Below are 57,671 nucleotides of genomic sequence, written 5' to 3'. Positions count from 1 at the left end.
TCCCTTCAGCCATCGGTCGTAAAAACTTTTGCTTTTGTTCTTCTGTCCCAAATTTAAAAATTGGCCATCCCGCAAGTGAAGTATGTGCAGATAGTGTTACACCTGTTGAAGCACAAACTCGAGATAATTCTTCAATAGCAATTACGTACGCTAAGTAATCGCTTCCAATTCCGCCGTATTCTTCAGGCCACGGAATACCGGTTAAACCAAGCTCTGCCATTTGATCAAATAACTCTCGATCAAATCTCTCTTCCTCATCACGCTCAGCTGCTGTTGGTGCTACTTCATTTTTAGCAAAATCTCGAACCATTTTTCTTATCATTTCATGTTCTTCTGATAGTTTAAAATGCATCTCCGTCTCCCCCTCGCCCTTTTATAAAGCACGGCTAATAACAAGTTTCTGTATTTCACTTGTTCCTTCATATATTTGCGTGATTTTCGCATCACGGAAAAATCGTTCTACTGGATAGTCTTTCGTATAACCGTAACCACCAAATACTTGCACCGCTTCAATCGCGACTTCAACCGCTGTCTTAGAAGCAAATAATTTCGCAATAGATGCTTCTTTACCGCATGGTAATCCTTGCGCCCTAAGAGACGCCGCTCTATATACGAGTAACCTTGCTGCTTCGACACTTGTTGCCATATCTGCAAGCTTGAAGCCAATCCCTTGCTGCGCCGCAATTGGTTTCCCAAATTGCTCTCGTTCTTTTGCATAATCAATCGCACATGCAAGCGCCGCTTCAGCAATTCCTAACGCCTGTGCACCGATTCCAATTCGCCCAACATCTAAATTCGCCATTGCCACCTTGAATCCTTGTCCTTCTTCCCCAAGTAAATTCTCAGCTGGCACTTTCATATCTTCAAAAGTAAGTTGTACCGTACGAGAACCGAGAAGCCCCATCTTATGTTCATCTTTTCCGATGATTAAACCAGGTGTATCTTTCTCTACTATAAATGCAGAAATACCACTTTTTCCTGCATCTGGATTTGTAGAAGCGAATACAATGTACGTACTTGCTTCACCACCATTTGTAATAAACACTTTCGATCCATTAATAATATAATGATCGCCTTTTTTTACAGCTCTTGATTTCAAACTCCCTGCATCCGATCCTGCATTTGGCTCTGTTAAAGCAAATGCGCCTAAATATTCCCCGGTTGCAAGTTTAGAAACATATTTTTTCTTCTGTTCTTCTGTTCCGAAATATAAAATCGGATTCATTCCAACTGACGTATGTACAGCTAAAATTACACCAACTGTTGCACTTACCTTTGAGATTTCCTCAATTGCTAGAATGTAAGAAATAAAATCCATTTCTGCCCCGCCGTATTTTGCAGGCGCTGGAATCCCCATTAATCCAAGATTACCCATCTTTTGTAAAACCTCTTTTGGGAACACCCCTTGTTCCATACTAGGAACAAAGGGAGCTATTTCCTTCTGTGCAAAATCCCGAACCATTTTCCTCATCATTTGCTGCTCTTCATTAAAACGAAAGTTCATATACTCCGCCTCCATTTGCTATATATCCTTTTAACAATTTGGTAAGACCACTATTTTGTAACAAAGGGGGAATTTATTCGTAAACGTAGAATCCACGACCTGTTTTACGACCTAACCATCCTGCATTCACATACTTACGTAATAACGGACATGGGCGATATTTACTATCTCCTAATCCTTCATGCAACACTTCCATAATGTATAAACACGTATCTAAACCGATAAAATCAGCGAGCGTCAAAGGCCCCATCGGATGGTTCATACCCAGCTTCATTACTTCATCAATTGCTTCTTTCGTCGCTACACCTTCATATAACGTATAAATTGCTTCGTTAATCATCGGTAACAAAATGCGGTTTGATACAAAACCTGGGAAATCATTTACTTCAACTGGTACTTTCCCAATTTTTTTCGTAATATCTTCAATTGCTTCATATACCGCATCATCTGTAGCCAAACCACGAATAATCTCAACAAGCTTCATAACTGGAACTGGATTCATAAAGTGCATACCGATTACTTTTTCCGGACGCTTCGTTACCGCTGCAATTTCTGTAATTGGCAGAGATGACGTATTCGTCGCTAAAATTGCGTGTTCTGGAGCAATTTCATCTAGATTCGCAAAGATTTTCTTTTTAATATCCATTTTCTCAACAGCTGCTTCAATAATAAGATCCGCTTCTTTCACACAATCTAAATCAAGCGTTACTGTAAGACGATTTAATGTCGCTTCCTTCTCTTCTTCCTTCATGCGTCCTTTTTCTACTTGGCGCGCTAAGTTTTTCGTAATGATAGCCAAACCTCTATCTAATTGCTCTTGTTTTAAATCTTGTACCTTCACGTCATATCCTGCCATTGCACATACTTGTGCAATTCCTGATCCCATTTGCCCTGCACCAATTACAACAATGTTTTGTACACCCATTTTTTCTTCCCCCTTAATTGTTAATAAATTTTATACCCTCGAACTTTAATTAGTGAACTTCAATCATCACTGCGTCCCCTTGACCGCCACCGCTACAAATCGAAGCAATTCCAATTCCGCCGCCGCGCTGCTTAAGCGCATGGATTAGTGTAACGATAATGCGCGCTCCGCTTGCTCCAATTGGATGTCCCATCGCTACTGCGCCGCCATTTACATTCAATTTTTCTGGATCAATTCCTGCGATTTCTGTACTTGCAATTGCTACCGCTGCAAATGCTTCATTAATCTCGAATAAATCGATATCTTCAATTGTCTTGCCTGTTTTTTCAAGCAATGCGTTAATTGCATAACCTGGCGTTCTTGGGAAATCTTTAGATTCCACTGCAATTGCTGTATGCGCCAAAATTGTCGCTAATGGCTTTCTTCCTTCTTGCTTCGCTCTGTCTTCGCTCATTAATACAAGTGCGGCACCACCATCGTTCAAGCCTGGCGCATTACCAGCTGTCACCGCCGCTGTCTTATCAAATACAGGTTTTAACTTTGCTAACTTTTCAATCGTTGTATCTTCACGTGGCGCCTCATCCTTTGCAACGACAATAGAATCGCCTTTTCTTTGCGGGATCGTTACTGGAACGATCTCCTCTTCAAAACGTCCTTCTTTATGCGCTGAAACCGCACGCTCATGGCTACGATATGCCCATTCATCTTGCGCTTCGCGAGAAATTCCATCTTCCTTCGCAACTTCTCCGCCATAAACACCCATGTGTGTACCTGAAAATGCGCATGTTAAACCGTCAGCAACGTTTAAATCAATAACTTCGTTGTTGCCCATTCTGTATCCCCATCTTGCTCCGCGTAAAATGTAAGGACTGTTACTCATCGACTCCATACCACCAGCTACAATCAGTGATTGATCGCCAGTACGAATAATCTGATCCGCTAACGTAACCGCACGAAGGCCTGATGCACAAACTTTATTGACTGTTTCCGTCTGCACTTCCCAAGGGATTCCTGCAGCCCTTGCAGCTTGGCGCGATGGAATTTGTCCCTGTCCACCTTGAATAACCGTTCCAAATATAACTTCTTCAACATCACTAGCTGCAACATTTGCTCTTTCAAGCGCTGCTTTAATTGCAATTCCTCCAAGTTCCGTCGCTTTTACATCTTTTAAAGATCCTCCGAATTTTCCAACTGGTGTTCTTGCAGCACTTAAAATAACTGTTTTACTCATGTTTCTTTCCCCCATTTCATTTTTTAACACTGAGCGCTCGCTCGGTATCCCTACGTTGAGAAGAGGTGCAATCATTGCACCTCTTTCTAAAGTTGTATACATTCTTATAAACTACATCGCTTCTTTTTTCTGTCCGATAACAGATCGTTCTAAAATCTCTGTCACATCAAGAGTTTGAACTTTTTCTTCTACCTCTTTCGCTTTCGTGCCATCACTGATCATCGTTAAGCAATATGGACAACCTGTACCGATAATGGATGGCTGTACAGCTAATGCTTGTTCTGTACGAGCAACGTTAATACGAGAGCCTGTTGTTTCTTCCATCCACATTAAGCCACCACCTGCGCCACAACACATTCCAGTCTCACGGTTACGTGCCATTTCTACAAGATTCACTCCAGGAATCGCTTTCAAAATGTCACGTGGCGCTTCGTACACTTCGTTGTATCTTCCTAAATAACAGGAATCATGGTACGTAACTGTTTCTTCAATAGCATGAACAGGCTTTAAACGCCCTTCTTTCACCCACTGGGCTAACAATTCTGTATGATGATAGACTTCTGCTTGCAAGCCAAAGTCCGGATACTCATTTTTAAATGTGTTATAAGCATGAGGATCAATCGTAACGATTTTCTTCACTCCTGCCTTTTCAAATTCTTCGATATTCTTTGTAGCCATCTCTTGGAATACAAATTCATTTCCGAGGCGACGTGGTGTATCTCCAGAATTCTTTTCTTTATTACCGAGAATTGCGAATGAAATGCCTGCTTCGTTCATTAACTTCGCAAATGATATTGCAATCTTCTGACTACGGTTGTCGTATGATCCCATTGAACCAACCCAGAATAAATACTCGAATTCCTCACCAGCTTTTGATTTTTCTTTTACAGTTGGAACTGTTACTTCGTCATCACCTTGGCGCCATGTTTCACGCTCTTTACGGTTCAGACCCCACGGATTTCCTTGACGCTCGATGTTTGTCATCGCGCGTTGTGCTTCCGCGTCCATTTTTCCTTCTGTTAAAACGAGATATCGACGTAAATCAATAATTTTGTCAACATGCTCATTCATAACTGGACATTGATCTTCACAGTTACGACACGTTGTACATGCCCAAATCTCTTCTTCTGTAATAACATCTCCGATTAAACTCGGATCGTAAGCGAGCGTTGTAGCCGCTGATTCTTGTTGTCCTTTTCCAGCTGCCATCATCGCTAACTGATTTCCTTGTGTATTATTGAAGGCAACTACTGGAACCCACGGTGCTTTTGATGTTACCGCAGCCCCTTTATCAGTTAAATGATCGCGAAGTTTTAATATTAAGTCCATCGGCGATAACATTTTCCCTGTGCCTGTTGCTGGACACATATTTGTACAACGGCCACACTCTACACAAGCGTATAAGTCAATAAGTTGATTTTGTCTAAAGTCTTCAATTTTACCAACACCAAATGTTTCTTGTGTTTCATCTTCAAAATCAATCTTTTCAAGCTTCCCTGGATTTGAAATACGACCGAAAAATACATTAGCTGGTCCCGCAATTAAATGCGCATGTTTTGATTGTGGAACATACACTAAAAACGTTAACAAAATTAGTAAATGCACCCACCAAGAGAAATAGAACACTGAAATGGCTACGGTTTCATTTATCCCGCTAAAAACGTAAGCGATTGCAGAAGCAATTGGTTCACTCCATGAAAGCTCCTCGCCATGCCATATAAGTCCCATACCGTTACCAAGTAGCACAGAGATCATTAAACCACCGATAAAGATAAGAACAAGACCTGATTTGAAGTTACGTTTTAAACGAACAAGCTTTTCTACATAACGTCTATGAAAAGCCCAAAATACTGCAATTAAAATAACAAGTGTGACAATTTCCTGGAAGAATGTAAATGCAGGGTATAGTGGTCCAAGTGGAAGATGTGATCCTGGTGCGAGTCCTTTCCAAACGAAGTCAATTGCTCCAAATTGGACAAGAATAAATCCGTAAAAGAACATAACGTGAATGATGCCGCTTTTCTTATCTTTCAGCAGCTTTTTCTGACCGAAAACATTGACCTTAAGAAGATCCCAACGCTCTTTAAAACGACGGTCAAATTCAATTTTTTTTCCTAATTGTATGTAGGCTATTCTCGTCCGTATAAGATATACAAACAAATATCCTGCATAAGCAATAACAGCAATGGCAGCCAGCCAATTAATGATCAGTAAGCTATTCATTTTTATGCTACCCCTCTCTTTGTAAGCCCTCTTTCTTTTTAGAATCTTCAAAAATATATAATTTTCTGAATTATATCCCCTACCCCCATTATATAATGAGTGAGCATTCAGTCAACAGTTTTTTGTTATAGAACAACACATTTTTTCATAAAGCTGTTTATTTCGGTGAAACTATAAAGTGAAACTTTAATCTGTAGGGGTGGTTCATCCCCCACTGATTATTAGTTGAACCAATCGGGCTTTTACGGGCAGTTGATTTCCAAACTAACTTCTACTTATTCATCAGTTTTTGAAGTAGGAAGCTTACTGCCCGTTAAAGCGGGATAAAGTGAAACTTTAATCAATAGGGGTGGTTCATCCCCCACTGATTATTAGTTGAACCAATCGGGCTTTTACGGGCAGTTGATTTCCAAACTAATTTCTACTTATTCATCAATTTTTGAAGCAGGAAGCTTACTGCCCGTTAAAGCGGGATAAAGTGAAACTTTAATCAGTGCGACATACTATCCTCTGATGAAATTTATAATAACAACCGCGCTACCCGTATCATTTGTAACACACTGAAGGTGAAAAGAATGCGAAGGAGGGAATTCACTGATGCTCTACTTATCTCTTTTGTTAATATCCGTTGCTCTTTGGATTACAATTGACCTTTCATACGGGAGACTTCTTCATTTAAAGCGGGTAAGCTCTCGCACTTTCCCTTTACGTCAAAGTGATTTTCACCTTTATACATACGGGAAAGATTTGTATGACGCCTTATTTACTGATATAAAACAAGCACAGCACCACATTCATATTTTATTCTTCATTGTAAAAAACGATAAAATCAGTCGTGAATTTTTAAAGTTGCTGATTGATAAGGCTCAGGAAGGAATTGAAGTACGACTTTTACTTGATCGATTTGGCAGCCATTATTTATCAAACGAAGCTATTCGCTCCCTGCGAAAACATGGTGTATCTTTTTCATTTTGTCATAAGATAAAATTTCCTCTACTTTTCTTTTCTGCCAATCAAAGAAATCATAGAAAAATTACAGTGATTGATGGGAAAACTGGCTATATCGGGGGCTTTAATATCGGCGAAGAGTATCTAGGGCATAATGAATATTTAGGATTATGGCGAGACTATCATTTACGTCTTACAGGAGAAGGGGTTCAAGATTTACAAAAGCAATTTTTGCATGACTGGTTTGATGATACGAAACAGAATTTATTGGATGTTTCTCTTTATTTTCCAAAACAAAACCCAGGTACCATAATGCATCAATTTATTCCGACTGATGGTGCTTATTTACAGCATACTTTTTTACATTTAATTAACGGAGCAAAAAAAGAAATCTGTATTGGTACACCATATTTCATTCCTGGAAAAAAAATTATGAATGCCTTATTAAAAGCAAGAGAGAGAGGGGTTCAAATCACAATTCTCGTTCCAGAAAAAGCTGATCACCCTCTCGTTCGAGAAGCAAAATTCCCGTACTGCCGAAAATTAATACAGGCTGGTTGCAATATTTACGCATTTCAACAAGGTTTTTTTCACGCCAAAATTATTATAGTGGATGATGATATTTGTGATATTGGAACAGCAAACTTTGATATGAGAAGTTTATATATTAACCATGAAATAAACTGCCTGTTATATAATAAACATTTCATTCGAACAGTAAAAAATAAATTCCATGAAGATCTAGAGAATGCATCCGTACTTTCCTATAGCGATGTAAACCCACCTTCTCTTATCGATAGAGGAAAAGAATGGATTGGAACAATGCTTGCTTTCTTTTTATAGGAAAGACAATGAATAAAAGAGGTGTATCTCATATGATTATGCGGTTTGGATATGTCTCACATGCAATGGCACTCTGGGACTGTTCTCCTGCCAAAACAATGACGTTTACAAGCTTTAAGAAACTCAGCAAACAAGAGCGAGAAGACAAATTGTACCATGTTATAAGGCAAAATTTAGAGCACACAATACGTATCCTTCATTACAATATAGCGCATGAAATCCCGCTATATCGCCTATCGTCTTCCATCGTCCCACTTGCAACACATCCCGAAGTCGAGTTTGACTATATTGGGGTATTCACACCACTTTGGCGTAAAATAGGGGCTTTAATTAAAGAACACAATTTACGAATAAGTTTTCATCCAAATCAATTTACTTTATTTACAAGTGACAAGCCACATATTACTACTAACGCTATTACGGATATGACTTATCATTATAAAATATTGGATGCTATAGGCATTGCAGATTCTTCTTACATTAATATTCATGTAGGTGGAGCCTATGGAAATAAAGAAAAGGCAATTGAGCGCTTCCATGAAAACATAAAAAAACTTCCTGCACATATAAAAAAACAAATGACCCTTGAAAACGATGATAAAACGTATACAACTTCTGAAACTTTATCAATTTGCCAAAAAGAAAATATCCCATTTGTATTTGATTATCATCATCATATGGCCAATCTTTGCGAGCAACCACTAGAAGAGTTGCTTCCTGCAATTTTTGAAACTTGGTCACATACAAATATCTCTCCTAAAGTTCACATTTCCTCCCCAAGATCGGAAAAAGAATTTAGGGCTCATGCTGAATATATCGATTTAGAGTTTATTAAGCCCTTCTTACACGTTGCAAAAAAAAACAATCATAATTTCGATATTATGATTGAAAGTAAACAAAAAGACTTAGCACTATTCCGATTAATAGATGAACTTTCTGCTATAAGAGGCATTAAAAGAATAAGTGGTGCAATGTTACAGTGGTAAATTGTAACTTTGCACCATTTTTTCAAAAAAGTAATTTTTATAGTAAAAAACATCCTATTTTATATGCTATTATTTAAATTAGCATTCCCCCGAGATTCAACTTTATTGAAACGGAGTCATAATATGATTAATCAAAAAAAGTATGTACAATTTGTCATAATATACATATCTATATTTGCTCTTTGGATACTCTTTATTCCAAATGAGTCGCATATAAAGGAAATTGGGATTCTTTTCTTATTCTGTTTTGCTGCACTTTTTTCTTGCCACTGTTTATATAAAGCTATTAAAAAAATGAAACGCAGTGATAAACTATTTTGGATTTTATTACTATGCACTTGCCTATGTGGATTAGTTATGGAGATAACCCTATTTCTTAGTTCGATTTCCATGCATAATCAATCTATATTTTCATATAAAGCATTACCTTTTTTTATCATACAATATATTTTGCTCTTTGTTGGATTTGCTATAAAGTTTATAAAAAATTACTCTATTAAGGGACTTTCTCAATTCTCATTCGATAGCATCTTTATTATTATTATGAACATTTATTTCACCTTAACTTTTATCTTAGATATTTCAAGCTTCCGCATGTTAACAAAGGACACTTGGATTTTAATTGGGTATTTTATTGCACAATCATTAGTAATTTACGCCGTTATTAGCCTATATAGAAGAGAACAATATTCTTCTAGTAGAATCGCATTAATTATCGGTTTCACTATTATACTCGTATACGGTTATATTCATCTGTTTCAATTGAATTTTGGGATGAAAACTTCCGCTGAAATTAATTATTTAATACACACTGCTTCTATTTTATTAATTGGACTTTCTTCCATACTATATATTTTGGATAAACCAATGCAGCATGAAACGAAAGCAAAATATTATCGATTCGATTATATACGTTTTATACTACCTTATTTTAGTATAATTATTACTTTTTCTTTTATTATCATTCAACCTTGGGATGATAAATTCATGTTAATCGGCCTCGTGTTATCACTTATTTTGTTATTCTTGCGGCAACTTTACATGTGGAAAGATAATCAAGCACTAATCCATACATATGAACAGTTGACTACACAACTAGAGGGCGAAGTTGAAGAAGGTGCATTTGCATTATCAAAAAGTGAACAACGCTATAAATCTTTATTCGAAGATCATCCCGATGCCGTTTTCTCTTTAAATATGAATGGCATTTTTCAACAATCTAATAAGGCATGCGAAAGCTTATTTACTGCCTATTATTGCGAAGTGGCAAGCTATTCTCTGGTACACTTCATTGATTCAAAAGACCACGAACTACTTAAGAAGGCTTTACAAATTACAAAGGAAGGTAAGCCACAAACGTTAGAAGTTCGTACAAAAGAACAAGAAGGCTATTATTATTATCTCCATATTACACTTATCCCTACTTTTATAAACAAAGAAGTGGTCGGAATGTTTGGGATAGCGCGTGATATTACCACTTTATATGAAAAACAAAAACAAGTAGAACATTTAGCCTTTCACGATGCACTTACTGGATTACCAAATCGCCGAAAGTTCGAAAAAGATTTAAAAGCCATTTTGAATACAGCCCAAACTAACGCAAATGATGTCGCCGTCATGTTCCTTGATTTAGATCGATTTAAAAAAATTAACGATAGACTTGGTCATGACGTCGGAGATTTATTATTAATTGAAGTAGCAAACAGACTACGCGGTTGCTTGCGTTCAAAAGATGTCGTCGCTCGCCAAGGTGGAGATGAGTTTACCATTCTATTACCAGAAATGTACTCAGAAAAAAGTGCAATTTTTATAGCTGAACAGATTTTAACTATTTTAAACAAACCATTCTTCATTCAAGGCGAAGAACTCTCTATTACACCGAGTATCGGAATTGCGATGTATCCTGATTATGGAACTGATGTAAATGAGTTAATGAAAAATGCTGATATGGCTATGTACCGTGCGAAGGCAAATGGAAAAAACAGATTTGTTTTCTTCTCAAAAGAAATGAGTATCGCTCAAAATGAAATTCAATTCTTAGAAGGTGAACTTTCAAAAGCATTACAACAAAATGAATTTTTCCTTGAATACCAACCACAAGTAAGCACAAAAACAAAAGAAATTATCGGTTTTGAAGCATTAATACGTTGGAAGCATCCAAAACTCGGTATCGTATCTCCTGCCCAATTTATTCCTCTAGCAGAGGAAACTGGTTTTATTATTGAACTTGGTAATTGGATTTTACGTACTGCCTGTTTAGAGGCAAAAAGATGGCATAATCAAGGTTTTTCTCACTTAAAAGTTGGTGTGAATTTATCTGTTGTTCAATTTAACCATGCTGATTTAATCCCAACTATTTCAAAGGTGTTAGAAGAAACAGAACTGAAACCAGAAGCACTAGATATTGAAATTACGGAAAGCATCGCAATTAATCAAAATCAATCTGTAGTTGCAAAACTAGAACAGCTTCAAAATCTCGGCATTCAAATTTCAATCGATGACTTTGGAACTGGTTATAGTTCTTTAGCTTATTTAACAAAATATCCAATCAACACATTAAAAATTGCTCGAGAGTTTATTTGTGGAATTACAAATAGTCCTTTAGAAGAAGCAATTGTCTCTTCCATTATTACACTATCAAAAGAACTAAATTTAGAAGTGATTGCAGAAGGTGTAGAAACGGAAGAAGAATGGGAATTTTTACATAGACAAAATTGTGATCACATTCAAGGATTCTTTATTAGCAAACCTGTTTCTAGTAAAGACGTTTGGATGTTACTCCATAAAAAAACAACCGTCTAAATAAGGCGGTTGTTTTTTAAAACTCAAAAGGTAAATCTGCAGCTACTTGTACCTCTTGATCATTATGAGAAATTATTTGACTTTTCTCTAATGTTGTATCACCTAATGAAATACCCCATGCCATTGCTAACGTTAATAAACTACCAATAAGTAATTTCTTCATATTCCATCACCCACATTTTTTACTTTTAATATATCATGAAAATTTATTCACATTGTATGCAATTATGCATATCCACTTTTTAGGTTGTTTATCTGCTGATTTTATTTACGAGCGCTTCTTTATATGCATGCATTTCTAATATATCAAAAAAGAAACTTGCCTTCTTATATGCATCTTCAATCTCTGCCTCTTCATACTCCAACTTCCTTAGGCATTCACCTCTTTGATAATATAGCTGTCCAATTAATGCCATACTATTAATTCGGCATGATATTTCAATCGCTTTATTTACTTGATAAAGTGATTCTTCATATCGACTATCTAAGTATAATGCTTTTGCATGATTATACCTTACCTTCACGTCAAATTCTTCATTATCATGCAACGCCTCTAATTGTTTTAATATTTGTTCAAATAAATCAATACCCTTCTTCAAATAGCCATTTTCAGCATAAATGTTTGCAATTGCGTTTTCAATATAAAGATTCTGATATACATCAATTCCTGTCAATTGTTGATTGAGCAATTTCTTTAATTCTAAAATACAATATTCGTAATCGACTTTTTTCAACACGTAAGCAGCTACATAATATTGCCATTGAAGAAATTGCTGGAATTCAGGATGATATTCTTCCTTTTTCAGCTCATTCCATACTTTATTATAAATTTCTTTATATCTTTTTTGCTTACAAAGCATAATGACTTGATCTTTAAACTGTTTTTTTCTTTCAATATCCGAATAAATGAGTACCTCATAAAAATGAATAATGGGAATTTGTAATTTCGCTGCAATACCTTGCAATATATCCATACTTGGGTATACTGCACCCGATTCAATTCTGCTTACTTCCGATTGATGACATATGTTCTCGGATAACTGTTTTTGTGTTAGTCCTCTTAACACTCTAATTTTCTTAATTTCACTTCCTAATTTCTCTGCTTGCATACTTACTCACCATCCCATTATAACAATCTAATTTTTTAAGTTGTCATACCACTACAATAATGTGCATTCGACAATTTTTGATATGAAATAATGCATAATATATATAAAATTCGGCAAATTTTTCATACAATTCATCTCACATACAATAATAGATTAGGAGTGTTATAGATGAATTATAGAAAACTTGCCAGTGCTTTCGTTACATTCGGTCTTCTTTACCCTTTATCAACAGAAGCTATTCATGCTCAAGAATTAGACAAAAGTGCAGTCAAAGTTGAAATTGCTCAGCCTGGTTTAACAATCGGGAAATTAACACAACCTCAAAATGATACGAAAGAAAATATTGCTAAAAAGTATTTAAAAGGTGAGGTAGATGGGGCTAAAGCTCAACAAGAACAAGTCACTACTGAAAAAAATGTAGATTTCCAACCTACAAATAAAGAAACCAAAGAAAATCAAACCGAAGTTCGCCTTGCACAAACATATAAAAACTATAAAGTATATGGCCAAGATCTCATTGTAAAAGTAGATAAAAATGGAGTGATCACAACTGTTAGTGGTAAAGTTGTTCAAAATTTAAATCAACAACCTAATCTTACTATAACAAATTTTTTGTCGAAAAATGAAGTGAAATCTAAATTACGCGATATAGTTCAAATTCCAAGTGATGCGGTTGAGACAGAATTCTCTAGCGAAACCGTTGTTTATAAGAAAAAAGATGGCTATTATACATTCGCAACTGTTATTACATTTACTTATGAAAACAATGAACAAATTATAAATGGCAATGCTATCGTTGATCTAAAAACTGGTGAAGTACTTTTCCAAGAAAAATTCATTAAAAACAAAGAGAATAAGACTATAAATCAAGTAACATCACCTAGATTATCCACTGCAAGTGAGCAAGGAACTGGGAAAAATGCACTTCAAGAAAACATCTCTTTCAATATTGCCAAAGGAACTGATGGGAAATTTTATTTAGCGGATTTATCACGCGGAAATGGTATTTATATTTATAATGCAAACTACGCCGATTCCCTCGGGGGATATAGTCAAGCTGGTTATCCAGGGACACTAATTTCAAGTAGCACTCCTAATTTTGCAGATAAAGAAGCCGCGGGCGCTATGAAGAACATGAGTGATATTTATGATTACTTTAAGAAAGAACATAATCTAAAAAGTTACGATAATAAAGATTCAAAAGTTGTTGCTAGTGTACACGGTTTTGATTCTACTGAAGTTAGTGATGGTATAAAAGAAGACTATGTAAATGCATTTTGGCATCCCGCTTGGAACCAAATGGTATTTGGTGATGGTTTAGACGGCAAACTAACATCAGCTCTTGATGTAACAGCTCATGAATTTGGACATGCTGTATTCAGTGGCACGACGAAAAATAAAGTCGTGAGATATCCAAGCGCTGAAACATCTGCACTAAACGAGGGATTAGCGGATTTCTGGGGTACACAAATCGAATATTACGTAAAGAAAGATAAAGGAAACTGGATTATGGGCGATACATTAGGTGGCCTAACAATTCGTGATATCCCAAGGGAAATTGGTGACGGCGGTCATAAATTATATACAAATTTACAAGATTTCTATAATGATGGTAATAATCAAGAATCACACGTGAATTCTGGTATTATCAGTCACGTATTATATCAATTAGCTGAAGGTAAAACATATAACGGTATTGCTGTTCAAAAACAAGGCAATGAAAAAGTAAGCAAAGTTGTTATGCGTGCATTGCAAAATTATGCAACTTCCGCTGAAGACTTTGAATCACTTCAATCTCACATCGTACAAGCTGCAAAAGATTTATATGGCACTGCCGTATCAAATGAATTTGCAAAGGCATTTGAAGCACATGGTTACAAGTCGTTACAAAAAGTAAATAAGGTAATAGAAGTACAATAACAAAGAAGAAGTTTACTCCTCTTAGGTAAACTTCTTCTTATATCCAACCCTTTTCTTCCGCAATTGTAATTGCCTCAATTCTATTTTTCGCATCGAGCTTCGTTAATACTTCAGAAATATAATTACGTACTGTACCCGGTGAAAGATAAAGTGCCTTCGCAATTTCGTTTGCCGTCTTTCCTTCTTTCGCAAGCAACAATACTTCCTTTTCGCGATCTGACAACGGATTTTGCTCCTGCCATAGACCGAACATTAACTCTTGGGAGACCTCTCGTTTCCCCTTCATTACATTACGAATTGCTGCTGCTAAATCTTCACTTGGGCTATCTTTTAATAAATAGCCGTGCACGCCAGCTTTCATTGCTCTTTCAAAATATCCTGGCCGTGCAAATGTTGTTAAAATCATAACTTTACATGGTGATTTTTCTTTCTTTAACGCTTCAGCAACATCTAATCCACTTTGAATTGGCATTTCAATATCCATAATACTGATATCCGGTTTTAACGATTCAATTAATTTTAGCGCCTCTTCCCCGTTTGCCGCTTGCCCAATTACTTCGATATCATCTTCTAGATCAAGTAAGGCACCTAATGCACCACGAAGCATCCGTTGATCTTCTGCAATAATAATTCGAATCATGCCCTCACCTCATCTTTTCCTGTTCTAATAACAACTGGAACTTTTACTGTTAACAACGTCCCTGGATTGATTGTACCTAGTTCAACAAATCCATCAATAAGAGCAATTCGTTCTTTCATGCCGCGGATACCATTTCCATCATGATTTTGATCTGTTAAACCAATTCCGTTATCTTCTACTTTCAAAATCAGCTCACCTTGCGATTCTAATACAGAAACTGCACACCGCTTTGCCTTACTATGTTTTACAACATTTGTAACGGCCTCACGTAAACACATCCCGACAATATTTTGTTCAATTGGTGATAACGAGCTCGAGCTTGCTTCTTGCCTCACTTCTAATTCAATATTAGCTGCTTGTAAGATTGCCTTTATTTGCTCTAGCTCTTCTTCTACCGTAATCATACGCATATCAGAAATTAATTCTCTCAGCTGCTTTAAGGCTGTACGAGACGTTTGTGTAATTTCCTTCGCTTCCACACTTGCACGCTCTGGATTTTTCACAATTAACTTCTCTACAAGCTGGCTTTTCAAAGTAATAAGAGATAACGTATGCCCTAATGTGTCATGAAGATCTCTCGCAATCCGCTGCCGTTCTTCACGCTTTACTAAGTCTTTAATTTGCTCGTTTGCTTCATTCAGTTGGTTCTTTAACATCTTTTTCTGATTAAAATTGCGCATACCAAATGGCGTAAGAAGCATTAAAATAAACATCGGAACGATATTTACTAAACTTGTAGTTGTTAGTTGATTCATATTTACAAATAAAAATGCTCCAAGCATTATAACTAACGAACATAACAGCACTCGAAATACTTTCTTATTTGGCGCAAATCCCATCGCACTTGCTGTGAAAAAGCCAAAAAATATCATAAAAGGATTATAAAATAAAGCAAATAAAAAGATGAGTACCATTTGAATACAAGCCCAAAAAACAAACGTTCTCTGAACAAAATAAAGCTGACGGTATGTGACGATAAAAATTATCAACATACAGCTTCCTATTACAAGCTTCCATCCTGATGCCTGCGCTAAGTGATAAATTGGAAATAATAGATAAACAAACCACATATACGGAAAGAACCCCATATGTTTCGGAAAAACCTCAATCCTCTTTTTCTCTATCATTTATACCGCTTCCTGTCTTTTTCTTATATATATTGATACTACAACAAATATAAGGAAATAACCTCCTAATACCGCGATATTTTCCCATCCAATTGATTTTCCAGCTACAATATCCCACGCACCACTTCCGAAATGGTATGTCGGTGTCCACTCACCAATCGTTCTTAATATTTTGGGGAATACTTCAATCGGCATCCATAACCCGCCAACTATAGCTAAGCTCATATTTAAAATATTTGCTAAGCCAGCAGCTGCGTCCGCCTTCTTAATGGAACCTATTACTGTTCCTAATGCTAAAAATGGTGTTACCCCTAACAATAACCATAGCCCCGCACCAATCCATTGCCCTACCGTTAACTCAACATGATTAATTAGTATCCCTGCAATAAAGATAACTAATATTGAAAAAGCATTTACTACTGTTTGAGCGATAATTTTTGCTGTTAAATATGCTCCCTCTGGAAGCGGTGTAATTTTTAGAAGATGTGTCCATCCTTGCCCTCTTTCCTGAGAAAGTCTCACACCGAAACTAAAGAGTGCAGTCCCTACAATGCTGAAAGTTGCCATCGAAATTAAATAGTGTGCTTTCCACGCATCTCCGTTTTGTGGTACTTGAACAACATTTGTAAAAATGTAGTAAAACATAACAGGCATTAATAATGAGAAAAAAATAAATAATTTATTGCGGAATGTACGTAAAATTTCTATTTTGCATTGCATCCATAACGCTCTCATGCGATTTCCTCCTTCTGATTTGCGACAAACTGTTCAAATGCTTCATCAAGGCTTCCACGTTCAACTGAAACATCTATTACAGGTAAATTCCTTTGATAAATGGCTTTTAAAGTTGCATCCGTATCCTCCGTTGTTAAAATGAAGCGTCCTTCGTTTGACTTTACTTCTGTTACATTTGGTAATTCCTTTAGTAATTTTGTAGGAATGCTTTCCTTCGAATAAAATGTGATTGTTTTTCTCGAAATCGTTGCTTTCATTTCGTCTGGTGTACCATCTGCGATAATCTTTCCGTTCGCAAATAATAAGATACGATTTGCTAAAGCATCTGCTTCTTCTAAATAATGCGTCGTTAAAATAATCGTTTTCCCTTCACTTGCTAACTTTCGAATCGTTTCCCAAAACGTTCTTCGAGACGTAATATCCATTCCGACTGTCGGCTCATCTAAAAATAACAAATCCGGATTTCCCGCAAGTGCAAGCGCAAAGTTTAACCTTCTTTTTTGCCCACCTGATAATTTCTCACATCTTTGCTTTCGCTCTGATTCTAAATTTGATAACTGCAGTAACGTTTCTTTCGCTACAGGATTCTTATAATAACTGCGGAATAGCTCTATTGCCTCTTCCACTGTAATGCTATCAATCACACTTACTTCTTGTAACATTGCCCCAAGATTATTACGAACGCCTCTCTGCTTTGGACTCTTTCCAAATATAGAAACCGTACCTTCTGTAGGATCTTTTAATCCAAGCATCATCGAAATTATCGTCGTCTTCCCCGCACCATTTGGTCCAAGTAATGCTACTATTTCTCCTTTATCCACGTGAAATGAAACGTTATTTACTGCTTTTTTATGTTTAAATGTTTTAGAAACACCATTTACTTCAATAATCTTTTCCATCTCTCCACCCCCACTGTTTCTTATATTTACATTGTATTACCTGGAAAACTTAGGAAACAGTATGATACGTCATGACATCGATATGACAATTGTCATATATTCCTTGTGAGAGGAATCAGCCCGCATACCGCAAGCAAGTAGCAGGACGAAAATAAACATGATACAATCGGATAAGATATATATTCGAGGAAGGACAGTGGTTTTCATGATTATTCGTAATGAACAAGATTTAGAAGGCTTACGAAAAATCGGCCGCATCGTTGCGCTTGCACGTGAAGAAATGAAAAAACAAGCGAAGCCAGGTATGACAACGAAAGAGCTTGATTTGATCGGTAAAAAAGTATTAGATGAGCATGGTGCTATTTCTGCACCTGAAAAAGAATATGATTTTCCAGGTGTAACTTGCATTAGTGTAAATGAAGAAGTTGCTCATGGTATTCCAGGAGATCGTGTATTAAAAGAAGGCGATTTAGTAAACGTCGATGTATCTGCTGCACTTGATGGCTATTATGCTGATACAGGTATTTCATTTGTACTTGGAGAAGACGAGGCAAAAGAAAAGCTTTGCCAAGCAGCGGTTGATGCATTTTGGGCAGCAATGAAAAAGGTTAAAGCTGGCTCAAAACAAAATCAAATTGGTCGTGCTGTTTCAAACTTCGCACATAAAAGTGGATACAATGTTATTCAAAACTTAACTGGTCACGGCATTGGTCTTAGCTTACATGAAGCACCAAATCACATTTTAAGCTACTATGATCCAATGGATAATACGCTTCTAAAAGACGGTCTTGTTATCGCTGTAGAACCGTTCATATCTATGAAAGCTGATCATATTATTGAGCGTGGTGACGACGGTTGGACATTCATTACACCTGATAAAAGTCTTGTTGCACAATGTGAACATACCGTTGTCGTAACACGCGGCGAACCAATAATCTTAACAGAAATCTAATATAAAAAAACGGCTGTTTTGTAGATTTATTCCACATAAAACAGCCGTTTTTTAATTTTGGGAAAATATGTGAACTATTGTTGAACTCTTTATCATTTAAGTATATAATCTTTAGCGGAGGTTACTTAAGCTTATCTTTACTAAAAAGATATTGTAGCTAAGGAGGAAAACACCTTCTTTTTTATTGTTTAAACAGTCTCAAAAATGACCGTAGTAACGGGTTAGTCGAATATTCTGTAATCCTTATATTCCTCTAACAATGTAAGAAACTATCGTCTTTCAACTTCGGTCCACTAATCGTACAACTCTCTTTAGACAAAATAGATGACTATTTTCAAAGTACATATTGTCTTCATTCTGACCAAAAACAACCCTATCTAGATTTTTATTTCCACATAACTTTAAGGCAAAAATAAGCCTTCACAAGGGGATACACTACCTTGGTTAGTATGTATCGTAAAACTTACCTTTATAACCATTCTTTTTTACTAGATATACATGAAAACTATCTCACATATAAAGGTCTGATATCATTCTTTATATCAGTATTTTTTTCGACATTTTTTGTCGAATTGTGTATATTTCCAAATAACTGTGTAAATATACATTTTGTTTTACGCTAAATAATATTACTTTGAACATAACCCAGTTTGTCTGAGAACGCGTATAGAAACGGAGGGATAGCAAAAACAAATAGCTTATAACAAATACTTTTAATATTCCATTTGTTCATGTGGAATAAGTCCCCAATGGACAAATGAATGTTCAGAGGAGGAAAAATGAAAAAACTTTTCAATGTATGTTTAATTGTATTCGTACTATTTTCGCAGCTTGCTAGTTTTCCATACAATCAAGTAAAAGCGGAAACCTTAACAGGAGATTCCTTATTTGACAATGTTGAAATGAAAGATGCAACGAATCATATTATTGACGAAGCAAAAAATCCTAACAACTTAATAAAGATAGGATCAACCATTCGAGTAGAATACGCTTGGTCAATAAAGGATCAACAAGTTGCACATGCAAATGATACAGCAGTAGTTCAAATACCACTTGCATTAAAAGTATCTAAAGATTTGCAAGGGGATTTAGTAACAGATCAAAAAAATATTGGTCAATATTTTATAACAGCTAAAGATAATAAATTAAAATTGATATTTAATGATCAAGTAGAAAATTTGAAAGACGCTAAAGGAAAAATTAAAGTTGATACCGTGTTTAACTCAACTTTAAAAACTGGAGAAAAATCAGTTCAAATCGCTTTTCCTTTAGGAACAATCGTTCAACCTATATCAGTTCCTGTTCAGGTAGAAGACTCTAAAGAAGATGGCACCAAACAGGATACTAATAAACAAGTGCAAGATCCAGTAGCTAAACCTGTTACTGACAATCCGGAGCAAGATCCAACAACTAAAACTGTTACTGACAATCCGGAGCAAGATCCAGCAACTAAACCTGTTACTGATAATCCGGAACAAAACCCAGCAACTAAACCTGTTACCGATAATCCGGAACAGAAACCAGCAACTAAACCTGTTACCGATAATCTGGAACAAAACCCAGCAACTAAACCTGTTACCGATAATCCGGAACAAAACCCAGTAGCTAAAATTGCTACTGGCAATCCAAAACATAAGCTAGCAAGCAGCCCTGTTGAGAATACAAATTCAGGTCCAAAGCAAATAACAACAAACATTTTAACCGGTGTAAAGTTGACGGATAAAGACGGAAAACCATTTACAGAGGATAACCGTCCAAGCACAGATTCCCCTGCCAATATTGAGTTTACATGGGAGCTTTTAAAATCAATGAATGTGAAAAGCGGAGATTACTATATTTTTGATCTTCCTAAACATTTTAAGATTTACAATACAATTAACAGTCCTTTATATGATAGTGAAAACAATCAAATTGGTAATTTTACTGTTACAAAAGACGGAAAAGTCACGATGACATTCAACGATTATGTTGAAGAGCATCCAGATGTTGCTGGTAACCTACAATTAAAGACAGAATTTAATAAAGCTGAAATTAAAGGTACAACAACACAAGAAATTCCTTTCCCAATTAAAGATAAGGATGTTTCTATTACAGTTGACTTTAAGCCTAATGTACAAACAGCTACGAATAAAAAAGGGGTACCTGATAGACCAATTAATACAAATGAAATTAATTGGAAAGTAGAGATGAACAAAACGAAAGAAACCCTTAAAAATGCTGTTTTTAAAGATAACATCCCACAGGGTACAAGCTTAAATAAAGATTCTATTAAAGTTTATTATTTAGAAGTTGATGTTAATGGAAATGTAATGCGTGGTGCAGAAGCTGAGCCAACAGATTACAATATTATTTCATCAGATGGCTCAAAATTGGAGATTGCTTTTAAAGATTCTATCAATAAAGCATATCAAATCGAATATGCCACAAAAATTACTGATGAAAATATTAAAAGTTTTCGAAATAACGTTACGATAACGAGTGATAATCAAAAGCAACAAAACGCAAGCTCTACTGTAACGGTTTCTCGTGGTACACACTTAAATAAAACAAGTAAATATGATCCAAAGACGCAAACAATTGAGTGGACAATTACTTACAATGGTGATCAAAGAGAGATCAAAAAAGCAGACGCGATTTTAAAAGATATTTTTGACGATACACACGAACTAGATGCAAATTCTATTGTTGTGAAAAACGCTTCATATAATGAAAAGGGAACGCTTGTAACAGGTGACGCTGTGAATAATTACACTGTAAATAACAAGAAGAATGGATTCGATTTACAGTTTAACGATGATATTAATAGTGCTTATGTGATTACCTATAAAACCAAGCCAACTAATAAAGTTATAGAAGATGGAAAAGTAAAAAATAAAGTTACAGCTGATAATGATTCAAGTAAAGAAAATGAAGCTAGCTTCAAGCAGCAAAATATTATTAAATCTAATAATAAAGCTGAAACAAATTATAAAGACAAAACAACAACTTGGACAATTATAGTAAATAATAACAACTACCCATTAAACAACGCGATCATTACGGACACCTTTGATCATGGTGGATTACAATTAAAAGATAAAAAACTAGAAATTAAAGATGGAAATTATACCCTTCAAGCTGGGACTGACTATGTTTTAGATGCAACAGATAAAGGCTTCAAAATTACTCTTATAGGTACATATCAGTCTAATATGACAAAGACATTAGTTGTAAAATATACGACAGACTTTGATTATACAAAGCTAGAAAGTGGTAAAACTTCATTTAAAAATACAGGTAACCTATCTTGGATAGATACGGATTCTAAGCCACAATCAAATAAAGTTGAAGCTAATTTCGATCCTGATACTTTCACAAAGGCAAATGGTTATAAGTACGGTTCTTATAACGCTCAAACGAAGGAAATTACTTGGATAATAGGCTTTAACTATAATAATGTTGAGATTAAAGATCCTTCTGTTATAGACGTAATACAAGATAAACAAAAATTAGTTCCTGGATCCATTGAAGTACGCGATATGATTTTAAATGGAAATCCTGATAATGCACAACCTGGTAATGCTGTACCAACTGAGAAATATGAACTTGAAGAACCTACAGAGAAAAATAAAAACACCCTAAAGGTTCATTTCAAACAATCAATTAATTCACCTTACTATATTATCTTTAAAACAAGCCTTGATGGTGAACTTATCCAAGGCACTTACAAAAACGAGGCAGATTTAAAAGATGGCTCTAAAATTGTTAACACCCTTACAGGTGATACTCAAGTAAATAAAGGTGGCAGCTTCGTTACTAAAAAAGCTGTGCAAGACGACAACTATATTAATTGGAGTATCGCAATTAACGAAAGCCAATCAACCATTGCGGATGCGGTTGTAACAGATGACCCAACCGAAAATCAGGTAATTGTGGAAGATTCATTCCACTTATACCCTACAACTGTTGATCCATATGGAAATTTAACAAAAGATAAAGTAAACGAATTAAAAGAAGGAACAGACTATAAACTCAAAATAACAACAGACAATACTACCGGAAAGCAACATTTCGAAATTGCCTTCTTGAAAAAAATTGATCGAGCTTATATTTTAGAATATCGCTCACTTATTAATGCAGACGATAAAGAAAAAGTAAGTAATAAAGCGAAAATCACAGGCAATAAGTTGACAGTTAAAAACACAGAAACTACTGAAACAATTGAAGTGAGAATGTCTTCTGGTTCAGGTGGAGGATCTGCTACCAAAGGTCGTGGAAACCTTGAAATTATAAAGGTAGATAACGACAATAAGAACGTACTATTAGCTGGGGCAGAATTTACTTTATACGATCGTACAGGTAAAACTGTTATCCGTAAAATTACAACAGACAAAGACGGTATCGCTAAATTTAATAATTTAAAACGTGATAAATATTTATTAAAAGAAACAAAGGCTCCTGAAGGCTATGTAATTAGCTGGGATTTAAAACAAGGGAAAATTGTTGAACTTGGTACACAAGAGACTACAACATATAAACTTGCAAATAAGAAATTTGTCGGGAAAGTAGTTTTAACAAAATCTGATGACCTGAACAAAAATGCAACACTACAAGGCGCTATTTTCACACTACTGGATAAAGATAAAAAAGTAATTCCAGAACACAAAGAATTAACAACAAATAATAACGGACAAATTATTATAGATAAACTAAAACCAGGAACTTACTACTTACAAGAAACGAAGGCTCCTGAGCATTATCAATTAGATAGCAAACTTATTCCGTTTACTATCTCTATAGATCAAACAACAGTAGTAAATCTAACTGCGACAAATAGTTTAACTAAAGGATCTGCTCTTTTAACAAAAGTGGATAATTATAATAAAACTTTAGCAGGGGCAGAGTTTACTGTTCAAGATCGCAACGGAAAAAATATTCCTGGATATGAAAAATTAACAACAAATGAACATGGACAAATAGAAGCAAAAGATTTACGTCCGGGTAAATACCAATTTGTCGAAACAAAAGCTCCTGAGCATTATGAATTAGACAAAACGCCTATTCTATTTGAAATAGAAAAAAGCCAAACTACAGTCGCTTCTGTTACAGCAAAAAACGCTTTAATTAAAGGTGACATTACGTTAACAAAAGTGGATGATACTGATGGCACTACCCTTGAAGGTGCGGTATTCAAAATTGTTAACGACAAAAATGAAGATGTCCGTACAAACTTAAAAACAGAAAAAGATGGAACTTTGACCGTTAAAGATTTAGATCCTGGTGATTATCAATTTATTGAGACAACACCACCTAAATACTATGACTTAAATAAAGAACCAATTCCGTTTACAATCGAGAAAAGTCAAACAAGCATTATCTCAATTACTGCAAAAAACAGTTTAACTACAGGTGCTGTTGAGCTATTAAAAGTCGACGAATTTGATAAAAAGACTCCTCTTGCTGGAGCTATGTTCAAAATCGTGAATGATAAGAACGAAGACGTTCGTACAGAATTAACTACCGACACAAACGGAACTGTTAAAGCTTCTGACTTACGTCCAGGCAAATACAAATTTATTGAAACAAAAGCTCCTGAACATTATGAACTGCGATCAACACCAATTGAATTTACAATTGAGAAAGGTCAAAAAACACCGATTGTTATTACAGCTGAAAATGGTCTACTACCAGGCGATGTTGAACTAACAAAACTCGATGATACTGATGGCACTGCACTTATAGGTGCCGTATTCAAAATCGTTAATAATAAAAATGAAGATGTCCGTACAGAATTAGTTACGAATCAGGAAGGTAAAATTATTGCTACTGGTTTACGTCCAGGTAACTATAAATTTATCGAAATGAAAGCTCCTGAGCATTATGCCTTAAATAAAACACCTATTGAATTTACAATTAAGGAGAGCCAAGCGACTGCTATTAACGTTACAGCTACTAACAGCTTAACAAAAGGTGGTATTGAATTAACAAAAGTTGATTCTGTAAATGCTAAGGAAACCCTTGAAGGTGCAGTATTTAAAATTGTTAATGACAAAGGTGAGGATGTTCGTACGGAACTTACTACTGATAAAGACGGTAAATTAGTAGTACAAGACTTACGTCCGGGTAATTATAAGCTAATCGAGACGAAGGCTCCTACTTATTACGATGTAAATGAAGAACCAATTGAATTTATAATTGAAAAGAGTCAACAAAAACTCATCCCTATTACTTTCAAAAATAGTTTGACGAAAGGAAAGGTCAAATTAATTAAAGAAGATGACGTGGAGAGCGCGAAAGCTCTTGCTGGCGCTGTATTCACATTACAAGACGCAACTGGCAAAGAAATTATGAAAGATTTAATAACAGATGCACACGGAGTATTAGTCATCCCTGATTTAGCACCAGGCGATTATCAATTTATTGAAGTGAAAGCTCCTGAACATTATAAATTAGATCAAACACCTATTAAGTTCACAATTAAAAAAGGTAGTAAGGAAGATCTTCCTATCCCTGTTACTGTAAAAAACAGTTTACTTACAGGTGGCGTCACTTTAACAAAAGTTGATGATGTTGATGGCACTACTCTTGAAGGTGCAGAATTTATAATCGTTGACGCTCATGATACTAAAAAGGTAATTCGCAAAGGTTTAACGACTGATAAAAACGGTAAAATTACTGCTTCTGATTTACGTCCTGGAGACTATCAATTTGTTGAAGTAAAAGCTCCAAAAGACTATACCTTAAGCAAAGAGCCTATTCCGTTCACTATCGAAAAAAGTCAAAAAGAGAATATTACTGTTACTGCTACTAACAGTTTAAAGAAAGGTGCAGTAACATTAACAAAAATCGATGACATCGATCGTACGATGCTCGAAGGTGCAATCTTTAAGATTGTTGATATGAACGGTAAGGAAGTTCATACGAATCTTGTTACAGATAAAAACGGAAAAATTTCTGTTTCTGATTTACGCCCTGGAGACTATCAGTTCATTGAAACAAAAGCTCCTGAGCACTATGTATTAGAAGAAACACAAATTCCGTTTACAATTGAAAGAAGTCAAACGAAAGAGATCAATGTTACAGGTAAAAATGCTTTGAAAAAAGGTAGCGTTGAACTAACAAAGATTGACGATATTGATATAAATACAAAACTTGCTAACGCCGTATTTAATTTATTAGATGCAGACGGAGAGCTAGTTGAAGAAGGCTTAAAAACAAATGATGAAGGTAAAATTGTTGTTGAAAATCTACGTCCTGGTACGTATCAATTCGTTGAAACAATTGCTCCTGAACATTACGTTTTAGATAAAAAACCTATCGTATTTACAATTAAAAAGAGCCAAACTGAAGCTCTTCATGTCACTGCTACAAATGCTTTAACAAAGGGTGCTGTTAAACTTTCTAAAGTAGATGATGTTGATGCCACTGTTCTTAAAGATGCAGTATTTAAAATTGTTAATATGAACGGTGATGTAGTTCATAAAGACCTTGTTACAAATGAACAAGGACTAATCGAAATTAACGACCTACGTCCTGGTGATTACCAATTCATCGAAACGAAAGCTCCTAAGGATTATGTTTTAGATGAAACACCAATCAAATTCACTATTGAAAAAGGACAGAAGAAATCTATTTCTTTAACTGCTACAAATAGCTTAAAACAAGGTAGTATCGAATTACTTAAAGTTGATGATTTAAACGATCAAACAAAACTTGCCGATGCGGTATTTAATTTACTAGATCAAAATGGCAAGGTACTTAAAACAGATTTAAAAACAAACAGTGAAGGTAAAATCGTTGTCGAAAACTTACGTCCTGGTACGTATCAATTCGTTGAAACAACGGCTCCTGAACACTATGATTTAGACAAAAAACCAATTATATTTACAATTGAAAAAAGCCAAAAAGATATCGCTACCGTTACTATGAAAAATAGTTTAACAAAAGGCGGCGTGGAACTTTCTAAAGTAGATGACGTTGATGGCACTACTCTTGAAGGCGCAGTATTTAAAATTGCAGATATGAATGGTACTGTAATTCGCAAAGATCTTGTTACGAATCAACAAGGTAAAATTAGCGTTTCTGACCTACGTCCTGGTGATTATCAATTCATCGAGACAACGGCTCCGAAACACTACAATTTAAACAAAGAGCCAATTCCATTCACAATCACACAGAGCCAAGCTGAGCCTGTCTCTGTTACAGCTACAAATAGCTTAACGAAAGGCACTGTGGAGCTTTCTAAAGTGGATGATGTTGATGGTACCGCTCTTAAAGATGCGATATTTAAAATTACTGATATGAATGGTAATGACATTCGCACTGAGCTTACAACAGATGTACATGGAAAAATTTCTGTTTCTGATTTACGTCCTGGGGACTATCAGTTTGTTGAAGCGAAAGCTCCTGAACACTATAAATTAGATAGTACACCTATTAAGTTTACAATTAAGAAAAGCCAAAAAGAAAAGCTCCAAGTTACTACTACAAATAGCTTAACTGAGGGTGCTGTAGAATTAATAAAAGTGGATGATATAAATCCAGATACAAAACTTTCTGATGCAGTGTTTAACATCATCGATGCGAAAGGTAAAATTGTTCGCACTGATTTAACTACTGATAAAGATGGTAAGATTACTGCTACGAACTTACGCCCAGGAGACTATCAATTCATTGAAATGAAAGCTCCTAAGCATTACGATTTAAATAAAACACCTATTAGCTTCACTATCGAAAAAAGTCAACTAACTCACGCTTCTGTTACTGCTAAGAATGGCCTAACAAAAGGTGGCGTGGAATTAACGAAAGTTGACTCTATAGATAAGAAAGAAATGCTAGAAGGTGCGGTATTTAAAATTACTGATCTGAACGGTAACGACATTCGTACGAATTTAGTTACCAATAAAGATGGAAAAATCATCGCTAAAGACTTACAACCAGGAGACTATCAATTTATTGAAACAAAAGCTCCTAAACATTACGACTTAAATGAAGAACCAATTAAGTTCACAATCGAAAGAAGTCAAACAAAGCATGTCTTCGTTACAGCTATTAATAGCTTAACGAAAGGTAGTGTTGAGTTAATTAAAGTTGATGATGCCAAGCAAAACACAACACTTGAAGGTGCAGTATTTAAAATTGTTAATAAGGATGGACACGATGTTCGTACCGATTTAACTACTGATAAAAACGGCCGTTTAGTTGTGGATGAATTACCGCCAGGAGACTATGAGTTTATCGAAACAAAAGCTCCTGAACACTATGACTTAAACAAAACACCTATTAAGTTCACAGTTAAAAAAGGCCAAGAAAAAATCGCCTCTGTTACTGCTACGAATAGCTTAACTAAAGGCGCAGTTGAATTAACTAAAGTTGATGACATCGATGGTACTACTCTTGAAGGAGCAATCTTTAAAATTGTAGATATGGACGGCAAGGATGTTCGTTCTGATTTAACTACTGATAAAGATGGGAAGATTTCTGTTTCTGATTTACGTCCGGGAGATTATCAGTTCATTGAAACGAAAGCTCCTAAGCATTATGACTTAAATCAAAATCCTATCAAGTTTACTATTGAAAAGAGTCAAACTGCTAAAGCTTCTGTTACTGCTACTAACAGCTTAACTAAAGGCGCAGTTGAATTAACTAAAGTTGATGACATCGATGGTACTACTCTTGCAGAGGCTATCTTTAAAATTGTAGATATGAACGGTAAGGATGTTCATTCTGATTTAACTACTGATAAAGATGGTAAGATTTCTGTTTCTGATTTACGTCCAGGAGATTATCAGTTCATTGAAACGAAAGCTCCAACTGGCTATGATTTAAACATTAAACCAATTCCTTTCACAATTACGAAAGGACAATCTCAGATTACCTCTGTTACAGCTTTAAATAGTTTAACAACAGGTTCAATTGAGTTAACTAAAGTTGATATTGATCACCATGGAACACTTGAAGGTGCCATTTTCAATATTTTAGACCAAGATGGAAAAATCATCCGAGAAGGTTTAAAAACAGACCAACACGGAAAAGTAATCTTAAATGATTTGAAACCTGGTAATTATCAATTAGTAGAAACACAGGCTCCTAAAGGCTATCAATTAGATGCATCACCAATAAACTTTACAATTGATAAAGCCCAAGCTACACCACTACAAATTACAGTTTCAAATAAAAAGATTGAATCTTCGTCAGGTGGAGATGACAAGCCAGTTACTCCTCCAAATAAAGAAGAAAACAAAGGCAATGAAACATCTGAGAAACACAAAAACGGAACTTCCGAAGAAATATCAAATGAAACAGATAACAAACAGCAAGATGATCGAAATACGGATAAGCACCTTCCAAATACAGGTCATAAAGAAGATCCTACACAAACAGTAGGTATCGTTCTTCTACTAGCTGGATTATTAAGTATTTTAGCTAAAAAACGCAAAAAAAATTATTAATAATTTTTTCACACCCAATCAATCTCTCAATTGATTGGGTGTTTTTTTATACAAAAAGGACGATACATAAAGTATCGTCCTTTTAACGGGGTGAGGCTGCCCAAAAGTACGGAAAACCTTTGAACAGCCTCGTATTTTCATATGGATGCCTTACATATATCACTGATAATAATTATGAAATGCGGAAACATAATTACCATCAACTGATTCAAACATGAGGAATGAAACCCTACAGTGGTTCCATTCCTCTACATAATCTAAAGTTTGGGTACACTAGATTCATGCAATGTAGGGGCTTTCAGAGTAGAAAGCGAACCTTCGTTTAAAATGATAGCATACATATCTCCCTCAAAAATATGCAAATATGCATATATTGTTTTTATTTCTCAATGTCAGAATATTGAAAAATAAAAGACGCAAAGGTAAAATAAAGTCATTATCCGTCTTCTTTTGTCAGTCAGAGAGAATAGAAGAATAGGAGAGGAAAAAATGAGCAAATCATTGAAACAAAAAATAGTAAGCTCTTTGCTTGCTATATCACTTGCTGTTAGCTTAGCTCCAATTGGGCAAGCAAAAGCGGATTCCACTTCAGAAGTTCCACAAACTCCATCTATTACAAAACAAATTGATCCAAACCGCGCCATTGAACATGTTCGTTTCTTATCTGAAACAATTGGGCCTCGACCCGGTGGAACAAAATCCGAAGAATGGGCTTCTCGTTACATTGGTATGCAGCTTAAATCAATGGGTTATGACGTAGAATATCAGCCATTTCAGGTGCCCGATCAATACGTTGGATTCATTGAATCACCACTATCAACAAAACGTAATTGGCAAGCTGGTGCTGCTCCTAATGCACTAATATCTACAGAAGCTATTACAGCTCCCCTTATCTTTGTTCAAGGTGGGACAAAATTAGAAGATATTCCAAATGAAGTAAAAGGTAAAATTGTTTTATTTGAAAGAGGAACGACAGTTACAGATTATAATAAACAAGTTGAAAATGCTGTTAGCAAAGGTGCAAAAGGTGTTCTTTTATACAGTTTAATTGGCGGACGCGGAAATTATGGACAAACCTTCAATCCCCGCCTAACGAAAAAGCAATCTATCCCTGTCTTTGGTCTTGCTTATGCGCAAGGAAATGCATTTAAAGAAGAAATCACTAAAAAAGAGACAACAATTCTTTCCCTAAAAGCGAGACATGAATCTAAATTAACATCTCTAAATGTTATCGCAAAAAAGAAACCAAAAAAGAGTACAGGTAATGAAAAAGCAGTCGTTGTAAGCTCGCACTATGATAGTGTTGTTGGAGCACCTGGCGCAAATGATAATGCTTCTGGAACTGGATTAGTATTAGAACTAGCTCGTGCTTTTCAAAATGTAGAAACTGATAAAGAAATTCGCTTTATTACCTTTGGTTCTGAAGAAACTGGATTACTTGGTTCGGATTATTACGTTAATAGTCTATCCCAAAAAGAACGTGACCGTATTTTAGGCGTCTTTAATGCTGATATGGTTGCAACAAATTATGATAAAGCAAAGAATTTATACGCTATGACACCTGATGGCTCTACAAACTTTGTAACAGATGCTGCCTTGCAAGCAGGTAAACAATTAAATAATGACCTCGTTCTTCAAGGGAAATTTGGCTCCAGTGATCACGTACCGTTTGCTGAAGCTGGTATTCCTGCTGCTCTATTTATTTGGATGGGTGTCGATAGTTGGAATCCATTAATCTATCATATCGAGAAGGTATACCATACACCCCAAGATAACGTATTAGAAAACATTTCACCTGAACGAATGAAAATGGCATTAGACGTTATCGGAACAGGAGTTTATAACTCGCTTCAAAAACCTATTACTCAAACTGAGCAGAAAGCTGCTTAATCAATAAAAGACCACTGATTTTTATCAGTGGTCTTTTATTGAGAAAAAATATATATGCATAAAAGCATATTTTATCCTACTCATTATCGTATACAATATTAACTGTAACAACACCGATTACAACTAATAAGGAGGCTTTTTCTATTATGAAAAAAATGATTTTAGTAGGTGCGTTAACTTTAGCAGGAATTACCGGAGCTACCGCGTTTATTCCTGAAACAAAAGTCGCTGCTGCCGCTCAAGAACAAAGCTTTACAAAATTTTATTCTTTGCAAACTGGAGGTAGTTCTGAACAAGAACCTATTTTCCTTCAAAAAGGACAAGAACTAACAATTCATCCTAACAGCAAAACTCCTAGTTACAGTGTTTATGACTCAAATCATAACCTTATTGGGCGTTATTCTGATGGTTACGGCCGAATTTTCACTGCAAAAACAGATGGAAATATGTATGTTCAATTTCATGCACCTTACGTTTACTATAGTCCTGTTAGTTTTTCTGTTACTTATACAATCCAATAAAATAAGGGGCCTTTCTCAGGGGCCTTTTATTTTGCTTCCCAATTCACTTTTACAAAACCATCTTTCACCATTAAACCACTTATATTGAATACATACTTTTCATTTGCTTTTAATGTAGCTTTAAAAGTACCTTTTTTCGATTCACAAATCTCCTTTAATTCCTTTATCCCTTCTCCTTGTCTTTCATACAAGCTAAAGCATAAGTTACCACGCTTTGCATCTGTTTCATAAGAAAATGTTACTTCTGTATCTTTTGCATACTCCAGTTCAATATCTTTCCCAGCAATATCCCATGATGAGAATTTTGCCTCGTAACTTGTCTCCCCTTTCTTCTCATTTTCTAAATATATATCACCAGCTCTCCACATATCATCTAACGTTTGAACGAAAGCAAAGCCGCTAAGTAATACAAACATCGCACTTGCAAATATAACAACTAATGTTACCTTTTGCTTTTTCATACCCTTCATCGTATATTCTCCTTCTACTTTCCGGCTATTTCTGCGTGTCATATATAACAAAACTCCAATAAAAAATGGCAATATAATCGCTATAACACTCCACCACTTACTTATTCCACGCGTTTTCGCATCTGTATACACCCATGATGCTACACATACTAAAAGTGCTATAAAAGCCAAAAACATTGTAATCCCAGCTATCTCAAATACTACAAATGGATTAGTGAACCCTATCATGTAATTTATACTCCTTCTTTAAAAATGCCTGTATGACAACATATATAGGAATGTATATGTGCATCATAATAACTATCGTTATAATGACAGATATTTTATGATCCAAATGACTAACAAACTGCTCTAGGGTGACTGTTAATACAATCATCCAAATAGCATGAATGAAAACAACCCATCTCTTTTCTAATTTTCGAGCATTTCGCACGCTCTGTTTCGTATGGTTTATTAGCTCTTCGTTAGGAACCATCTCTCCCGCTAAGCTACTTTTTATCTTCTGATCAAACTTATCTTCCGTCATAAACGAACCCCTCCAAATGTTCTCGAATTTGCTTCTTCGCATAATTAAGGCGGTATTTCACTGTACCAATCGGTATATTTAATATTTCACTCATTTCTTTATAAGAATATTGTTCATAATAGTAGAGTACGAGCACAGTTTTATACTTTTCATTCAATAACTGTATAACTTCCCGTATCATTTCCGCTTCCACTTTTTGAATACATTCTTCTGATATATTTACTTCATCTGCGAAATCTATTTCTCCACCATCTTCTTTATGAAACAAATCCAATATTCGATCTTTCCACCTTTTTTTCTTACGATAAAAATCATAAAACGTACGAACACAAATTGTAGCAATCCATTTTTTATAATTATCCACATAGGAAAGTTGATGCCTTGATGAAAAAACCTTTATCCACGTCTCTTGAAAAATATCTTCCGCATCTTCTTTCGTTTTCGCTAACTTATAGCATAAGGAATATATTTGCTGCTTATATATATCAATTAATTCTTCTACCTTTTCTTCCATTATAAGCCTCCTGTCATTTATATAAGACGACGCAAATTATCCTTTTGTTTGATAAAATTTTATTTTTTTATTATCTCCATACAAAAAGGCAATCACAACATCATGTGATTGCCTTTTATTTAAAAACGAAAGTCCGCTTCCGCTTTTCTTTATGTCCAGCTCTGCCTCCTAGCCCCTTCTGTCTAAGAACCTTCCCCACGAGAAGATAAAATGCATCTTCTGTGGGAAAGAACCTTAGCCTTCGGGACTAAACAGTCGGCTCCGCTTTTCTTCATTACATTTTTTCTGGTGCAGATACTCCTACGATTGCTAATGCATTTTGAAGCGTAGTGCGTACTGCTTTCATTAACTCGTAACGAGCTTTACTTAATTCTAAGTTATCTTGGTTTAATACTTTTTCTGCATTGTAGAAGCTGTGTAATGCTGCTGCTAATTCAAATGCATAGCTTGTAATGCGGTGTGGCAGACGTTTTTGTGCTGCATCCGCAACTACAGCTGGGAATTCACCAAGCTTTTTCAGTAACTCTACTTCTTTCTCAGAAGTAACAAGTTTGTAATTCACGTCTCCATCTGCAGCTAATCCTAACTCTTCACCTTGACGAAGGATACTGCATACACGAGCATGAGCATATTGTGCATAGTATACTGGGTTTTCATTAGATTTTGATACAGCTAAGTCCATATCGAAGTCCAAATGAGAATCACCACTACGCATTGCGAAGAAGTATCGCATTGCGTCCACGCCTACTTCTTCCATAAGCTCACGAAGTGTAACTGCTTTACCTGTACGCTTACTCATTTTCATTTTTTCACCATTTTGGTATAGTTGTACCATTTGGATGATTTCTACTTCAAGTGTTTCTTTATCGTAACCTAGCGCTTGAATAGCAGCTTTCATACGAGGAATGTAACCGTGGTGGTCAGCACCCCAAATGTTGATTAGCTTATCGAAACCACGCTCTAATTTATCGCGATGGTAAGCAATATCTGGCGTTAAGTATGTGTAAGAACCGTCATTTTTAATTAATACACGGTTTTTGTCATCACCGTAAGTCATTGAACGGAACCAAGTTGCTCCGCCTTCTTCAAAGATTTCGTCACGCTCTTTTAATACAGTAAGTGCAGCATCGATTTTTCCGTTTTTGTATAATGATGTTTCTGAGAACCATACATCAAATTTAACACGGAAGCTCTCTAAGTCTTTTTGAAGTTTTGCTAACTCATATTTCAAACCGTATGAACGGTAGAATTCATAGCTTTCTTCAGCATCAGCTTTTGCGTAACGATCGCCAAACTCTTCAGCTAAACGTTTACCGATTCCAATGATATCCGCACCATGGTAACCGTCTTCTGGCATTTCTTTATCTAAACCTAAAGCTTGCATGTAACGAGCTTCAACAGAAAGAGCTAAATTATGAATTTGGTTACCGGCATCATTAATGTAGTACTCACGAGATACATCGTATCCTGCTTTTGCTAATACGTTACATAAAGTGTCACCCACTGCCGCACCACGTGCATGTCCTAAGTGAAGGTCACCTGTTGGATTCGCAGATACGAACTCAACTTGTACTTTTTCACCTTTACCAGTGTTCGTTTCACCGTAAGCTTCACCAGCGTTTACGATTGTTGGAATTAAATCTGTTAAGTAGCTATTATCCATATAGAAGTTAATAAAACCAGGACCAGCGATTTCGATTTTTTCAATAGAAGCTTTTGCTTTATCGAAGTTTGCAACTAGTTCTTCTGCAATCATACGAGGTGCTTTTTTCGCAACGCGTGCAAGTTGCATTGCCATGTTTGTAGAGAAGTCACCATTTGTTTTATCTTTTGGAGATTCTAATACAACGTTTGGAATCTGTTCTTCTGTCGCTAATTCTGCCTTTAATACAGCAGCTTGAATTTCTTCTTTAATCAATCCTTTTACCTGTTCTAAGGAATTCATTATTTTGCCTCCTTCAAATTAATTGTAATTGTATATCTGCCAGCTTCTTGTTCACTTAGAAGCAATGCGTACGTTAAGAAGAGTTGTCCTTTTTTCTTTTCATCCGACCATTTAAAAAGAACGTTATCAGTTTTCGTTTGCAGTGCAAACGTACCAAGTTCACTCGTATACGTACCCGTTGTCCATTCACCTTTCACATGCGTCTGACGCATAGAAATAGCACCTGAACGCATAATGAGAACTTGTTCATCTTGAATTTTAATAATTGTTTTCACTTCGCCTTGTTCGTTCGGCTCCTGGAATGTTACATATGTACCTTGACCTTTTACATAGTATTGACCATTTGCTTCAAAAGCAACGGTTTCCTTCCTCGCCCCTTCACGGATTTCTGTTACGAAATGAACATGTACCGGCAAGCCTGCAAGTTGTTTCTTCACGTCTTGCACACCTTTCAAATGTTATAGATATTAAATACTACTTATAATAAATCACTTTTCCTATCATATCAAAAAAAGACGCTGTCTGTCTGCTGAAAAATCAGGAAAACTCCATTTCAAAAAATAATTCCCTTCTACTTTATTTCATATGATAAAATATTTTTTAAATCTAAATATTCTTTTAATTATAGAGGTGAATTCAATGATACCAACAAAGTTAAAAAAGGGTGATGAAATACGCGTGATTTCACCATCCTGTAGTTTAAGTATTGTTTCAAATGAAAATAGAAAACTTGCTATAAAAAGATTAACTGACATGGGCTTTCAAGTGACATTCTCAAAATATGCCGATGAGATAGATCGATTTGCTTCCTCTTCTATTTCTTCCCGCGTCCAAGACCTCCATGAAGCATTTAGAGACCCTAATGTAAAAGCTATTTTAACTACACTTGGCGGATACAACTCGAATGGTTTATTGAAATATCTCGATTTTGATTTGATTCGTGAAAACCCAAAATTTTTCTGTGGTTATTCTGATATTACTGCCTTAAATAATGCAATTTACGCAAAAACGGGTCTCGTTACATATTCAGGTCCCCACTTCTCTTCATTTGGAATGGAAAAAGGACTCCATTACACGGCTGATTACTTTTTACAATGCTTAACCGCTAATGAGCCTATTGAAATCATTCCGGCGGAAACGTGGAGCGATGATTCTTGGTATATGGATCAGGAAAATCGAGAATTTATTAAAAATGAAGGGTATGTTCCAATTCAAAAGGGGGAAGCGACAGGAGAAATTATCGGTGGCAATATGAGCACACTTAATTTACTACAAGGCACACCATATATGCCAAACTTAAAGGGCAAAATTTTATTCCTTGAAGAAGACAGTTTAACAGGAAAATCGACACTTAAAACTTTTGATCGCTATCTACATTCCCTTATGCAGCAACCTAATTTTGAACATATAACAGGTATTGTAATAGGAAGAATGCAAAAAGAAGCAGAATGTACGATAGCGGACATTCAAGAAATGATTGCTTCAAAACCTGAACTTGCACATATTCCTATTATTGCAAACGCAAGTTTCGGGCATACAACCCCGATTTTCACTTTCCCAATTGGTGGACGTGCAAAAATTATTTCTAACAAAGAAAAGACATCTATCACTATTTTAGCGTACTAAAAAAGGAGCGAATGAGTCGCTCCTTTTATGGTTTTTCTATTTTTTGCAACGCTTTTTGCGGGATTGACTCTTTCGTTATTTCAGCCCATCCTTTTCCTTGCATACCTTTTGCATAAATTTTTATAAAAGCACCTGCATGCAATTCACGATTTACCATTCTTTTAATAATTTGTTGATTTCCGTCCTCTGTATACCCTTTAAATGTATACAAATACTCACCGTCTTTTTTCTCACCTTTATCTACGACCGCATAATAATCTTGTATTTCTTTATTTGAAAAGAAGTTGTCTACAAAAGCATGTACACCTTCTGTTTTTGTATTCAAATAATACGCTGTTCCCCCTAGAATAATGGCGAATACAGCTAAAACTTTAATGACCAATTTCATACATGCGCCTCCTGTTTTACACTTCTTTCTCACTAATGTTATGTCTATACCTGTATTATACGGAAAAGGGTATACTATACTCTATCGAAAAGTCTTACACAATCCTTACATTATTGTAAGGGATTTTTTCTTACAGCAAGTTCCCAAGAAAAAATTTTTCCGTTTCATACACTTTTATATTATTATTGAATGATACGAATTTTTATTACAAAAATCAAAGGAGACAGTTTTCAAATGGCTATCTTGCAAGGTTTAGCACTATTACTTGTTGTACTTTGTCTATTTACACTTTTCAGTTACCGTGCGCCTTACGGAATGAAGGCGATGGGTGCTTTAGCTAATGCAGCAATTGCAAGTTTTCTTATTGAAGCATTTCACCGTTATATAGGTGGAGAAATGTTTCACAATGACTTTTTACAATCAGTAGGAGAAGCTTCTGGTAGTATGAGCGGTGTTGCAGCAGCGATTTTAGTCGCATTAGCAATCGGTGTTTCCCCCGTATACGCTGTTTTAATTGGTATCGCTACTAGTGGATTCGGTATTTTACCAGGATTTTTCGCTGGATACGTTTGTGCCTTCGTCGTGAAATTTCTCGAAAAGAAATTACCAGCTGGTGTGGAATTTTTAGCAATCCTATTCATCGCTGCACCAATCTCACGTGGAATGGCAATGCTTATGGATCCGCTCGTTAACGCAACACTTGGTAAAATCGGTTCTATGATTTCAGTTGCAACTACAGAGAGTCCTATCATTATGGGTATTATGCTTGGTGGATTAATAACAGTTATTTCTACCTCTCCACTGAGTTCTATGGCACTAACTGCAATGCTTGGATTAACAGGTTTACCAATGGCAATTGGTAGTCTTGCCGTAGCAGCTTCAGCCCCGATGAACTTTATTTTCTTTAAACGATTAAAAATTTGTTCAAAGAAAGATACAATTGCTGTAGCAATCGAGCCTTTAACACAAGCCGATGTTGTCTCAGCAAATCCAATTCCAATTTATATGACAAATTTCGTTGGCGGTGCACTTGCCGGTATTATTACATCGCTATTCCAGCTTGTTAATAATGCACCAGGAACAGCATCACCAATTCCAGGTCTTCTCGTCCTATTCGGATTTAATGACGTTATAAAAGTAACGATTGCTGCTGTACTATGTGGAATCGTTACCACTATTATCGGATACATCGGATCTATTGTGTTCCGCAAATATCCGATCCGCTCTGCTGATGAAATTCGCGGCGTTAATTCGGAAGAGAAAGTTGCATAAGAAAAAGAGTTATTCTCACCTTTTGAGAATAACTCTTTTTTTCATGTCTTGCCATGGTAAATAAGATTATATCGACGATTTTTTTATATATCGACTTACCGACACATTCTGAGCGAGCCGCTTCCGCTTTTATTTCTATCCAGTTACGCCTCCTAGACCCTTGCGTCTAAGAACCTTCCCTGCTAAAAGGTAAAAAGCACCTTTTGCAGGGAAGAACCTTATTCACCGGGTCTAAACAGTCGGCTTCACTTTTACTTCACCCAACCGAGCAGCATTTCCCGCACGAATTTGCTTGCTGCGACTGGTGTTTGATCACTATGGTCGTAGACCGGAGCTACTTCTACTAAGTCTGCTCCAACTACATTTATATTTGAATTTGCAATTGCTACGATGGAATCTAATAATTCTTTAGATGTAATACCGCCAGCTTCTAACGTTCCTGTTCCTGGAGCGTGAGCTGGGTCTAATACATCAATGTCGATTGTGACATAGACTGGGCGTCCAGCAAGTTTCGGTAATACTTCTTTTAACGGTTCTAATACGTCAAATTTATATAAGTTCATACCTACTTCTTTCGCCCATTCAAATTCTTCCTTCATTCCAGAACGAATTCCGAAAGAATATACGTTTTCCGGACCAATTAAATCACACACTTTACGAATTGGTGTAGAGTGGGATAAAGGCTCCCCTTCATACGATTCACGTAAATCAGTATGAGCATCCATGTGGATGATTGCTAAATCCGGATATTTTTTTGCCATTGCCTTAAAAATTGGCCAAGACACTAGGTGCTCACCGCCGAGACCTAGTGGAAACTTATCGGCATCTAAAAGTTTTGATACATACTCTTCAATCATGTCTAAACTGCGTTGTGCGTTTCCGAATGGTAATGGGATATCACCCGCATCAAAATATTTTACCTCTTCTAATTCACGATCTAAATATGGGCTATATTCTTCAAGACCGATTGATACTTCACGAATACGTGCAGGACCAAAGCGAGAACCTGGACGGTAACTTACTGTCCAATCCATAGGCATCCCGTAAATAACTACCTTTGACTCTTCAAAACTTGGATGACTTTTAATAAATACTTTACCTGAATAAGCTTCATCAAAACGCATATTCTTTTCCTCCTTATGTGGAACTTAAGGTATCCCAACCTTTCATTATTTCTCAAATTTGGAGCGAACTGCTCCTCTTTCTCGATTTACCGGTGTCTTCTTTTTTAACAATAAGAAGACGATTTTCTTTACAGGAGTGTAAGTAGCTAGCATGTTCAAGTCTTCTGGACAAACACCTTAAATGAGCTACCTACACTTTATTTGTTCAAACTCGATTTCTTACTTAATTAAATCGCCAACAAATTTCGGTAATGCGAATGCTGCATTGTGTAATTCTTTTGTGTAGTATTTCGTTTCGATTTCGTGGAAACGCTCTTCACTTACTTCTAATGGATCATGTTTTTTAGATCCAATTGTGAACGTCCAAAGACCACTTGGGTAAGTTGGGATGTTCGCTGTGTATAAACGAGTAATTGGGAAAATCTCTTTTACGTCTTTAAACACAGTTGTAATTAGTTCTGGTGTGAACCAAGGGTTGTCCGTTTGTGCAACGAAAATACCATCTTCTTTTAACGCTTTAGAGATTCCAGCGTAGAAACCTTTCGTAAATAAGTTTACTGCTGGGCCTACTGGCTCAGTAGAATCTACCATAATTACGTCGTATTCATTTTCGCTTTCTGCGATGTGTAGGAAACCGTCTCCTACTTTTACTTCTACACGCTCATTATCTAATGCGCCTGCAATTGATGGTAAGTATTGTTTAGAGTACTCAATTACTTTTCCATCGATTTCAACAAGAGTTGCTTTCTTTACACTTGGGTGTTTTAACACTTCGCGAATAACACCGCCATCGCCGCCGCCAACAACTAATACGTTTTCAGGGTTTGGATGTGTAAATAAAGGTACGTGCGCTACCATTTCGTGATAAACGAACTCGTCCTTTTCTGTTGTCATAACCATGCCGTCTAAAATAAGCATGTTTCCGAACTCTTCCGTTTCAACCATATCAAGTTTCTGGAATTCTGTTTGCTCCGTATGTAATGTGCGGTTAATACGCGCCGTAATCCCAAAATGTTTTGTTTGTTTTTCAGTGAACCATAGTTCCATCGTACAATCACGCCTTTCAATGCAAATTTATAATAGGGACATCATTAATGTCCCCTAACAAAAATAAAACAAAACATCCAAAATGTATAGTTAAAAGTACAAAAATACCGAAAATATATTTTAGTCAGAGGGTTCTAACATATGTGTATAAAGAAAACCCTTTCTTAAGAAAGGGTTTTCGTCTCTAGTTCTACTGGTTTACGAATTGGAATTAAGATCATAATACAACCAACTAACACAACAATTCCCCCAACTAAAAATGGGCTTTGTGGTGAAACTGTGTGCCCGATAACTCCTGATAAAATTGGAGCAATCGCACCACCTAACCAACGAACAAAGTTATAAACACCTGACGTAACAGATCTTTCATAAGGTGAAATATCCATTACATAACTTGTATATAATGCATTGTTTAAGCCAGATGCCAATCCTGATAAAACGATAAGAGTAATTTGTAACCACATAATTTTCACAAAGAATAGTGCAATTAAGAAAATCGCAAATACGAGTAAACTCCCCTTCAATAATGTTTTTGGTTCATATTTCCCTTCTAGCTTATGTGCTAAAATTGCAGAACCGTAAGCTAACGCCAGTCCCCATCCGCAAAATACAAAGCCTAATTGAATAGCTGATAAATGCATAATAAGTGGTGAATATGCTAACACAACAAAAAATCCGTAGTAGTATAGCATCCCTGAAATAGCACCTTGCATAAATGGTTTATACTTCACTAAGTTAAGTAATTCCCCTACGCCAGCAGCCTTACGCTTCACCTTTCGCTCTGGTTCTTTTACAAAAAAGAATACTAAAATAAATGCTAAGAAAATTAAAATACTCGTCGCGAAAAACGGATAACGCCAAGAATGTCCACCTAGTATTCCACCCAATAACGGCCCCCCAGCCATACCTAAGCCGATAGCTGCTTCGTATAATCCTACTGCTTCATGAACTTCTTTACTTAATGCTATTAACAGTGTCATTGCTGTCGCAAAAAACATCGCATTTCCTAATCCCCATCCAGCACGGAAAAGAGATAATTGAGCAATCGTTTGCGATATACCGCATATAAACGCAAATACAGTCACAATCGCAAGACCGATTGTCATCATTCGTTTATCACCAAATCTCGATGCAAATATACCAGCTGGTAACATCATGATTGCCATCGTTAAAATATAAGCGGTAAATAACATTTCAACTTGCCAATGCGTTGCACCAATTTTCTCAGCAATAATCGGCAAGATTGGGTCAACTACCCCTATACCCGAAAAGGCAAGAAAGGTAGCTACCACTGTAATCAATCTCCCTAGTTTTTGTTTGCTCTCCATTTTGATTACTCTCCTTTTGTGCTCTCTAAAAATGTTACTGCACGATGTAAACTATCTTCGAGTTCTGCCTTTACACGTTGCATTTGCTCCATTTTTTCGTCTAACGTTTGCACTTGTTTTTCAAGCATATCTTTAATTTCTTGAATCACTTCACGATCACGAGGGTTCTCGCTATTTCTTCTTTGCTCCATTCTTTCTTTTAGTGATAAGAAATGTTGCATTTCTTGAAGTGTGATTCCTAGCACTTCTTTCGCTTCTACAATTCTTTTAATTCTGGCAATATCCTCATCCGTATACAGACGAATATTCCCCTCACTACGTTCTGGGGGATGAATTAAACCAATTTCCTCATAATAACGAAGTGTACGTTTTGTTAAACCGACTTGCTTTGTTACTTCATCAATTTTATACATGTTTATTCCTCCCTTCACTCAATTATTACATTTTACGTTAACGTTAACTTTTCTGCAACTGTTAGACTTTTGTAAATGTTTGTCATATTCAATTGTATTTTCCCTAAAGCAGTTTCATAATGAAAGAAAAGAGATAATAAGGAGATTTTCATATGAGTAAACCACTTATTTTTGCTCACCGCGGAGTAAAAGGAACACATCCCGAAAATACGATGATTGCCTTCCAAGAAGCTGAACGCATTGGCGCTCACGGAATTGAACTCGATGTCCACCTATCAAAAGATGGTGAACTTGTCGTAATTCACGATGAAACCGTCGATCGTACAACAAATGGCGTTGGACTTGTTTCTGAAAAAACGGTAGAAGAATTACAATCATTGGACGCTGGTAGCCATAAAGCCCCTTCTTTCCAAGAAGCAAAAATTCCAACGTTGCGCGAGGTTTTCATTTGGCTTTCCACAACGAACTTACAACTAAATATCGAATTAAAAACAGATGTTATTCATTACCCAAATATTGAGGAAAAAGTTGTTGCACTTGTGCGTGAATATCATCTTTCAAATCAAATTGTATTTTCATCATTTAACCATGACTCTGTTTCATTATTAGCAGAAATTGCTCCTGAAATTCCAAGAGCAATTTTATATGATACACCGATTGCTGATCCAATTGCCGAAGCAAAACATAGAGAAGCAAGTGGATTACATCCAAACTTCCAGCTATTAACGAAAGAATTTGTGCAGTTAGCACAAGAGCAAGGATATGTTTTCCGTCCATATACAATTAACGAATACAAAGATTTACAAACTATGATTGATTATGGTGTAGATGTCATCATTACCGATTGGCCAGCACGTGCCTTTGAGCTCCTTTCTTAATGGAAGGGGCTTTTTTATTTTCGAAATTTCATTGTTTAAAATAAACGAAAACCCTCAATACTAATACAATAACGCTTGTATTAATGAGGGGCTGAAAAAAGATGGATCAAACTATGAATCCAAAACTTAAAAAATATAAACGTCTTTTCTTCACCGCAATGTTTTCTTGCGTCCTTTTCTTCGTTTTTTCTTTTTTTGTTATTATTATAGTTGCAAAAATTATGGGACCTCCTCCTGTTGCGGTCCCGCAAACAAGCGTCTTTTACGCAAACGATGATACCGTTATTGGACAAAGTAACGAAATTCAAAAACGTTACAATGTCTCTCTTAATGAAATTTCACCTTATGTAAAAGAAGCGACCCTTTCTATTGAAGATCAAAGATTTTATAAACATCACGGCTTCGATTTAAAACGGATTGCAGGTGCAATTGTTGCTGATTTAAAAGCAATGGCAAAGGTACAAGGAGCTAGTACAATTACACAACAATACGCGCGTAATCTGTATTTAGATCATGATAAAACGTGGAAACGGAAATTATTAGAGGCAATGTACACTGTCCGCCTTGAAGTAAACTATAATAAAAATCATATTTTAGAAGGATATTTAAATACAATTTATTACGGACATGGCGCTTATGGCATCGAAGCTGCGTCCCGTCTATATTTCGATAAAACAGCAAAAGAGTTAACATTAGCAGAAGCTAGTATGCTCGCAGGTATCCCAAAAGGACCAAGTGTCTATTCTCCCTTTTTGAAAGAGGATCGTGCTAAAGGACGACAAGCCCTCATATTAGATGAAATGGTAGAACAAGGATATATTACGAAGCAACAAGCAGCCTTAGCGAAGAAAGAGCCACTAACTTTTGCCTCATTAGATACGAAAAAAGTAGCAGAGGTCGCACCATATTTCCAAGATGCTGTACAAGCTTCACTTCTTCGTGATGTTGGATTAGACGAACAAGCTTTACAACGAGGTGGCTTGCGAATTTATACAACGCTAGACCCTAAACTACAAGCTGTAGCAGAACAAGCTGTAAAAGATCATATACCTGACACAACAAACATACAAACTGCTCTCGTCTCTATGAATCCAACGACAGGTGAAGTGGCTGCTCTTGTTGGCGGAACTGATTATACTACGAGTCAATTTAACAGGGCTACACAAGCCATCCGTCAGCCTGGTTCTACATTTAAGCCATTTCTATATTATGCGGCATTAGAACGAGGATTCACACCTGCTACGCGCTTAAAAAGCGAATATACTGTATTCACCTTAGGTGACGGTGTTTCAAAGTATAAACCGAAGAACTATAAAGATTATTATGCCGATGATTTCGTAACGATGGCACAAGCTCTCGCAGTCTCTGATAACATATATGCTGTGAAAACGAATTTATTTTTAGGAGATGACGCGCTTGCAAAAACAGCGAAACAATTTGGAATTACAAGTGCATTAAAAGATGTGCCTTCTCTAGCTCTCGGTACATCACCAGTAAAACCAATTGAAATGGTCAACGCTTATAGCATGTTCGCAAACGGTGGAAAAGAAGTAAAACCTACTTTCATTCGCCGCATTATGGATCATGAAGGAAATATATTATACGATGCTCATTTAGAGAGTAAACAAGTTCTCGACAAGAGCAAAGCGTTTGTAATGGAAGAAATGATGACTGGTATGTTTAATAAGAAACTAAGCAGTTATGCTGCTGTAACTGGCCAATCGATGTTATCAAAATTATCAAGAACATATGCCGGAAAATCTGGTTCTACTGAAACGGATAGTTGGATGATCGGATTTACTCCGCAAATCGTAACTGGTGTATGGGTCGGATACGATCAACCTAAATCTATTTCAAACGTAGCAGAACAAGGATATGCGAAGAAAATATGGACTGATACGATGGAGAAAGGCTTAGATGGACAGCCAAAAAAAGAATTTAAACAACCAGGTGACGTCGTAGCGGTTAATATCAACCCAGAGAACGGTAAAATTGCTACAAAAAATTGTCCTATTTCTGTGAAAATGTACTTCGCTAAAGGTACCGAACCGACTGAATATTGTATGGATCACGTCGATGATAAAGAAGAATTTGAAAAAACGACTGAAGAAAAGAAAAAAACAAGTTGGTGGAAAAAATATCTTCCTTGGTAAAAAAAATAGCTGACGGGCATCCGTCAGCTATTTTTTATTCACTTAATAATGCACGGCGCAATTCTTCACCAGATTCGTTCCAAATCGCTTCATTATGTTCTTTCAAGAACGTACCAAGTACTTTTTTAGATGATTCATCCATATGGTCAACCATAATGTGACGCTTCATTGATTTATCCATTTTGTTTACGTGTTCTGGAAGTGATTTATATCCGCGGCGAATCTCACGGTCAACTGTCATTTCACAAGCTGTTACACCTGCGTAATACGCACCTGTCGCAGTTCTTTCAATCGTTACCCAAACAAGCCAAAATGGTTTTCCGTTTGGAACTTCATCTTTATTTGTTAAAAACTTAATACCTTTTTCTACTGTACTACGCGCATGCATCGCACCGATATCAACGAATGCAGTCTTCTCTAGTACATCAACAAATACAGGTGAAATGTTTTCTAAGCTTAATGCCCCAACACCAAATCCACCATGTCCATCTGTTGAATCATTTTTCACGATATTAAAACCGATTTTTTTCTTTTTCTCTGTCATATGTAAAATCCTCCTCACTTAAAAATTATAAAAGGCCAAAAATAGGCGCAATGATGCTATCTAAAAATACAAATACATGCGGAATAACTACCTGAAAAATAGGTTGAATTGTGTAATTACTAAGCGGTGTAATAACGAGAATTAATAACGCAATTGCCCCGTATTTTTCATACTGTGTCATTTTCGCGCGAATATTTGCTGGTGCTAAATCTTCCACTACGCGATACCCATCAAGTGGTGGGATCGGTAATAAGTTAAATACAAGTAAAACGATATTCAGCATAATAAAAATCTGGAAAAATTGAGCTAACGTATCTGCTACTGCAGATGGAATTGAGTATAATACACCAAATTTTAATAAGCTATACCAAATAATTAAACCAATTGCACTTAAAATTAAGTTACTAATCGGCCCTGCAATTGAAACTAATATGCCTGCAAGACGCGGTCTTTTAAAGTTATATGGGTTAACAGGAACCGGTCTTGCCCAACCGAATCCAAGAATTAATACTGCAATCAAACCGATAGGGTCTAAATGAGCCATCGGTGATAACGTTAAACGCCCTTGTCTCTTTGCTGTATCGTCCCCAAATTTATATGCAACATATGCATGTGCAAATTCATGAACGGATAATGCAATAATAATCGCCATTGCTACCAACGGAATTTCGTGCAATGGATATCTAAATAACTGATCCATACTTCATCTCCTCTTCCATATGTCAAAAAAAGAAATTATTTGTTTTTTCGATTGTTCTTCCCCATAATCCGCTATAATAAGAGTGTAACTTACATAAAAGGAGCGATTGTACATGCCATACGTAACAGTGAAAATGCTAGAAGGACGCACAGAAGAACAAAAGAAAGCTCTTGCTGAGAAAGTAACAGCAGCAGTAAGCGAAACAACTGGTGCTCCTGAAGAAAACATCGTTGTTTTCATCGAAGAAATGTCTAAAAACCATTATGCAGTTGGCGGAAAACGCTTAAGCGACAAATAATTTCAAGTTTTTTCATAAGAAGTAGCCATTAGCTGCTTCTTATTTCTTTCCTTCTAACAACTCAATAATTCTCTCTTTATATTTTCCTTTTCTTCCATCTTCATAGATTAAATCATGTGGATAGAATAACTTTTGATCCGTTCTTTTCTTACCTGTAATCGCCTCAACAATATCCGATTCACGTGAAAGCTCTCTAAGCTCTCCGTTTGGCATAAGAAGCAGGATTGGCAGACGCTCTTCTTCTTCTCCTGCACGATAAAAGTCATACGGTAAGTCCGATGTTGAATCAACTACTAAATAATACTCCGGATCAAGTCCAATCTTTTTAAATAAACTACTTAACTCCATCCAATTATCTAAACCGTGTTTATCTGTAAACTCTACATATTTAAATAGATTTCGATTCATAAAACGGCGACATAAATCGCTTAAAATTGGATCTTCTTCTTCCTGCCATACTTGGAAGTAGTAATACATAACGTTCTCGTCTAACTTTAAATAATCCTCTACTGTTACTTCTTCTTCAAATAAAGAATAGAAATGAACAGGATGATTTTTAAATGTGTAATACTTCTCGTGCAGTGATTTCGCACGGTGTAAAATCTTCGTTAAAATAACTTCTGCACTTCGCGTTACCGGATGGAAATATACTTGCCAATACATTTGATAACGACTCATAATGTAATGCTCAACAGCATGCATACCACTATTTTTAATGACTACTTGATTCCCATACGGACGCATTACACGCAGTATACGTTCCATATCGAAGTTTCCGTACTTTACGCCTGTAAAATAAGCATCTCTTAATAAATAATCCATACGATCCGCATCAATTTGACTCGAAATCATACTAATCGCTAATTTATTAGTAGACGTTTTTGCAATTACATCTGCTACCTTTTGTGGAAACTCCTTATCAACACGACTTAATACATCATTAATCTCCGTATTGCCAACGATAATCTTTTGCGTAAATTTCTCATGATCTAATGAAAATACTTTTTCAAACGAGTGAGAAAATGGGCCGTGGCCGACATCATGAAGTAATGCCGCACATAAACATAACAATCTATCTTCAGCATTCCAATTTGGTCTGCCATCAAACACATCATCAATCATACGACGAATAATTTCGTATACACCTAACGAATGAGTAAAGCGACTATGCTCTGCACCGTGAAATGTAAAAAATGTCGTTCCAAGCTGCTTAATACGGCGCAAGCGTTGAAATTCTTTCGTTCCGATTAAATCCCAAATAACACGATCACGCACGTGCACATATTTATGTACTGGGTCTTTAAACACTTTTGTTTCGCTGAGTTTGTCGTTTAAATATACCACTTTCCGACATCCCCCTTTCTTTACTACATTCTTACTTTATATTATAAACGAAATGAGAAACAGAAAGAAATGAAAGACTGTATTAATTCCCTTTATAAAAAGAAAAAATCACCTTTACCGAAGTAAAAGTGATTTCCTTTATACATTATTTACCTAAAACGAATTCAGCAACTTCGTCTAAGATCATATCTTTCCCTAGTGGGAAGTAACCTTTGTTTAAGTCTTCATTTTTAATTGTAAATACGTGGTTGTTTTTAACAGCGTTCATGTTTTTCCAAATTGATTCTTCTTGGAATTCTTTTAAGCGCTGAGAACCGTCACCAGTTGTAAATACGAATAAGTAATCTGGGTTGTAATCGATTAAAGCTTCTTTTTGTACTTGTACTAACGGTTTATCAGTTGGTGTACCTTTAACTGCTGGTAGTTTTAAATCATTAAAGATTACGCTACCGTAACCGTAGTCACCGTATACGCGGAAAGCATTTGGATATGCAGCCATTTTCATAAATGTTGCTTCACCAGTTTTAGCGACGATTTTGTCATGTAATTTGCTTGCTTTTTCATCATACTTTTTGAACCATTCTTTTGTTTCTTTTTCTTTACCGAAGATTTGACCTACTTCTTGGAATTTTGGACGCCATTGATCTAATGGAGTGTTTAACATAACTGTTGGTGCAATTTTAGATAATTGATCATAAATCTTTTCTTGACGATTATTTACAAGAATTAAATCTGGTTTTGCAGCAGCTACTGCTTCGATGTTAATTTTATCGCCCCAAGCAGAACCAACTGGTTTAACGTCTTTTAGTTTCTTTTCAATATGTGCATCAATTTTTTCTTGAGATGTATTAGCAGTAATAACCGGTTTCATACCGAAAATTAATAATTCTTCTGTTGAACCACTAAGGTCAGCAATTTTCTTTGGATTTGCAGGAATTTTAATTTCCCCTTTTGCATGTTTTACAGTGCGCTCTTCAGTCTTTGCATCTGCTTTCTTTTCTTCTTCTTTGTTAGAACAAGCTGCAAATAGTACAGAAGTCACAACTAGTACCATTGCTAATAGTGCCATTTTAAAATTCTTCATGTTCCCACTCCTTCTAGCTGTATTTATCTTATAAGTTACAATGAACTATAAGAAACAAATATAACAATTAATTTATATATATTTATTAATTGTTGTTAATAACCCATTCTAACGGGCGTTCAACTTCCCATTCTTATATAAGAAGCTCAACGTCCATTAGAAGTCCCCCCTCTTCACGAGGGGGTTCTACTTATGCTTTTTTACGCAATTGATTACTAATCATCGCTAAATCATATGTTAAACAAATTGGCTTACAGTTTACTGGACAAGGAACGATTTGAGCTTCAATCTCAAATACACTGCGAAGTGTTTCACTTGTCATAACTTCATCTGGCGTTCCTTGTTTCATTAACTTACCTGCTTTTAATGCAATCATATGATCTGAGAAACGAGAAGCGTGGTTTAAGTCATGGATAACCATAACAATCGTTCTACCTTCTTCTTCATTTAATTTTTTCAATAAGTTTAATACTTCTAATTGATGAGCCATATCTAAGTACGTTGTTGGTTCATCCAATACAAGTAATTCTGTTCCTTGTGCAAGGGCCATCGCAATCCATACACGTTGACGTTGCCCGCCTGATAACGCCTCTGCTGAACGATTTGCGAATTCTGTCATTCCCGTCACTTCAAGTGCCCAATGAATGTAACGATAATCCTCTTCTTTCAACGTTCCAAATCCTTTTTGATGAGGAAAACGTCCATATGAAACAAGTTCAAACACAGTAAGGCCAGTTGGCACTTCTGCAGTCTGTGGTAAAATCGCCATTTTCTTTGCGATTTCTTTTGTTGGTTGTTTCTCGATTGCTTTTCCGTCAAGATAAACAGTACCTTTTTTCGCCTTCAAAATACGAGAAGCCGTTTTTAATAATGTGGACTTCCCACAACCATTTGGTCCAATAATTGTTGTAATTTTCCCTTCCGGAATTTCAACTGTTAATCCATCAATAATTAACCCTTCATTATAGCCAACAGATACCGCATCAACTGCTAAAGTTGCCATACAAAAAGCCTCCCTTTATTTTGTCCTCATAAGTAAGTATATGAAATATGGTGCACCAATTACAGAAATAACAAGACCGACCGGTATTTCTGAAGTTGTTAACACGCTTCTTGAAATTACGTCTGCGAATAAGAGTAAAAACGTCCCTATTAGTGCAGCAGTAGGCAGCATAATTTGATGTTTACCACCAACAAGGCGCCTCGCTAAATGCGGAGCCATTAAACCGATAAAACCAATTCCTCCGGCAACAGCGACAGATGCACCAGCTAAGCAAACTGCAATAAATAATAATTTACGTCTTTCCTTTTCTACATTTAAACCAAGACCAACTGCTGTAGAATCGCCTAGGTTCATTACATTTAATATGTGCGCCTTACTAATAGCAAGTGGCAAGAAAATAACCATCCATGGAAGTACACTTAGCACGAACTTCCAATCTGTGCCCCATAGACTTCCTGCTAACCAAATCGTAGCAAAACGAAAATCGTTAGATGTCATCTTCATAGAAAAAATTAAACTAACAGCACCAAACCCGGCTGCAACAGCGATACCAACTAGTATTAATCTCGTTGATGAAACGCCGTCTTTCCATGCTAGTAAATAAATAATAACCGCCGCTAATATTGCACCAACCAACGCGAAGAATGGAAGGATAAATACAGATAAAAATGTACCAGTCCCAACTTTTCCAAAGAAAAAGTAGACGAATATAACAACTGTTAATCCCGCTCCAGCGTTAATACCGATAATACCTGGATCAGCAAGTGGATTTCGTGATAATCCTTGCAAAATCGCACCTGACATCGCTAAAGCAGATCCGACTAGTATAGCAATCACCATACGCGGCATGCGGAATTCAAATAAAATAACAGACTGATCTTCAGCCCCTATTCCAACCAATGACTTTAATACGTCCATTGGCGGTATTTTAAAAGTTCCTGTATTTAAACTAATAAGAAATATAGAAACGATTAGTCCTACTAAAATCGTTAATATAGAAATGTTCTTTTTTGTTAAGACACTCGTCCTCACATCTTTCCTCTCCCTTCATTACGTGCTAAGTAGAGGAAGAATGGAACCCCAATTAGCGCTGTAATTGCTCCAATTGGCGTTTCAAATGGCGGGTTAATAACGCGAGATAACATATCTGCACATTCAATTAACAGCCCGCCTAAGACCGCAGAACATGGAATAACCCATCTATAGTCCGAGCCTACAAGGAAACGAGTCATATGCGGGATTACAAGACCAACAAATCCAACTGATCCTGCCATGGAAACTGCGGAACCCGTTAAAACAAGAACAAGTACTGTTCCGATAAATTTAATTAATGTCGTATTTTGACCAAGTCCAATCGCAATTTCTTCACCGAAGCTCAAAATTGTAATATATCTCGACATCATAATTGCGATAAAAAGACAAACAAGGCCAATTGGCACTAACATATTAATACTTTGCCATTTCACTCCAGCAACTCCGCCTGCATTCCACATGCTCACCTCTTGAGCAAGATTAAAATACAATGCAATTCCAGATGAAATTGCCCCTAATAAAGCACTAATAGCTGCACCTGCTAAAGCTAATTTCACAGGTGTTAATCCACCTGGTGAAGAAGACCCAATTCCATATACAATGCTTGCACCAAACGCAGCTCCAATAAAAGATGCAATAACAAACATCAAATAAGGTGAATTAGGAAAAAATGCATACATAATTGCAATTCCAAATACTGCACCATCTGTAATCCCCATTAACGATGGTGAAGCAAGTGGATTTCGCGTCATGCCTTGCATAATTGCTCCTGATACCGCTAAAAAGGCACCTGCAACTACGCCCCCTATTGCTCTAGGCATGCGAAGCTCTTGAATTACGTTATGATGTGTAATAGATCCATCAAACTGAAATACAGCTTGCCATACAGTCTTTAAACTAATATCTGCAGCCCCAAAAGAAATAGAAACTGCCATGCTTAAAGCTAACAAAACTGTACCCGCTACTAAAATAATAGAAGCAATGAGCGGTCTGCTCTTAATCTCTTTAACATTCTCTTCTTGCTGTTCTATACTGCTTGCGCTCGCTTCCATCCCTCAACCATCCTAACCAACAACATATATTTATTAAAATGAAATTTATTCTCAAATAGTAATAAAAAAATTAGGTGAATTGTTATTTTCCTGATAATGATTCTCAGAATCAGACACTTCTATTCTACCTATCGCTTTAAAAGACTGTCAACCATTATTTTGAAATACAAATTTATATAAATTAGAACTTTAATACAAAAGTTATATCCATCCTTTAGAAAACGTTCGTCCACACAAGAGCACTTTCGCAGAATAAATCGTTCCTCTTATGGGCATAAAAAAGAAGAGTAATCTTTTCACTCTTCTTTTTCTTACTTATTTAACTTTGCTTCAATTTTTACGATTAACTCATCTTCTGTTGGAGCCGCAACTGGACGGTTATTTACAAATGCGAATGATTTTTTACGACCAGGACCACAGTAAGACTGACATCCAACTTCAATCGTTGCACATGAATCTACTTTTTTTAACTTCGGAACTAACGTTTTAACGTTCGTTGCCTGACAGTCATCGCACACGCGAAATTCGTTTCCCATTATATAACACTTCCTCTATTTTAAACTTTTCTCAAGTACATTTAAAAATAAACACTAAATGGTATTTTACCGTTCTTTGAAGCTCGTTGCAAGTTTCCCTACAGGGCCTATTCTCTACATAATGCTACATATTTATATGCTCTCCTACAGAAGCGCTCACCATTCATGGGAAAATTTTTACCTTTCATCGAAATCTACCATATTTTTAAAAGCTTTGTATAAAAGTTTATTTTTTTGCCCATTATAAAAATAGGAAGTTCATAAAAAGAAAGGGAGTTGAATCTATGAAAGTAAGACAAGATGCTTGGACAGATGAGGATGATTTATTACTTGCTGAAACGGTACTTCGTCATGTTCGAGAAGGAAGTACGCAATTAAATGCATTTGAGGAAGTAGGGGATCAGTTAAATCGTACATCCGCTGCTTGTGGTTTCCGCTGGAATGCTGTCGTTCGCTATAGCTATGAACAAGCTCTTCAACTAGCAAAAAAACATCGTAAAGATAAAATGCGCGCTGCAAGCGGTGAGCAAGCGAAAAAACGTTTACTTTATACACCACCAGCTTCAGATTCGATAACTGATTATGAAGAATTCGTACAAGAGGAATCAATTGTACAATATAAAGAAGCTATTCCATATCAAGAATCTACCGTTCCTGTTGCAAAAAGCTCTATGACAATGCAAGATGTTATTTATTTCTTACAAACAGTTGGATCCTCAAATATAAAAGTAACAGCTCTTGAAAACGAGAATACGAGATTGAAACAAGAAATTAAAGCACAAATCCTTCGAAATGAAGAACTAGAAAAGAAACTAGAAAAATTAGAAAAGCAATCTCATACTGTACAAGAAGATTACGAAACACTTATGAACATTATGAACCGAGCTCGTAAGTTGGCAGTCATGGATGACGAAGAACGTTCTCAAACATCTTTCCGAATGGATCGAAACGGTAATTTAGAAAAAATTGCAGAATAAAAAGGATGCATATAATGCATCCTTTTTATTCTTTCACATCTAAACTTCCCCTTTATATATGAGAAAACTCTATTCTTCATTTTTTTGCTATAATAGAGATTGTCATTTTAAAGATAAGGGGTTAGTTATATGAGCAATTCCCGTTCCATTTTATCTCAGCCAGAGTGGCGTATTGTAGATCAATCTAGTTTGGGACCAACATTCCATGCATTGCAGTCATTCGCAATGGATGACACACTGTGCACAAGCATTGGAAATGGTCAATCAGCTGCAACAATGCGTTCTTGGGTTCATCACAATACAATTGTTCTTGGCATTCAAGATTCACGCCTACCACACTTAGAAGAAGGCATTTCCTTGTTAAAAAAGAACAACTTCAATGTTATTGTTCGTAATTCTGGCGGGCTTGCAGTCGTGCTTGATGAAGGTGTTTTAAACGTATCACTTTTATTCCAAGAAACAGAAAAAGGTATCGATATTGATCTTGGATACGATACGATGTGGCATTTAATTAAGGAGATGTTAAAGGATTACGACGTTACTATCGAGGCAAAAGAAATTGTAGGTTCTTATTGTCCTGGTAGCTATGACTTAAGTATTCGCGATCAAAAATTCGCTGGCATTTCACAGCGCCGTATTCGCGGGGGTGTCGCTGTCCAAATTTATCTTTGTGCTACAGGAAGTGGCTCTGAGCGTGCCGCACTCGTTCGTGATTTCTATAACCTAGCCATTCAAGGAGAAGAAACACGCTTTACGTATCCTGAAATTGTACCGAGTACGATGGCTTCACTTTCAGAATTACTTGGCGAAACCATTACAGTACAAGATTTAATGATGCGCCTTTTAAAAACATTGCAGCAATTCGCTCCGAAGTTAACACCATCTCAATTAACAATAGATGAAATACCTTTATATGAGACGAATTTACAACGGATTATTGATCGTAACAATAAAGCACTTGGCTTAGAAAAATAAAGACCGTCGCTATTATAGCGACGGTCTTTATTTCAATTCATTATAGAATTAAAGTGCTTGAGCTGCTGTAATTAAAGCTAACTTGTACACTTCTTCTTCGTTACATCCACGAGATAGGTCATTTACAGGCATGTTTAAACCTTGTAAGATTGGTCCTACTGCTTCGAAGTTACCTAAACGTTGAGCGATTTTGTAACCGATATTACCAGCTTCTAAGCTTGGGAATACGAATACGTTAGCATCACCTTTAATTGTAGAACCTGGAGCTTTTTTCTCAGCTACAGATGGTACGAATGCAGCATCGAATTGGAATTCTCCATCTAAAGTTAATTCAGGAGCCATTTCTTTTGCAATGCGAGTTGCTTCTACAACTTTTTCTGTTTCTGGAGATTTCGCAGAACCTTTTGTAGAGAAGCTTAACATAGCAACGCGTGGGTCAATACCGAATAATTCAGCAGTTTTTGCACTCTCGATACCAATTTCAGCTAAATCTTGGCTGTTTGGTGCAATGTTAATTGCGCAATCAGCGAATACATATTTCTCTTCTTCACGTACCATGATGAATACGCCAGAAGTTTTTGTAACGCCTGGTTTTGTTTTAATGATTTGAAGTGCTGGACGAACTGTATCAGCTGTAGAGTGAGCTGCACCACTTACTAAACCGTGTGCTTTGCCCATGTATACAAGCATTGTACCGAAGTAGTTTTCGTCTTTAAGGATTTTGCGAGCGTCTTCTTCAGTTGCTTTACCTTTACGGCGTTCAACGAAAGATGCTACCATTGCATCCATTTCTTCATATGTAGCTGGGTCATAAATATCAACGCCTGCTAATGTTAAATTCATGCTAGCAGCTTTTGCGCTAATTTCTTCCTTATTACCAACTAAGATTGGTTTTACTAACTCTTCTTTTGCTAAACGCTCTGCAGCGCCTAAAATTCTTTCATCAGTTCCTTCAGGAAGTACGATAGAAATGCCTTTTCCTTGAACTTTTTCTTTTACTGTTGTAAATAAGTTGCTCACGAATAAACCCTCCTACATATGTTAAAAAAACTCTATCTTTAAGAATACTGCTTTTCTTCTATATTTTAAACTTATAGCTCCCAAAAAATAGATAAAATGAAAATGATTATATTTTCATAAAATTCAGCCTAAAAATAAATCCCCTTTAATCCTTATCTCCTCCTATTTTCAAGTAAATTTAAATGTGACAATTTTATGCGCCAAAGCTTTATATAGATGATTTTAAAACTATATATGCTATAGTTAACGTGTAAAACTATCATTAACTGAGGTGAATAGAATGAGTGAAGCAACAACAACGTTAGATGGCTGGTATTGTTTACATGATTTACGTTCTATTGATTGGGCTGCATGGAAAACATTATCTAGCGACGAACGCGGACAAGCTGTGTCTGAATTTTTAAATGTCGTTGAAAAATGGAACGAAGTATCTACTGCGAAAAAAGGTAGTCATGCAATGTATACAGTTGTTGGCCAAAAAGCTGATATTATGCTTATGATTTTACGTCCAACAATGGAAGAGTTAAATGAAATTGAGACAGAATTGAATAAAACAACATTAGCTGAATATATGGTTCCTGCATACTCTTACGTATCTGTTGTTGAACTAAGCAACTACCTTCCAGCTGATGAAGATCCATATCAAAACCCACAAATCTTAGCTCGCTTATATCCAGAACTACCAAAAGCAAATCACATTTGCTTCTATCCAATGGATAAGCGTCGCCAAGGTGATGACAACTGGTACATGCTTCCTATGGAAGAGCGTAAAAAAATGATGTACAGTCATAGTAAAATTGGTCGTCAATACGCAGGTAAAGTACGCCAAGTTATTTCAGGGTCAGTTGGATTCGACGATTTTGAGTGGGGCGTAACATTATTCGCTGACGATGTTCTTCAATTTAAAAAACTTATATATGAAATGCGCTTCGATGAAGTAAGTGCTCGTTATGGTGAATTCGGAACATTTTTCGTTGGAAACATTTTACCAGACGACAAGGTAGAGAAATTTTTACACATATAAAATCGTAAAAAAAGGAACGAAATTCGTTCCTTTTTTTATTACCCTCCATATTTCTCCTCAAAAAACTGCTTTTCTCCGCAAATTTGAACAAAAATCGACAAATCTCTTTCAAATACCTTACAAAATTGTAACCTTTCTATATCCAAATTTATGCTAAAATGATACGAGCTATATGCTAAATAACGATGCGAAGGTGATAATCTATATGAAAAAAATCTTGTCTATTTTACTATTGCTTGTATTGTCAATTTCTTCCTTAGGAGTAACAACATCCCATGCGGAAGAAAAAATACATATTGAGGCTGCTGCTGCACTTTTATTTGATGCAGATACAGGAAAAATACTTCACGAGCAAAATCCAGATGAATTGCTAGCTATTGCTAGTATGTCAAAATTAATTGTTGTTTACGCTGTTTTAGAAGCAATTAAAGAAGGAAAAATCACTTGGGATACGAAAGTAAATATTTCTGATTACGCTTATGAAGTCTCTCGTAATAATGAATTCTCTAATGTACCGTTCGAAAAAGGACGTCAATATACTGTAAGAGAATTATATCATTCTATTGTTATATTCTCTGCAAATGGTTCTAGTATTGCTTTAGCAGAACTTCTTGCAGGAAGTGAGAAAAACTTCTTAAATCTTGCAAATGAACATGCAAAAAAGCTAGGGTTAAAGAAATATAAATTTGTAAACTCTACCGGGTTAAATAATG

47 protein-coding genes (2 of these 47 cut by a window edge) are annotated in these 57,671 nt (G+C 36.1%); 17 read left to right on the top strand and 30 right to left on the bottom strand.

Annotated features, from left to right (window positions below; all coding sequences use genetic code 11):
* From acdA to CN409_RS03575, 5 genes are all read right to left on the bottom strand, one after another.
* Window positions 1-352, bottom strand: the beginning of a protein-coding gene (acdA, locus tag CN409_RS03595) for an acyl-CoA dehydrogenase AcdA (protein ID WP_000545543.1). 788 nt of this gene lie to the left of the window's left edge; only the first 352 of its 1,140 coding nucleotides appear in the window; the start codon lies at window positions 350-352; the stop codon falls past the left edge of the window.
* 21 nt (window positions 353-373) lie between these two features.
* A complete protein-coding gene (locus tag CN409_RS03590; RefSeq protein ID WP_001011191.1) occupies window positions 374-1,504 on the bottom strand; it encodes an acyl-CoA dehydrogenase in 1,131 nt (376 codons plus the stop codon).
* Window positions 1,505-1,577: 73 nt separating this feature from the next.
* Window positions 1,578-2,429: a 3-hydroxybutyryl-CoA dehydrogenase gene (locus tag CN409_RS03585; protein WP_000538874.1), complete on the bottom strand. Its 852-nt coding sequence runs from the start codon at window positions 2,427-2,429 to the stop codon at window positions 1,578-1,580.
* Window positions 2,430-2,478: 49 nt separating this feature from the next.
* Window positions 2,479-3,762 carry an acetyl-CoA C-acetyltransferase gene (locus CN409_RS03580; RefSeq protein WP_141527681.1) on the bottom strand — a complete coding sequence of 428 codons (1,284 nt, stop codon included), beginning with the start codon at window positions 3,760-3,762 and terminating at the stop codon, window positions 2,479-2,481.
* Between the two features lie 9 nt (window positions 3,763-3,771).
* Window positions 3,772-5,883, bottom strand: coding sequence for a (Fe-S)-binding protein (locus tag CN409_RS03575; protein ID WP_001086753.1), 2,112 nt, complete (start codon window positions 5,881-5,883; stop codon window positions 3,772-3,774).
* Between the two features lie 597 nt (window positions 5,884-6,480).
* Here CN409_RS03575 and cls point away from each other — a divergent pair.
* The 3 genes from cls (at window position 6,481) to CN409_RS03560 (ending at window position 11,462) form a co-directional block, all read left to right on the top strand.
* A complete protein-coding gene (gene cls, locus CN409_RS03570; RefSeq protein ID WP_000966425.1) occupies window positions 6,481-7,674 on the top strand; it encodes a cardiolipin synthase in 1,194 nt (397 codons plus the stop codon).
* Between the two features lie 32 nt (window positions 7,675-7,706).
* A complete protein-coding gene (gene uvsE / locus CN409_RS03565) occupies window positions 7,707-8,660 on the top strand; it encodes a UV DNA damage repair endonuclease UvsE (protein WP_014895365.1) in 954 nt (317 codons plus the stop codon).
* Window positions 8,661-8,783: 123 nt separating this feature from the next.
* Window positions 8,784-11,462 carry a DUF4084 domain-containing protein gene (locus CN409_RS03560; protein WP_002162962.1) on the top strand — a complete coding sequence of 893 codons (2,679 nt, stop codon included), beginning with the start codon at window positions 8,784-8,786 and terminating at the stop codon, window positions 11,460-11,462.
* A gap of 16 nt (window positions 11,463-11,478) precedes the next feature.
* Here the strand turns inward: CN409_RS03560 and CN409_RS03555 are convergent, their stop codons facing one another.
* Both CN409_RS03555 and CN409_RS03550 read right to left on the bottom strand, forming a co-directional pair.
* Complete coding sequence (locus CN409_RS03555; protein ID WP_000734733.1) at window positions 11,479-11,625, bottom strand: quorum-sensing peptide PapR; 147 nt, start codon at window positions 11,623-11,625, stop codon at window positions 11,479-11,481.
* A gap of 88 nt (window positions 11,626-11,713) precedes the next feature.
* The gene (locus tag CN409_RS03550) at window positions 11,714-12,571 is read right to left on the bottom strand and encodes a helix-turn-helix domain-containing protein (protein ID WP_001147494.1); all 858 of its coding nucleotides are present in this window, start codon (window positions 12,569-12,571) and stop codon (window positions 11,714-11,716) included.
* A gap of 168 nt (window positions 12,572-12,739) precedes the next feature.
* Between CN409_RS03550 and CN409_RS03545 the strand changes: the two genes are divergently transcribed.
* Window positions 12,740-14,491 carry a M4 family metallopeptidase gene (locus tag CN409_RS03545; protein WP_097980931.1) on the top strand — a complete coding sequence of 584 codons (1,752 nt, stop codon included), beginning with the start codon at window positions 12,740-12,742 and terminating at the stop codon, window positions 14,489-14,491.
* A gap of 37 nt (window positions 14,492-14,528) precedes the next feature.
* Here CN409_RS03545 and CN409_RS03540 read toward each other — a convergent pair whose 3' ends face one another.
* Genes CN409_RS03540 through CN409_RS03525 form a run of 4 tightly spaced genes read right to left on the bottom strand, consistent with a single transcriptional unit; the run spans window position 14,529 to window position 17,892 of the window.
* A complete protein-coding gene (locus CN409_RS03540) occupies window positions 14,529-15,131 on the bottom strand; it encodes a response regulator transcription factor (RefSeq protein ID WP_000619243.1) in 603 nt (200 codons plus the stop codon).
* Window positions 15,128-16,258: a sensor histidine kinase gene (locus tag CN409_RS03535; RefSeq protein ID WP_097980930.1), complete on the bottom strand. Its 1,131-nt coding sequence runs from the start codon at window positions 16,256-16,258 to the stop codon at window positions 15,128-15,130. The genes CN409_RS03540 and CN409_RS03535 overlap by 4 nt, the downstream gene beginning before the upstream one ends.
* The gene (locus CN409_RS03530) at window positions 16,259-16,993 is read right to left on the bottom strand and encodes an ABC transporter permease (RefSeq protein ID WP_001202431.1); all 735 of its coding nucleotides are present in this window, start codon (window positions 16,991-16,993) and stop codon (window positions 16,259-16,261) included. It lies immediately after the preceding gene.
* Window positions 16,990-17,892, bottom strand: coding sequence for an ABC transporter ATP-binding protein (locus CN409_RS03525; protein ID WP_000411117.1), 903 nt, complete (start codon window positions 17,890-17,892; stop codon window positions 16,990-16,992). The genes CN409_RS03530 and CN409_RS03525 overlap by 4 nt, the downstream gene beginning before the upstream one ends.
* 157 nt (window positions 17,893-18,049) lie before the next feature.
* On the opposite strand from CN409_RS03525, the gene map reads away from it, so the two are divergent.
* The 4 genes from map (at window position 18,050) to CN409_RS03500 (ending at window position 31,685) form a co-directional block, all read left to right on the top strand.
* Window positions 18,050-18,844 (top strand): type I methionyl aminopeptidase, encoded by a 795-nt coding sequence (gene map / locus CN409_RS03520; RefSeq protein WP_002083543.1) that lies wholly within the window; start codon window positions 18,050-18,052, stop codon window positions 18,842-18,844.
* A 779-nt stretch (window positions 18,845-19,623) separates the two neighbouring features.
* Window positions 19,624-29,274 carry a SpaA isopeptide-forming pilin-related protein gene (locus tag CN409_RS03515; RefSeq protein ID WP_141527680.1) on the top strand — a complete coding sequence of 3,217 codons (9,651 nt, stop codon included), beginning with the start codon at window positions 19,624-19,626 and terminating at the stop codon, window positions 29,272-29,274.
* Between the two features lie 489 nt (window positions 29,275-29,763).
* Complete coding sequence (locus tag CN409_RS03505) at window positions 29,764-31,164, top strand: M28 family metallopeptidase (RefSeq protein ID WP_000045707.1); 1,401 nt, start codon at window positions 29,764-29,766, stop codon at window positions 31,162-31,164.
* A gap of 146 nt (window positions 31,165-31,310) precedes the next feature.
* Entirely contained in the window at window positions 31,311-31,685 is a 375-nt protein-coding gene (locus CN409_RS03500) for a hypothetical protein (RefSeq protein ID WP_000738257.1), read from the top strand.
* Between the two features lie 26 nt (window positions 31,686-31,711).
* Here CN409_RS03500 and CN409_RS03495 read toward each other — a convergent pair whose 3' ends face one another.
* The 5 genes from CN409_RS03495 to CN409_RS03475 form a co-directional block, all read right to left on the bottom strand.
* Window positions 31,712-32,383: an ABA4-like family protein gene (locus CN409_RS03495; RefSeq protein ID WP_097980928.1), complete on the bottom strand. Its 672-nt coding sequence runs from the start codon at window positions 32,381-32,383 to the stop codon at window positions 31,712-31,714.
* Window positions 32,367-32,681: an anti-sigma factor gene (locus CN409_RS03490; RefSeq protein ID WP_097980927.1), complete on the bottom strand. Its 315-nt coding sequence runs from the start codon at window positions 32,679-32,681 to the stop codon at window positions 32,367-32,369. The genes CN409_RS03495 and CN409_RS03490 overlap by 17 nt, the downstream gene beginning before the upstream one ends.
* Window positions 32,668-33,195, bottom strand: coding sequence for an RNA polymerase sigma factor (locus tag CN409_RS03485; RefSeq protein WP_000391648.1), 528 nt, complete (start codon window positions 33,193-33,195; stop codon window positions 32,668-32,670). Before CN409_RS03485 ends, CN409_RS03490 begins: the two co-directional genes overlap by 14 nt.
* A gap of 274 nt (window positions 33,196-33,469) precedes the next feature.
* Complete coding sequence (gene argS / locus CN409_RS03480; protein ID WP_001086463.1) at window positions 33,470-35,140, bottom strand: arginine--tRNA ligase; 1,671 nt, start codon at window positions 35,138-35,140, stop codon at window positions 33,470-33,472.
* Window positions 35,140-35,577 (bottom strand): YwiB family protein, encoded by a 438-nt coding sequence (locus CN409_RS03475; RefSeq protein WP_000744343.1) that lies wholly within the window; start codon window positions 35,575-35,577, stop codon window positions 35,140-35,142. The genes argS and CN409_RS03475 overlap by 1 nt, the downstream gene beginning before the upstream one ends.
* A 202-nt stretch (window positions 35,578-35,779) precedes the next feature.
* Here CN409_RS03475 and CN409_RS03470 point away from each other — a divergent pair, with 202 nt between their 5' ends.
* A complete protein-coding gene (locus CN409_RS03470; protein WP_000613237.1) occupies window positions 35,780-36,766 on the top strand; it encodes a S66 family peptidase in 987 nt (328 codons plus the stop codon).
* 25 nt (window positions 36,767-36,791) lie between these two features.
* Here CN409_RS03470 and CN409_RS03465 read toward each other — a convergent pair whose 3' ends face one another.
* Window positions 36,792-37,154 (bottom strand): YxeA family protein, encoded by a 363-nt coding sequence (locus CN409_RS03465; protein WP_000779933.1) that lies wholly within the window; start codon window positions 37,152-37,154, stop codon window positions 36,792-36,794.
* Window positions 37,155-37,388: 234 nt separating this feature from the next.
* Between CN409_RS03465 and CN409_RS03460 the strand changes: the two genes are divergently transcribed.
* On the top strand, window positions 37,389-38,426 hold the full coding sequence (locus CN409_RS03460) for a PTS sugar transporter subunit IIC (protein ID WP_000996325.1): 1,038 nt from the start codon (window positions 37,389-37,391) through the stop codon (window positions 38,424-38,426).
* A 251-nt stretch (window positions 38,427-38,677) separates the two neighbouring features.
* Here CN409_RS03460 and speB read toward each other — a convergent pair whose 3' ends face one another.
* The 4 genes from speB to CN409_RS03435 all read right to left on the bottom strand — a co-directional run bounded on the left by speB (window position 38,678) and on the right by CN409_RS03435 (window position 42,338).
* Window positions 38,678-39,550 carry an agmatinase gene (gene speB, locus CN409_RS03450; RefSeq protein WP_001209831.1) on the bottom strand — a complete coding sequence of 291 codons (873 nt, stop codon included), beginning with the start codon at window positions 39,548-39,550 and terminating at the stop codon, window positions 38,678-38,680.
* A 219-nt stretch (window positions 39,551-39,769) separates the two neighbouring features.
* Window positions 39,770-40,597, bottom strand: coding sequence for a polyamine aminopropyltransferase (gene speE / locus CN409_RS03445; RefSeq protein ID WP_000424696.1), 828 nt, complete (start codon window positions 40,595-40,597; stop codon window positions 39,770-39,772).
* A gap of 164 nt (window positions 40,598-40,761) precedes the next feature.
* Complete coding sequence (locus CN409_RS03440; protein ID WP_000444236.1) at window positions 40,762-41,925, bottom strand: MFS transporter; 1,164 nt, start codon at window positions 41,923-41,925, stop codon at window positions 40,762-40,764.
* Between the two features lie 5 nt (window positions 41,926-41,930).
* Window positions 41,931-42,338: a MerR family transcriptional regulator gene (locus tag CN409_RS03435; protein WP_000276560.1), complete on the bottom strand. Its 408-nt coding sequence runs from the start codon at window positions 42,336-42,338 to the stop codon at window positions 41,931-41,933.
* Window positions 42,339-42,490: 152 nt separating this feature from the next.
* Between CN409_RS03435 and CN409_RS03430 the strand changes: the two genes are divergently transcribed.
* A complete protein-coding gene (locus tag CN409_RS03430) occupies window positions 42,491-43,216 on the top strand; it encodes a glycerophosphodiester phosphodiesterase (protein WP_000042780.1) in 726 nt (241 codons plus the stop codon).
* A gap of 101 nt (window positions 43,217-43,317) precedes the next feature.
* Window positions 43,318-45,369 carry a transglycosylase domain-containing protein gene (locus CN409_RS03425; protein ID WP_000372951.1) on the top strand — a complete coding sequence of 684 codons (2,052 nt, stop codon included), beginning with the start codon at window positions 43,318-43,320 and terminating at the stop codon, window positions 45,367-45,369.
* Window positions 45,370-45,403: 34 nt separating this feature from the next.
* On the opposite strand, the gene CN409_RS03420 is transcribed toward CN409_RS03425, so the two are convergent.
* On the bottom strand, window positions 45,404-45,913 hold the full coding sequence (locus CN409_RS03420) for a YwhD family protein (RefSeq protein ID WP_000136681.1): 510 nt from the start codon (window positions 45,911-45,913) through the stop codon (window positions 45,404-45,406).
* A 25-nt stretch (window positions 45,914-45,938) separates the two neighbouring features.
* Window positions 45,939-46,613 (bottom strand): site-2 protease family protein, encoded by a 675-nt coding sequence (locus CN409_RS03415; RefSeq protein ID WP_000372445.1) that lies wholly within the window; start codon window positions 46,611-46,613, stop codon window positions 45,939-45,941.
* A gap of 112 nt (window positions 46,614-46,725) precedes the next feature.
* Between CN409_RS03415 and CN409_RS03410 the strand changes: the two genes are divergently transcribed.
* Window positions 46,726-46,911, top strand: coding sequence for a 2-hydroxymuconate tautomerase (locus CN409_RS03410; RefSeq protein WP_001147171.1), 186 nt, complete (start codon window positions 46,726-46,728; stop codon window positions 46,909-46,911).
* A gap of 39 nt (window positions 46,912-46,950) precedes the next feature.
* On the opposite strand, the gene CN409_RS03405 is transcribed toward CN409_RS03410, so the two are convergent.
* The 6 genes from CN409_RS03405 to CN409_RS03380 all read right to left on the bottom strand — a co-directional run bounded on the left by CN409_RS03405 (window position 46,951) and on the right by CN409_RS03380 (window position 52,962).
* On the bottom strand, window positions 46,951-48,255 hold the full coding sequence (locus tag CN409_RS03405; protein WP_000262742.1) for an HD domain-containing protein: 1,305 nt from the start codon (window positions 48,253-48,255) through the stop codon (window positions 46,951-46,953).
* 145 nt (window positions 48,256-48,400) lie between these two features.
* Complete coding sequence (locus CN409_RS03400; protein ID WP_000787726.1) at window positions 48,401-49,339, bottom strand: ABC transporter substrate-binding protein; 939 nt, start codon at window positions 49,337-49,339, stop codon at window positions 48,401-48,403.
* Between the two features lie 190 nt (window positions 49,340-49,529).
* Window positions 49,530-50,342: an ABC transporter ATP-binding protein gene (locus CN409_RS03395; protein WP_000212066.1), complete on the bottom strand. Its 813-nt coding sequence runs from the start codon at window positions 50,340-50,342 to the stop codon at window positions 49,530-49,532.
* 15 nt (window positions 50,343-50,357) lie between these two features.
* Window positions 50,358-51,374 carry a FecCD family ABC transporter permease gene (locus tag CN409_RS03390; RefSeq protein WP_001260753.1) on the bottom strand — a complete coding sequence of 339 codons (1,017 nt, stop codon included), beginning with the start codon at window positions 51,372-51,374 and terminating at the stop codon, window positions 50,358-50,360.
* Window positions 51,371-52,426 (bottom strand): FecCD family ABC transporter permease, encoded by a 1,056-nt coding sequence (locus tag CN409_RS03385; protein ID WP_000388296.1) that lies wholly within the window; start codon window positions 52,424-52,426, stop codon window positions 51,371-51,373. The genes CN409_RS03390 and CN409_RS03385 overlap by 4 nt, the downstream gene beginning before the upstream one ends.
* Before the next feature lie 311 nt (window positions 52,427-52,737).
* On the bottom strand, window positions 52,738-52,962 hold the full coding sequence (locus tag CN409_RS03380; RefSeq protein ID WP_000526079.1) for a YuzB family protein: 225 nt from the start codon (window positions 52,960-52,962) through the stop codon (window positions 52,738-52,740).
* Between the two features lie 284 nt (window positions 52,963-53,246).
* On the opposite strand from CN409_RS03380, the gene CN409_RS03375 reads away from it, so the two are divergent.
* Window positions 53,247-53,939: an RsfA family transcriptional regulator gene (locus tag CN409_RS03375; RefSeq protein ID WP_000868355.1), complete on the top strand. Its 693-nt coding sequence runs from the start codon at window positions 53,247-53,249 to the stop codon at window positions 53,937-53,939.
* A gap of 129 nt (window positions 53,940-54,068) precedes the next feature.
* Window positions 54,069-54,914, top strand: a complete 846-nt coding sequence (lipL, locus tag CN409_RS03370) for an octanoyl-[GcvH]:protein N-octanoyltransferase (protein ID WP_000071959.1) — start codon at window positions 54,069-54,071, stop codon at window positions 54,912-54,914.
* 48 nt (window positions 54,915-54,962) lie between these two features.
* Here lipL and pta read toward each other — a convergent pair whose 3' ends face one another.
* Entirely contained in the window at window positions 54,963-55,934 is a 972-nt protein-coding gene (pta, locus tag CN409_RS03365) for a phosphate acetyltransferase (RefSeq protein WP_000067215.1), read from the bottom strand.
* Window positions 55,935-56,214: 280 nt separating this feature from the next.
* Here pta and hemQ point away from each other — a divergent pair, with 280 nt between their 5' ends.
* Window positions 56,215-56,958 carry a hydrogen peroxide-dependent heme synthase gene (gene hemQ / locus CN409_RS03360; RefSeq protein WP_001287601.1) on the top strand — a complete coding sequence of 248 codons (744 nt, stop codon included), beginning with the start codon at window positions 56,215-56,217 and terminating at the stop codon, window positions 56,956-56,958.
* Between the two features lie 205 nt (window positions 56,959-57,163).
* On the top strand, window positions 57,164-57,671 hold the 5' end (the start) of the coding sequence (locus CN409_RS03355; RefSeq protein ID WP_000722876.1) for a serine hydrolase. 764 nt of this gene lie beyond the right edge of the window; 508 of the gene's 1,272 nt are visible here — the first part of the coding sequence; the start codon lies at window positions 57,164-57,166; the stop codon falls past the right edge of the window.

This window comes from Bacillus sp. AFS012607 (genome assembly GCF_002558005.1).
Classification (GTDB): domain Bacteria; phylum Bacillota; class Bacilli; order Bacillales; family Bacillaceae_G; genus Bacillus_A; species Bacillus_A thuringiensis_S.
This window is presented reverse-complemented; position numbering and strand designations above follow the sequence as displayed.

Coding starts and splice junctions, on each gene's coding strand:
- CN409_RS03590 (WP_001011191.1), bottom strand. CDS start 1,504: ATGAACTTTCGTTTTAATGAAGAGCAGCAAATGATGAGGAAAATGGTT.
- CN409_RS03585 (WP_000538874.1), bottom strand. CDS start 2,429: ATGGGTGTACAAAACATTGTTGTAATTGGTGCAGGGCAAATGGGATCA.
- CN409_RS03580 (WP_141527681.1), bottom strand. CDS start 3,762: ATGTATACAACTTTAGAAAGAGGTGCAATGATTGCACCTCTTCTCAAC.
- CN409_RS03575 (WP_001086753.1), bottom strand. CDS start 5,883: ATGAATAGCTTACTGATCATTAATTGGCTGGCTGCCATTGCTGTTATT.
- cls (WP_000966425.1), top strand. CDS start 6,481: ATGCTCTACTTATCTCTTTTGTTAATATCCGTTGCTCTTTGGATTACA.
- uvsE (WP_014895365.1), top strand. CDS start 7,707: ATGATTATGCGGTTTGGATATGTCTCACATGCAATGGCACTCTGGGAC.
- CN409_RS03560 (WP_002162962.1), top strand. CDS start 8,784: ATGATTAATCAAAAAAAGTATGTACAATTTGTCATAATATACATATCT.
- CN409_RS03555 (WP_000734733.1), bottom strand. CDS start 11,625: ATGAAGAAATTACTTATTGGTAGTTTATTAACGTTAGCAATGGCATGG.
- CN409_RS03550 (WP_001147494.1), bottom strand. CDS start 12,571: ATGCAAGCAGAGAAATTAGGAAGTGAAATTAAGAAAATTAGAGTGTTA.
- CN409_RS03545 (WP_097980931.1), top strand. CDS start 12,740: ATGAATTATAGAAAACTTGCCAGTGCTTTCGTTACATTCGGTCTTCTT.
- CN409_RS03540 (WP_000619243.1), bottom strand. CDS start 15,131: ATGATTCGAATTATTATTGCAGAAGATCAACGGATGCTTCGTGGTGCA.
- CN409_RS03535 (WP_097980930.1), bottom strand. CDS start 16,258: ATGATAGAGAAAAAGAGGATTGAGGTTTTTCCGAAACATATGGGGTTC.
- CN409_RS03530 (WP_001202431.1), bottom strand. CDS start 16,993: ATGAGAGCGTTATGGATGCAATGCAAAATAGAAATTTTACGTACATTC.
- CN409_RS03525 (WP_000411117.1), bottom strand. CDS start 17,892: ATGGAAAAGATTATTGAAGTAAATGGTGTTTCTAAAACATTTAAACAT.
- map (WP_002083543.1), top strand. CDS start 18,050: ATGATACAATCGGATAAGATATATATTCGAGGAAGGACAGTGGTTTTC.
- CN409_RS03515 (WP_141527680.1), top strand. CDS start 19,624: ATGAAAAAACTTTTCAATGTATGTTTAATTGTATTCGTACTATTTTCG.
- CN409_RS03505 (WP_000045707.1), top strand. CDS start 29,764: ATGAGCAAATCATTGAAACAAAAAATAGTAAGCTCTTTGCTTGCTATA.
- CN409_RS03500 (WP_000738257.1), top strand. CDS start 31,311: ATGAAAAAAATGATTTTAGTAGGTGCGTTAACTTTAGCAGGAATTACC.
- CN409_RS03495 (WP_097980928.1), bottom strand. CDS start 32,383: ATGATAGGGTTCACTAATCCATTTGTAGTATTTGAGATAGCTGGGATT.
- CN409_RS03490 (WP_097980927.1), bottom strand. CDS start 32,681: ATGACGGAAGATAAGTTTGATCAGAAGATAAAAAGTAGCTTAGCGGGA.
- CN409_RS03485 (WP_000391648.1), bottom strand. CDS start 33,195: ATGGAAGAAAAGGTAGAAGAATTAATTGATATATATAAGCAGCAAATA.
- argS (WP_001086463.1), bottom strand. CDS start 35,140: ATGAATTCCTTAGAACAGGTAAAAGGATTGATTAAAGAAGAAATTCAA.
- CN409_RS03470 (WP_000613237.1), top strand. CDS start 35,780: ATGATACCAACAAAGTTAAAAAAGGGTGATGAAATACGCGTGATTTCA.
- CN409_RS03465 (WP_000779933.1), bottom strand. CDS start 37,154: ATGAAATTGGTCATTAAAGTTTTAGCTGTATTCGCCATTATTCTAGGG.
- CN409_RS03460 (WP_000996325.1), top strand. CDS start 37,389: ATGGCTATCTTGCAAGGTTTAGCACTATTACTTGTTGTACTTTGTCTA.
- speB (WP_001209831.1), bottom strand. CDS start 39,550: ATGCGTTTTGATGAAGCTTATTCAGGTAAAGTATTTATTAAAAGTCAT.
- speE (WP_000424696.1), bottom strand. CDS start 40,597: ATGGAACTATGGTTCACTGAAAAACAAACAAAACATTTTGGGATTACG.
- CN409_RS03440 (WP_000444236.1), bottom strand. CDS start 41,925: ATGGAGAGCAAACAAAAACTAGGGAGATTGATTACAGTGGTAGCTACC.
- CN409_RS03435 (WP_000276560.1), bottom strand. CDS start 42,338: ATGTATAAAATTGATGAAGTAACAAAGCAAGTCGGTTTAACAAAACGT.
- CN409_RS03430 (WP_000042780.1), top strand. CDS start 42,491: ATGAGTAAACCACTTATTTTTGCTCACCGCGGAGTAAAAGGAACACAT.
- CN409_RS03425 (WP_000372951.1), top strand. CDS start 43,318: ATGGATCAAACTATGAATCCAAAACTTAAAAAATATAAACGTCTTTTC.
- CN409_RS03420 (WP_000136681.1), bottom strand. CDS start 45,913: ATGACAGAGAAAAAGAAAAAAATCGGTTTTAATATCGTGAAAAATGAT.
- CN409_RS03415 (WP_000372445.1), bottom strand. CDS start 46,613: ATGGATCAGTTATTTAGATATCCATTGCACGAAATTCCGTTGGTAGCA.
- CN409_RS03410 (WP_001147171.1), top strand. CDS start 46,726: ATGCCATACGTAACAGTGAAAATGCTAGAAGGACGCACAGAAGAACAA.
- CN409_RS03400 (WP_000787726.1), bottom strand. CDS start 49,339: ATGAAGAATTTTAAAATGGCACTATTAGCAATGGTACTAGTTGTGACT.
- CN409_RS03395 (WP_000212066.1), bottom strand. CDS start 50,342: ATGGCAACTTTAGCAGTTGATGCGGTATCTGTTGGCTATAATGAAGGG.
- CN409_RS03385 (WP_000388296.1), bottom strand. CDS start 52,426: ATGGAAGCGAGCGCAAGCAGTATAGAACAGCAAGAAGAGAATGTTAAA.
- CN409_RS03380 (WP_000526079.1), bottom strand. CDS start 52,962: ATGGGAAACGAATTTCGCGTGTGCGATGACTGTCAGGCAACGAACGTT.
- CN409_RS03375 (WP_000868355.1), top strand. CDS start 53,247: ATGAAAGTAAGACAAGATGCTTGGACAGATGAGGATGATTTATTACTT.
- lipL (WP_000071959.1), top strand. CDS start 54,069: ATGAGCAATTCCCGTTCCATTTTATCTCAGCCAGAGTGGCGTATTGTA.
- hemQ (WP_001287601.1), top strand. CDS start 56,215: ATGAGTGAAGCAACAACAACGTTAGATGGCTGGTATTGTTTACATGAT.